The organism is Pseudarthrobacter sulfonivorans, from assembly GCF_014712225.1.
Classification (GTDB): Bacteria; Actinomycetota; Actinomycetes; order Actinomycetales; family Micrococcaceae; genus Arthrobacter; species Arthrobacter sulfonivorans.
On sequence record NZ_JACXBW010000004.1, the window covers coordinates 286,959 to 333,436 of the forward strand.

41 protein-coding genes (1 of these 41 only partly in view) are annotated in these 46,478 nt (G+C 66.1%); 27 read left to right on the forward strand and 14 right to left on the reverse strand.

Annotation, left to right across the window (positions count from 1 at the left end):
* The 3 genes in view from priA to IAQ70_RS07615 are tightly spaced (at most 57 nt apart) and all read left to right on the forward strand, a layout consistent with a single transcriptional unit that may run on beyond the window.
* Positions 1–238 carry the end of a bifunctional 1-(5-phosphoribosyl)-5-((5-phosphoribosylamino)methylideneamino)imidazole-4-carboxamide isomerase/phosphoribosylanthranilate isomerase PriA gene (gene priA, locus IAQ70_RS07605; RefSeq protein WP_190988698.1) on the forward strand. 509 nt of this gene lie to the left of the window's left edge, so the window shows 238 of its 747 coding nt (coding positions 510–747); the start codon falls outside the window, past its left edge; the stop codon is at positions 236–238.
* Positions 239–245: 7 nt separating this feature from the next.
* Entirely contained in the window at positions 246–1,142 is an 897-nt protein-coding gene (locus IAQ70_RS07610) for an SseB family protein (RefSeq protein WP_190988699.1), read from the forward strand.
* Positions 1,143–1,199: 57 nt separating this feature from the next.
* Entirely contained in the window at positions 1,200–2,504 is a 1,305-nt protein-coding gene (locus tag IAQ70_RS07615) for an MFS transporter (RefSeq protein WP_190988700.1), read from the forward strand.
* A 190-nt stretch (positions 2,505–2,694) separates the two neighbouring features.
* Here IAQ70_RS07615 and IAQ70_RS07620 read toward each other — a convergent pair whose 3' ends face one another.
* Entirely contained in the window at positions 2,695–3,081 is a 387-nt protein-coding gene (locus IAQ70_RS07620) for a DUF1844 domain-containing protein (protein ID WP_164201053.1), read from the reverse strand.
* 390 nt (positions 3,082–3,471) lie between these two features.
* Between IAQ70_RS07620 and infC the strand changes: the two genes are divergently transcribed.
* The 4 genes from infC (at position 3,472) to IAQ70_RS07640 (ending at position 6,315) form a co-directional block, all read left to right on the forward strand.
* Positions 3,472–4,551: a translation initiation factor IF-3 gene (gene infC, locus IAQ70_RS07625; RefSeq protein WP_407682567.1), complete on the forward strand. Its 1,080-nt coding sequence runs from the start codon at positions 3,472–3,474 to the stop codon at positions 4,549–4,551.
* A 115-nt stretch (positions 4,552–4,666) separates the two neighbouring features.
* Positions 4,667–4,861 carry a 50S ribosomal protein L35 gene (gene rpmI, locus IAQ70_RS07630; RefSeq protein WP_009358635.1) on the forward strand — a complete coding sequence of 65 codons (195 nt, stop codon included), beginning with the start codon at positions 4,667–4,669 and terminating at the stop codon, positions 4,859–4,861.
* Between the two features lie 118 nt (positions 4,862–4,979).
* Positions 4,980–5,363 (forward strand): 50S ribosomal protein L20, encoded by a 384-nt coding sequence (rplT, locus tag IAQ70_RS07635; protein WP_190988702.1) that lies wholly within the window; start codon positions 4,980–4,982, stop codon positions 5,361–5,363.
* 49 nt (positions 5,364–5,412) lie between these two features.
* Positions 5,413–6,315, forward strand: a complete 903-nt coding sequence (locus tag IAQ70_RS07640) for a TrmH family RNA methyltransferase (RefSeq protein ID WP_190988703.1) — start codon at positions 5,413–5,415, stop codon at positions 6,313–6,315.
* A gap of 111 nt (positions 6,316–6,426) precedes the next feature.
* Here IAQ70_RS07640 and IAQ70_RS07645 read toward each other — a convergent pair whose 3' ends face one another.
* The gene (locus tag IAQ70_RS07645; RefSeq protein ID WP_190988704.1) at positions 6,427–6,702 is read right to left on the reverse strand and encodes a GlsB/YeaQ/YmgE family stress response membrane protein; all 276 of its coding nucleotides are present in this window, start codon (positions 6,700–6,702) and stop codon (positions 6,427–6,429) included.
* 201 nt (positions 6,703–6,903) lie between these two features.
* On the opposite strand from IAQ70_RS07645, the gene IAQ70_RS07650 reads away from it, so the two are divergent.
* Positions 6,904–7,875 (forward strand): cation diffusion facilitator family transporter, encoded by a 972-nt coding sequence (locus IAQ70_RS07650; protein WP_190988705.1) that lies wholly within the window; start codon positions 6,904–6,906, stop codon positions 7,873–7,875.
* A 101-nt stretch (positions 7,876–7,976) separates the two neighbouring features.
* Here the strand turns inward: IAQ70_RS07650 and IAQ70_RS07655 are convergent, their stop codons facing one another.
* Positions 7,977–9,185, reverse strand: coding sequence for an MFS transporter (locus IAQ70_RS07655; RefSeq protein ID WP_190988706.1), 1,209 nt, complete (start codon positions 9,183–9,185; stop codon positions 7,977–7,979).
* Between the two features lie 233 nt (positions 9,186–9,418).
* On the opposite strand from IAQ70_RS07655, the gene IAQ70_RS07660 reads away from it, so the two are divergent.
* Complete coding sequence (locus IAQ70_RS07660; RefSeq protein WP_190988707.1) at positions 9,419–9,871, forward strand: (deoxy)nucleoside triphosphate pyrophosphohydrolase; 453 nt, start codon at positions 9,419–9,421, stop codon at positions 9,869–9,871.
* A 42-nt stretch (positions 9,872–9,913) separates the two neighbouring features.
* Here IAQ70_RS07660 and IAQ70_RS07665 read toward each other — a convergent pair whose 3' ends face one another.
* Complete coding sequence (locus IAQ70_RS07665) at positions 9,914–11,029, reverse strand: Rv2578c family radical SAM protein (RefSeq protein WP_190988708.1); 1,116 nt, start codon at positions 11,027–11,029, stop codon at positions 9,914–9,916.
* 58 nt (positions 11,030–11,087) lie between these two features.
* Entirely contained in the window at positions 11,088–11,711 is a 624-nt protein-coding gene (locus IAQ70_RS07670; protein ID WP_190988709.1) for a PadR family transcriptional regulator, read from the reverse strand.
* Positions 11,712–11,870: 159 nt separating this feature from the next.
* Here IAQ70_RS07670 and IAQ70_RS07675 point away from each other — a divergent pair, with 159 nt between their 5' ends.
* From IAQ70_RS07675 to IAQ70_RS07685, 3 genes are all read left to right on the forward strand, one after another.
* Complete coding sequence (locus IAQ70_RS07675) at positions 11,871–12,965, forward strand: aromatic ring-hydroxylating dioxygenase subunit alpha (RefSeq protein WP_190988755.1); 1,095 nt, start codon at positions 11,871–11,873, stop codon at positions 12,963–12,965.
* Positions 12,966–12,993: 28 nt separating this feature from the next.
* The gene (locus tag IAQ70_RS07680) at positions 12,994–14,007 is read left to right on the forward strand and encodes a PDR/VanB family oxidoreductase (RefSeq protein WP_190988710.1); all 1,014 of its coding nucleotides are present in this window, start codon (positions 12,994–12,996) and stop codon (positions 14,005–14,007) included.
* A 97-nt stretch (positions 14,008–14,104) separates the two neighbouring features.
* Positions 14,105–15,442: an MFS transporter gene (locus tag IAQ70_RS07685; RefSeq protein ID WP_190988711.1), complete on the forward strand. Its 1,338-nt coding sequence runs from the start codon at positions 14,105–14,107 to the stop codon at positions 15,440–15,442.
* A gap of 76 nt (positions 15,443–15,518) precedes the next feature.
* Here the strand turns inward: IAQ70_RS07685 and IAQ70_RS07690 are convergent, their stop codons facing one another.
* A complete protein-coding gene (locus tag IAQ70_RS07690; RefSeq protein ID WP_190988712.1) occupies positions 15,519–16,163 on the reverse strand; it encodes an SIMPL domain-containing protein in 645 nt (214 codons plus the stop codon).
* A 2-nt stretch (positions 16,164–16,165) separates the two neighbouring features.
* A complete protein-coding gene (locus IAQ70_RS07695) occupies positions 16,166–16,636 on the reverse strand; it encodes a hypothetical protein (RefSeq protein ID WP_190988713.1) in 471 nt (156 codons plus the stop codon).
* 291 nt (positions 16,637–16,927) lie between these two features.
* Between IAQ70_RS07695 and pheS the strand changes: the two genes are divergently transcribed.
* The 3 genes from pheS (at position 16,928) to IAQ70_RS07710 (ending at position 21,281) form a co-directional block, all read left to right on the forward strand.
* A complete protein-coding gene (gene pheS, locus IAQ70_RS07700; protein WP_190988714.1) occupies positions 16,928–17,989 on the forward strand; it encodes a phenylalanine--tRNA ligase subunit alpha in 1,062 nt (353 codons plus the stop codon).
* Positions 17,990–17,991: 2 nt separating this feature from the next.
* A complete protein-coding gene (gene pheT / locus IAQ70_RS07705) occupies positions 17,992–20,535 on the forward strand; it encodes a phenylalanine--tRNA ligase subunit beta (protein ID WP_190988715.1) in 2,544 nt (847 codons plus the stop codon).
* 80 nt (positions 20,536–20,615) lie between these two features.
* Positions 20,616–21,281, forward strand: coding sequence for a 4'-phosphopantetheinyl transferase family protein (locus IAQ70_RS07710; protein WP_223859335.1), 666 nt, complete (start codon positions 20,616–20,618; stop codon positions 21,279–21,281).
* Between the two features lie 11 nt (positions 21,282–21,292).
* On the opposite strand, the gene IAQ70_RS07715 is transcribed toward IAQ70_RS07710, so the two are convergent.
* The 4 genes from IAQ70_RS07715 to IAQ70_RS07730 form a co-directional block, all read right to left on the reverse strand.
* The gene (locus tag IAQ70_RS07715; protein ID WP_190988716.1) at positions 21,293–22,672 is read right to left on the reverse strand and encodes a M1 family metallopeptidase; all 1,380 of its coding nucleotides are present in this window, start codon (positions 22,670–22,672) and stop codon (positions 21,293–21,295) included.
* 47 nt (positions 22,673–22,719) lie between these two features.
* On the reverse strand, positions 22,720–26,607 hold the full coding sequence (locus IAQ70_RS07720) for a Pls/PosA family non-ribosomal peptide synthetase (RefSeq protein WP_190988757.1): 3,888 nt from the start codon (positions 26,605–26,607) through the stop codon (positions 22,720–22,722).
* 186 nt (positions 26,608–26,793) lie between these two features.
* Entirely contained in the window at positions 26,794–27,756 is a 963-nt protein-coding gene (locus tag IAQ70_RS07725) for a quinone oxidoreductase family protein (protein ID WP_190988717.1), read from the reverse strand.
* Between the two features lie 145 nt (positions 27,757–27,901).
* Positions 27,902–28,993 (reverse strand): fatty acid desaturase family protein, encoded by a 1,092-nt coding sequence (locus IAQ70_RS07730; RefSeq protein WP_190988718.1) that lies wholly within the window; start codon positions 28,991–28,993, stop codon positions 27,902–27,904.
* A gap of 172 nt (positions 28,994–29,165) precedes the next feature.
* Here IAQ70_RS07730 and argC point away from each other — a divergent pair, with 172 nt between their 5' ends.
* The 9 genes from argC (at position 29,166) to IAQ70_RS07775 (ending at position 38,651) form a co-directional block, all read left to right on the forward strand.
* On the forward strand, positions 29,166–30,197 hold the full coding sequence (gene argC / locus IAQ70_RS07735) for an N-acetyl-gamma-glutamyl-phosphate reductase (RefSeq protein WP_190988719.1): 1,032 nt from the start codon (positions 29,166–29,168) through the stop codon (positions 30,195–30,197).
* Complete coding sequence (gene argJ / locus IAQ70_RS07740; RefSeq protein ID WP_190988720.1) at positions 30,194–31,360, forward strand: bifunctional glutamate N-acetyltransferase/amino-acid acetyltransferase ArgJ; 1,167 nt, start codon at positions 30,194–30,196, stop codon at positions 31,358–31,360. The genes argC and argJ overlap by 4 nt, the downstream gene beginning before the upstream one ends.
* A gap of 30 nt (positions 31,361–31,390) precedes the next feature.
* The gene (argB, locus tag IAQ70_RS07745) at positions 31,391–32,347 is read left to right on the forward strand and encodes an acetylglutamate kinase (protein ID WP_190988721.1); all 957 of its coding nucleotides are present in this window, start codon (positions 31,391–31,393) and stop codon (positions 32,345–32,347) included.
* Positions 32,344–33,600: an acetylornithine transaminase gene (locus tag IAQ70_RS07750; protein ID WP_190988722.1), complete on the forward strand. Its 1,257-nt coding sequence runs from the start codon at positions 32,344–32,346 to the stop codon at positions 33,598–33,600. The genes argB and IAQ70_RS07750 overlap by 4 nt, the downstream gene beginning before the upstream one ends.
* Positions 33,597–34,628 (forward strand): ornithine carbamoyltransferase, encoded by a 1,032-nt coding sequence (gene argF, locus IAQ70_RS07755; protein WP_190988723.1) that lies wholly within the window; start codon positions 33,597–33,599, stop codon positions 34,626–34,628. Before IAQ70_RS07750 ends, argF begins: the two co-directional genes overlap by 4 nt.
* The gene (locus IAQ70_RS07760; protein WP_190988724.1) at positions 34,628–35,158 is read left to right on the forward strand and encodes an arginine repressor; all 531 of its coding nucleotides are present in this window, start codon (positions 34,628–34,630) and stop codon (positions 35,156–35,158) included. Before argF ends, IAQ70_RS07760 begins: the two co-directional genes overlap by 1 nt.
* Before the next feature lie 56 nt (positions 35,159–35,214).
* Complete coding sequence (locus IAQ70_RS07765) at positions 35,215–36,420, forward strand: argininosuccinate synthase (RefSeq protein ID WP_190988725.1); 1,206 nt, start codon at positions 35,215–35,217, stop codon at positions 36,418–36,420.
* Positions 36,421–36,452: 32 nt separating this feature from the next.
* On the forward strand, positions 36,453–37,916 hold the full coding sequence (gene argH / locus IAQ70_RS07770; protein ID WP_190988758.1) for an argininosuccinate lyase: 1,464 nt from the start codon (positions 36,453–36,455) through the stop codon (positions 37,914–37,916).
* A gap of 198 nt (positions 37,917–38,114) precedes the next feature.
* The gene (locus IAQ70_RS07775; protein ID WP_190988726.1) at positions 38,115–38,651 is read left to right on the forward strand and encodes a pyridoxine/pyridoxamine 5'-phosphate oxidase; all 537 of its coding nucleotides are present in this window, start codon (positions 38,115–38,117) and stop codon (positions 38,649–38,651) included.
* Positions 38,652–38,822: 171 nt separating this feature from the next.
* On the opposite strand, the gene IAQ70_RS07780 is transcribed toward IAQ70_RS07775, so the two are convergent.
* Together IAQ70_RS07780 and IAQ70_RS07785 are read right to left on the reverse strand one after the other, a co-directional pair.
* Complete coding sequence (locus tag IAQ70_RS07780; RefSeq protein ID WP_190988727.1) at positions 38,823–39,344, reverse strand: methylated-DNA--[protein]-cysteine S-methyltransferase; 522 nt, start codon at positions 39,342–39,344, stop codon at positions 38,823–38,825.
* Positions 39,341–40,888, reverse strand: coding sequence for a DNA-3-methyladenine glycosylase 2 family protein (locus tag IAQ70_RS07785; RefSeq protein WP_190988728.1), 1,548 nt, complete (start codon positions 40,886–40,888; stop codon positions 39,341–39,343). The genes IAQ70_RS07780 and IAQ70_RS07785 overlap by 4 nt, the downstream gene beginning before the upstream one ends.
* 78 nt (positions 40,889–40,966) lie before the next feature.
* On the opposite strand from IAQ70_RS07785, the gene IAQ70_RS07790 reads away from it, so the two are divergent.
* Positions 40,967–41,629, forward strand: a complete 663-nt coding sequence (locus IAQ70_RS07790; protein WP_190988729.1) for a DNA-3-methyladenine glycosylase — start codon at positions 40,967–40,969, stop codon at positions 41,627–41,629.
* Here the strand turns inward: IAQ70_RS07790 and IAQ70_RS07795 are convergent.
* Positions 41,599–42,279, reverse strand: a complete 681-nt coding sequence (locus IAQ70_RS07795; protein WP_190988730.1) for a GNAT family N-acetyltransferase — start codon at positions 42,277–42,279, stop codon at positions 41,599–41,601. The genes IAQ70_RS07790 and IAQ70_RS07795 overlap by 31 nt on opposite strands.
* Positions 42,280–42,436: 157 nt before the next feature.
* On the opposite strand from IAQ70_RS07795, the gene IAQ70_RS07800 reads away from it, so the two are divergent.
* A complete protein-coding gene (locus IAQ70_RS07800; protein ID WP_190988731.1) occupies positions 42,437–44,665 on the forward strand; it encodes a HelD family protein in 2,229 nt (742 codons plus the stop codon).
* Positions 44,666–44,746: 81 nt separating this feature from the next.
* Complete coding sequence (tyrS, locus tag IAQ70_RS07805) at positions 44,747–46,060, forward strand: tyrosine--tRNA ligase (protein WP_190988732.1); 1,314 nt, start codon at positions 44,747–44,749, stop codon at positions 46,058–46,060.
* The last annotated feature ends 418 nt before the right edge of the window (positions 46,061–46,478 follow it).

Below are 46,478 nucleotides of genomic sequence, written 5' to 3' on the forward strand. Positions count from 1 at the left end.
TGTCACCGACGTCACCAAGGACGGCACCCTGCAGGGACCCAACGTGGAACTCCTGCGTCAGATGGTGGAGAAGACCGGCAAGCCGGTGGTCGCCTCGGGCGGCATCTCCAGCCTGGACGACCTGAAGGTACTCCGGTCGCTGGTGCCGCTGGGCGTGGAGGCCGCGATCGTCGGTAAGGCGCTCTACGCCGGTGCGTTTACGCTGCCCGAAGCCCTCGACGTCGCCGGACGCCGCTAGCCGGCCCGTGGACAGCACACACAATCCAGCAACGGCTGGCGGGGCTCCCGTCCAGCGCCACCTTCCCGGACACATCGCCGCTGCCCTTGCCGGCGCGGGCGGCCCCAGCGATTCGGCGGGGAGGCCCTGGGAGGGCCGGAGCCTGGCCGGGGACGACGCCAAGATCCACAACTTCGAGGACGACGACGGAACGGCCGACGCCGGTTACCTCGCCGCCGTGGAGGCCCTGGTTGGCGGCGGCGGTAACGAAACAGCGGTGGTGGCCTCGCTCGCCACTGCCCGTGTCTTCATCCCCATCATCGCGCAGCTCGGCGCCGAGGCGGAGGGCGTGGCCGGGCTGACCGCGGACAAGCAGGCCGACATGGCCCTGGTCACCCTGAAGGCAGCTGACGGCCGGACAGCCATGCCCGCCTTCACATCAGCTGGCCGCCTGGCCGCCTGGCACCCTGACGCACGGCCTGTGGCTGTGTACGCGGCGCGCGCCGCGCTGTCAGCCGTCGCCGAGGGGGCCGAATTGCTGGTCCTGGACCCGGGCTCGGACGTTACCCTCGTGGTCCGTCGGCCTGCCGTGTGGGCACTGGCACAGCAGCAGGAGTGGGTGCCCTCCTACACCGATGCCGTGCTTGCCGCCGAAATGGCCGCCACCGCCGGGGGGTTCCCGGCGGTCCGGAACATCGAGCTGCTTCCAGGTTCGGGCGTTGCCGCTGTGACCGGCGGGGGAGTCCCGCTCTCAGGGGGCGGCGCCGGACCCGAACTGCAGGTGATTCTTTACCTCGAGGATGGTCTTGATGCCGCCGCGGTGCAGGAGCTCGTCGCCGGACTTCAGGCTGCCTGGTCCCGGAATGTATTGTTTGGGGAGCGGGTCGATTCGATGGAAATCAAGTTGCGGCGCGCGGTTCAGTAGCAGACGGTCAGCGGGGAGACCCCTCGGGCTGCCCGTGCCCGATCCAAAGGATTCTCCGTGAATTTCGCTCTCTACCGGGAGTTGCTCGCCGTCGGGCCCATCAGGCGGCTCCTGCTTGTGGGCATGGTGGCCCGCATCCCGCACTCTGCCGCCGGCGTCCTGCTGACCTTGCACATCGTCCTCAGCCTGGACAAGGGCTATGCCGCGGCTGGCGCAGCTGCAGCGGTGATGACCATCGGCATAGCTGTGGGCGCGCCATGGCGCGGCCGGCGTGTTGACACGGTAGGCCTGCGCCGGGCCCTTATCCCGTCAGTGGTTTCCGAAGCGGTCATCTGGGCCGTGGTACCGCATGTCAGCTACGAATTGCTGTTGCCGTTGGTGTTCATCGGTGGCCTGCTGACCCTGCCGATCTTCAGCGTGATCCGCCAGTCCTTGGGCGTCCTCGCGGACGGTACCCAGCGGCGGACCGCTTTTGCCCTGGACTCCATCACCACTGAGGTGGTGTTTATGATCGGACCGGCGGCAGGCGCCGTCGTGGCCACCAGCGGCTTCACCGTTCTGGGCCTCACCGTGGTGGGGGTGTCCACCTCCCTGGCCGGCCTGTTCCTGATGTGGTTCAACCCGCCCACGCGCAGCGCCACGCAGACCGAGGAAGGCGAGGCGGACCAGCGGCATGCGGCGGAGGTGGCAGTCGTGTGCGCAGCCCCCGCCCACGTCCAGGAAGCAGCGGCCGACCTTGTTCCAGCCGGTGCCGAAACCGCCCGCCGTGGCCGCGCGGGCCTGCGCGGCAAGGTGTCCCACAATTTTGCCTGGTTCACGGCCACCGTCGCGGCGGTCTTTGCGGTTGCGGCGGGAACCGGGATGGTGCTCAGCGGCACCGACGTCGGAATTGTTGCGGCCCTGGAAACCGGCGGGCACCAAAGCGAAATCGGCATCGTTTTCCTCTTTTGGTGCGCCGCGTCCGTGATCGGCGGCCTGGTCTACGGCGCCATGCACAGGCCGGTCCCGCCGATCGTCCTGCTCCTGGGCATGGCGGCCCTGACCATTCCGATGGGCTTCGCGCACGATACCTGGACCCTGGCGTTCGTTTCGATCCTTCCGGGACTCTTGTGCGCGCCTGTGCTCTCAGCGGCTTCCGAAAAGGTTGCCGACCTGGTGGCTGAGGACCGCCGTGGCGAGGCGATGGGCTGGTACGGCTCTGCGCTGACCGCCGGCGTAGCTCTGGGCGCTCCCCTCGCCGGAGTGTTCATCGACGGGACGGGGCCGTCCGGAGGGTTTGTGGCAGTGGGCCTGGCCGGCGTTGTGCTTTGCCTGGTGGGACTGCTGCTCCAGGCGATGCGGCGCCGCAGAGTGGCCGCCTGACGCTTCCTCCCATCGATTGCTCCGTAACGGCCCTTTTGACCCCTCAGAACGGCGGTTACGGAGCAATCGATGGAAATGCTTCTTCAAGGTGCGGCGGGCAACGTCAGGGAACGACGGCGGCGGGCGGACCTCCGTGGTCCGCCCGCCGCCGTCGTGATTTAGTTTTTTGAACGAATTGCCGGGTGAGGTACTAGTTGACCGCGCCGGTGTACTTCTCGCCGGGGCCCTTGCCCGGGGCGTCCGGAATGACAGACTCTTCGCGGAAGGCAAGCTGCAGGGAACGCAGTCCATCGCGCAACGGCCCTGCGTGCTGGGAACCGATTTCAGGGGCAGCAGCCGTCACCAGCCCGGCCAGGGCGGTGATAAGTTTGCGGGCCTCATCCAGGTCCTTCAGTTCCTCCGCGTTGTCCTCGGCGGCGAGGCCGAGCTTTACCGCTGCCGCACTCATCAGGTGAACGGCGGCGGTGGTGATGACCTCGATGGCCGGCACCTCGGAGATGTCGCGGATTTGCTGGCTCACGTCAGCCTCGGCAGGGGCGGCCTCGAAAACGTGTGAATTGCTGTCTGGGGTACTCATACTGGTAAGCTTGTCACAGACCGACTGAATGTCGTTATTTTGCTATGTTAAGGTCCCGCCGGCGCCCCGCTGCGTCGATAGGGATTTTTTCTGTAGAATGGCATGCAGTTTGCAAGCGGAGTTCTCTCCCACCCGCGTCAGCCGTTTTCCCACCGGAAGTCATTCCGGGGAAGCAAGGTTGCCGGGTACCGGTCGGACAGTTCATCTGGCATTGTGCCCGAAAGAACTGCGCACGGTTTCTCTTCGGAGAAGCGTGTATCCGATCATCGAGGCCTTCGATTGCTCCGGCAATTGGGGGCCTTCTCTATTTGCCGGTGGGTTTACCACATCAATCACAGGAGCTTTAACATTAGCGAGCCAAGAATCAATGAGCGTATCCGCGTCCCCGAGGTGCGGCTGGTCGGTCCTGCAGGTGAACAGGTAGGGGTCGTCCGTATTGAGGATGCCCTGCGTTTGGCTGCTGAATCCGATCTTGATCTCGTTGAAGTAGCACCTCAGGCCAAGCCTCCGGTGTGCAAGCTGATGGACTTCGGCAAGTACAAGTACGAGGCCGCAGTCAAGGCACGTGAAGCCCGGAAGAACCAGACCAACACGGTTCTCAAGGAAATCCGCTTCCGTCTGAAGATCGACACCCATGACTACGAGACCAAGCGCGGCCATGCGCTTCGCTTCCTCGGTGCAGGTGACAAGGTCAAGGCCATGATCCAGTTCCGTGGCCGCGAGCAGCAGCGTCCGGAGATGGGCATCCGCCTGCTCCAGCGTTTCGCTGACGACGTCGCCGAGGTGGGCGTTGTTGAGTCCAGCCCGCGTATTGACGGCCGCAACATGGTGATGGTCGTGGGCCCGCTCAAGAACAAGGCGGAGGCCAAGGCTGAGGCGCGCCGGGCATCACAGCGTGCAGAGGCCAAGGCGCAGAACGAAGCCAAGGCTTCGGGCCGCATCGATGTCACCGGTGACGACCAGGCGCCGCTGACCCAGTCCCTGGCTGACCTTCTTCCGGAAGGTTTCGCCATCACCACGCAGCCAGAGACGGAAGCCCCTGAAGCTGAGGCCACCGAGGCGGCAGCTCCGGAAACGGCAGCACCCGCCAACGCCGAAGCAGCCGAGGCGCCCGTTGCTGCTCCTGTAGCCGAGGCCCCGGCGAAGGAAGCTCCCGCGAAGGAAGCCCCTGCAGAGGAAGCTGCTGCGAAGGAAGCTCCGGTGAAGGAAGCCGCTGCACAGGAGGCGCCCAAGCAGGCTGCCCCGAAGGCCGCTGCTCCCAAACGGGAGGCCCCCAAGGCGGCCCCGGCTCCGGCCAAGGCTCCCGAGGCCAAGCCCGCTGAGGCCCCCAAGGCAGCCGCTCCGGCTCCGGCAGCTCCGAGGCCGCCGGTGCCGATGCCCAAGCCGGTAGCCCGGCCGGCAGCTCCGAAGCCTGCTGCGAGGCCTGCCCCCAAGGCAGCTCCGAAGCCGGCCGGTAAGAAGACTACCTAGTTCAAAGCTGCAGGAGGTTTCCTCCAGTAGTACGCAACCAGCACGCCGCCTGCAGGGGTGGCTGCTCGAAAGAACTGCAGACAATGTCTGCGGACACGTAAGGAGATCGGTTCCCATGCCGAAGATGAAGACCCACAGTGGTGCTAAGAAGCGCTTCAAGCTGACCGGTAGCGGCAAGCTGCGCCGCCAGCAGGCCAACCGCCGCCACTACCTCGAGCACAAGTCCTCCAGGCTGACTCGTCGCCTCGCCGGCGACAAGATCGTCTTCAAGGGTGACGCTAAGGTCATCCGGAAGATGCTCGGCATCTAAGTTCCAAGTTCTCTGACTGATGCCACCTGGCAGCAGTCAACTACCAAAAAGGCTTCTCAGGCCAGCCGGTTGTACCGGCAGTAGATGCTTGGGATCAGATTTTCGAAGGAGTACGCACGTGGCACGTGTGAAGAGGGCGGTCAACGCCCACAAGAAGCGCCGGGTTATTCTTGAACGCGCAAAGGGCTACCGTGGACAGCGTTCACGCCTGTACCGCAAGGCCAAAGAGCAGCTGCTGCACTCGTTTGTGTACAGCTACGGTGACCGCAAGAAGAAGAAGGGTGATTTCCGTCGCCTGTGGATCCAGCGCATCAATGCTGCATCCCGCGCCAACGGCCTCACCTACAACCGTCTGATCCAGGGCCTGAAGGCCGCTGAGGTCGAGGTTGACCGCCGTATGCTGGCCGAGCTGGCCGTCTCCGACGCCAACGCTTTCGCCGCACTGGTGAAGATTGCCAAGGATTCCCTGCCTGCTGACACGTCGGCTCCGGCTGTAAAGTAGCACTCAAGGCCGTTCAAGGACTGGTGGCTGAAGCCACTAAGGTTCTTATATGAACGAAACCGGGCGCCCGCAAGATTTTCCACTTTCCAATCCCCGAGCTGATCGGGTGAGGAAGGTGGCACAACTTGCCGGGCGCCCGGCCCGTTTAAAGCGCAGCGAGTTCCTCGTGGAGGGTCCGCAGGCTGTCCGTGAGGCCCTGACGCTGCACCGGAAGCGTGTCGCTGCGGGGGAGCCCGGCGTCGTCTATGAGGTCTACGCGAGCGAGGCGTGCCTCGACCGGCATCCGGACCTGGAGTCCCTGGCCGAGGGCACTGACGCTTACCTCACGACTGACGAAGTGCTTGCGGTGATGGCGGACACGGTCACCCCACAGGGCATTCTCGCGGTCTGCGGTTTCCTGGACGTGAGCCTTGAACAGGTGCTCGACGCCGGCCCGCGGTTGATTGCCGTGCTGTGTCAGGTCCGGGACCCCGGCAACGCCGGCACCGTGCTCCGGGCAGCCGATGCGGCCGGGGCGGACGCCGTCATCCTGACCGCCTCCAGCGTCGATATCTATAATCCCAAGGCAGTCCGTTCCACCGCCGGTTCCCTGTTCCATTTGCCAGTGGTCCTGGGCGCCGATATTGCGGAGGTGACAGCCGCCTGCCGGTCACGGGGCGTTGGGATACTGGCCGCTGACGGCGGCGGTGACGTCAACCTGGATATGCTCCAGGACGAAAACGCCGCCCGTCGCATTGCCTCCTCCGGCGTCGAATCGGTCTATGCGTTGGAGGCACCCACGGCGTGGCTCTTCGGAAACGAAGCACAGGGGCTCTCCGAAGCTGAACTGGTGTTGGCGGACCACCGCGTGGCTGTGCCCGTCTATGGAGCTGCGGAAAGCCTCAACCTCGGTACGGCGGCTACGGTATGCCTTTACGCAAGTGCACGGTCCCAGCAGGAACAGGCAAGTTAACTAATCACGTCAGCTCCTGGCATGGCACCCGGCCCCAGGACACTTTGCACGACTTAAAAGGCAGGGCCCCGGAACTTCCGGGGCCCTTGCTGTATGAATTAGATGAGGGGATCAGGGTGCGCGGGTGGACCCTCGACGTCCGGTGATTGCGCCGTAGACGCCGGCAACTACCAGGCCGCCAACGATGGCGAGGATCCAGGTACCCAGATCAAAGAAGGCAAGGTCACCCTTACCGAACAGGAGGCTGCCAATCCAGCCGCCTACAATCGCGCCGACTACACCCAGCACGAGGCTCGTCACCCAGCCGCCGCCGACCCTGCCGGGCATAACGGCCTTGACGATGGCCCCCACTATGAGGCCGAGAATAATCCAAGCAAGAAAACCCATGTCTCCTCCTTCATATTCGTCGGGATTAATCGTCCCGATTAGTGTTCAAGCTAACATAAGGGCGCTCCATTGTCAGCAGGCTTAGTGCCTGTCGCGCGTGCGTTTTTTTCGGCCGAAAAGGTACGGTAATCGTGGGCGGAACCAGTTCCGGCGTCGCGAATCATCCTGCTTGTTCCGTAATCCTGAAGGGGTGAAGCCTCCGTGGCTGCAAATGGCGGTACCAAGGCGATCGTCGCGGCCCTTGCCGCAAACCTGACCATCGCCGTCCTTAAATTTGTTGCGTTTATCCTGACGGCTTCGTCGTCAATGTTGGCCGAAGCGATCCACTCTCTCGCCGACTCGGGTAACCAGCTGTTGCTGCTGATCGGCGGGAAGCGCGCCGGCAAGGCGGCCAGCCCTGAGCATCCGTTCGGGTATGGCCGGGAACGCTACATCTACGCCTTCATCGTCTCCATCGTGCTCTTCAGCGTGGGTGGCCTTTTTGCGCTCTTCGAAGCGTGGAACAAGTTGCAGGATCCGCATGGCATTGAAGGGGACTTCTGGTGGGTGCCGCTGGCCGTGCTGATCGGGGCCATCGCGGCGGAGTCCTTCTCCTTCCGGACGGCGATCATCGAGTCAAACCGCATTCGTGGCAAGCAAGGCTGGGTGAGCTTTGTGCGCACGGCCAAACAGCCTGAGCTGCCGGTGATCCTGCTGGAGGACTTCGGGGCGCTTCTGGGCCTGTTGTTCGCGCTCATCGGAGTTGGCATGACGCTCATCACCGGCAACGGCGTCTGGGACGCAGCCGGCACCGGCATGATCGGCCTGCTGCTCGTGGCTATTGCGGTGGTGCTGGCGATTGAAACCAAGTCCCTGCTGCTGGGCGAGTCTGCCACACGGGACGATGTGGTGAGGATCAGCGAGGCCATCGAGGCCGGAGGGCACAACCGCATCATCCACCTCAAGACCCTTCACCTCGGACCGGAGGAGCTGCTGGTGGCGGCAAAGATTTCCGTGGGGGCCGCCGAAACGGGTAGGGACATCGCAGCTTCCATTGACGCCGCTGAGTCCAGGATCCGCAGCGCCGTTCCGATTGCACGCGTGATCTATCTGGAACCGGATCTGCACCGCGACGACGTGCAAGGCGCCGGCCGGGCCTCGGCAGAGGCACGGCCGCAGGACCTGCAAAGTTGATCATTGCTCAGAGCACCCTGAACTGAGCTCACGGCACCGGTTCCCGGTGAGGCCGGTGCACCGGTTGTCCGGTGAGGCCGTTGGCTGCCCGTTCCCCTGGATCAGGCAGCCAGCGGCCTTTTACGTTCCAGCAGGCCGCTGGTCACTGCGACGGCAAGGCCCAGCAGGGCGAGAACCGCACCCACGAGCGCGGGCGCCACGAAGCCCCAACCCCATGCGATCACCACACCGCCCAGGAATGCGCCTAATGCGTTGGCCACATTGAGCGCCGCGTGGTTAAGCGAAGACGCCAGGGAAGGGGCGTCCGGCGAGGCGTCAAGCAGGCGGGTCTGCAGTGCCGGGATGAGCAGGGACCCCGACGCGCCCACCACAAAGACCATGACCAAGGCTGACCACGGCCAGTGAACGGCAACGGCGTAGGTTACCAAGGCGGCCGCGATGCCTGGCAGGACCCAGTAGAGGGTCCCCATCACCGACTTGTCAGCCAGCCTGCCGCCCACCACGGTTCCGGCAACCATGCCCAGACCGTACAGCGCAACCACAAGGGGGAGCAGTGAAGCGGGGATACCGGCCACCATCGTCATAGTGTGGGCGATGTAGGTGTACGTGGCAAAGAAGCCGCCAAAGCCCACGATGCCGATGAGGATGGCCAGCCAGACCTGCAGCCGTTTGAGTGCACCCAACTCGCGGCGGATGCTGGCGTCCGGATGGGGTGCCTGAAATGGCACGTATTTCCACAGCAGGACCAGCGTCAGGGCACCAATGCCGCCCACGAGGACGAACAGCAGCCGCCAACCGAAAGTCTGGCCCACCCAAGTGGCGGCAGGAACGCCGATGACGTTGGAGACTGACAGGCCCGCCATCACCATGGAAATGGCCCAGCCGCGTCGGCTGGCAGGAACCAGGGAAGCGGCGATCACGGCCGCGACGCCAAAGAAGGCACCGTGGGGCAATCCTGCAGCGAACCGGGAAACCAGCATGCTTCCGTAGTCCGGAGCTAGGTAGGAAGTCAGGTTTGCCAAGGTGAAGAACAGCATCAGGCCGAGTGCGAGGTGTTTGCGGGGGAGCTTGGCGCCCACCGCGGCGAGCAGTGGCGCGCCCACCACCACTCCCAGGGCGTAAGCGGAAATGAGGTGTCCCGCTTCCGGAGTGCTGATGTTGAGTCCCTGCTCCACTTCCTTGAGCAGGCCCATCATGGTGAATTCCGTGACGCCGATCCCGACGCCGCCCATGGCCAAAGCGAAGATGGCCGCACCAATGTTGGGAGTCTTCACTCTGGACGTGGTGGGCGTTCGGGTGGTGCTGCTCATGTGCCTGCTTTTCAATGAGGATGCTGGGATGGTGCCGGGGGATGGGCTGCCGCGGCCACTGTACGCAACCCTGAATCGGGTACAGGTATTCCAGTCCGGCCGCCGGCGAACGCCTGCCGTCCATTGTCCCCCATCGCCAAGGCCCCGCAGTTCCGGAGGCCCCGCGCCGAGGTTGTGCCTATCTGATGGCCGGCGCTTCTCCACCACTGAGCCCGCGCTCATAGACTGGGGCGGTGAGTGAACAGATACAGGTAGTTGGCGCAGCGATACTGGACTCGTTGGAACATCCCGCCCGCTTGCTGGTGGCGCGGCGGACGGCTCCCGAGCAGTTTGCCGGACTTTGGGAATTTCCCGGCGGCAAGGTGGAAGCCGGCGAGGTGTGCGAGGCCGCGCTGCATCGTGAACTCAAGGAAGAGCTTGGTGTCGGTGTCAGGCTCGGAGCCGAGTTGCCTGCCGGCACGCCCGAGGGGTGGCGGCTGAATGAGCGGGCGAGCATGCGGGTTTGGCAAGCCGAAGTCACCGAGGGGGAGCCCCATCCGCTGGAGGACCACGACGAACTGCGGTGGGTGGCCCTGGCAGACCAGCAGGCGGTTCTTGAGCTTCCCTGGATCCCAGCCGACTTTCCCATAGTCCAGGCTCTGTTGGACGTGCTCAGCTCACCGGTGTTGCACTCCCGCACACGCTGAGGGTCCGCAGAACCTGGACGTCGAACCGGCTGAAACTTCGGGTCAGAAGAGGGTGGGCTGGCGAAGAGCCGGACCGCCGGCCCCATGCCCCGTGTCTGCGCCGGCCTGCCCGGAAACCGGCAGGATGCCCTCCGGATACTGTGCCTCCTCGCTGCGGGGATCGTCCTCCAGGTCGCGGTGGCTGAACCCGTGGCCGCTCGTGAATCCGTGCCGCTGCTTGAAATAGCGCACTTTGGCAGCGAGCCAGGTGCGGTATTCCTTGGAGGCGTAGGATCCCGTGCCGTAGAGGCGGCGGTAGCGGCCGGCGAGTTCAGGGTGGTTCTTGGCGATCCACTGCATGAACCATTCCCGGGTGCCCGGCTTCAGGTACAGGGCGCCGGCCGTCACTCCGGTGGCACCCGCCGCGGCCAGGGACCCGAAGAGGGCATCCAATGCTTCGTCGCTGTCCGAGAGCCACGGCAGGATGGGCATGGCCATCACACCGCAGGGGAGCCCGGCGTCGCGGAGGCGGGAGACCAGCTTGAGCCGGGCCCGGGGGCCCGGCGTGCCCGGTTCCACAGCCTCGGACAGTGCCTCGTCCGTCATGGCAAGCGAAATGCCAACACCGACCGGAACCTGCGCGGCAGCGTGCTTCAGGAGCGGAATGTCGCGTGCCAGCAGCGTCCCTTTGGTGAGGATGGACAGCGGGGTGCCGGAGTCCGCCAGTGCTGCAATGATTCCCGGCATCAGCTGGTAGCGGCCCTCTGCGCGCTGGTACGGATCTGTGTTCGTGCCCAGTGCGACCTGGTGGCGGCCCCAGGAGGGCTTGGCCAGTTCCTTGCGGAGGACTTCCGCAGCGTTGACCTTGACCACCACCTGGCTGTCGAAATCGAGTCCGGCGTCAAAGTCCAGATACGTGTGGCTCTTGCGCGCGAAGCAGTAGACACAGGCGTGGCTGCAGCCGCGGTAGGGGTTTACGGTCCACTCGAAGGGCATTTTTGAACCGGAGACCACCTTGTTGAGCACCGATTTGGCGGTGACCTCATGGAAGGTGATGCCGGCGAATTCGGGAGTAATGATGGAACGGACCAGCCCGGCCAAAGGAAGTAGGGCGGGGGATGCCCCGCTTCCGGCGCCGTCGGCCGGCCGCTGCATCAGTGCTTGTGCATCCCATCTCATGCACTCTATTCGAAGGTATGTTCGAATTTAAGTCAAGGCCGACGGGATGTGCGAGCTTTTACGCAGAAGAAGGTGTGTGGATGGGTTGATCATCCGGAGGGGTATTCGAGAGTGAATCGATGAGTTCCAGGCCACGCAGGCCCCATTCGATTTCCGTCTCTGCTCTGGCTATGAGCCCCTGGTAGGTGAAGATCTTGTATTCAAGGATGCGGCGGTGATCCTGTGGAGCGGCTGCAGCCAAACGCTTGCTAAGCATCTCGTTGGTCCCGTCCCGCAGCCCCGCGATCATGTCCGCCCATTGGCCCCGGCGCATCCTGTGGTACTCAATATGGGCCTGCATATGTTGCTTCGCCATGCTCGGCTCAGCCCATTCGAGGTAAGCAGCTTTCAGGTGGACCGGATCACGCTCGCGGGCGTACTCCAGAGGCGTGTTCATCCACTGCTTGAAGGCCGCGCGGCCTTCAATGGTTATGCGATACTGCGTCTTTTTGCCGTTGGGTCCCCAAGGGATTTCTTCGGCCGTGAGGAGCCCCTCTTTCGCCATCTTCCGCAGCTCAGGGTAAATCTGTGAATCCGGCGCGTGCCAGACAAATGCCACGGAGGACTCGAATCGCTTGGCCAGGTCGTATCCGGTCATCGGTTCGACGGTAAGGAGTGCCAATAGCGCGAAGCGAAGACTCATGGAGATTCCTTTCGAGGTCTTGCCAACTAACTACAACTATAGATAGTCTGTGACCCCAGCCACTACCTATGTTCATAGTTAGTTGTCCGGTGCGAACGATTCCATATCTGGCAGGCACCCTCACCGCAGGTTGCCCGGCCACCCCGAAAGAGGTCAATGATGACTGTGCTTGAGTCCAGCAATTCCACCACCAACAAAGTCCTCGGTCACCCACTGAACGCCTGGTACGTGGCCGCCTGGGACCACGAAGTGACGCGCAAACCGATGGCCCGCAGGATTGCGGACCGCCCGCTGGCGCTGTACCGCACCGAGGACGGCAAGGCCGTTGCCCTGGCGGACGCTTGCTGGCACCGCCTTGCACCGTTGTCCATGGGGAAGACCGTTGGCAAGGACGGAATCCAGTGCCCCTACCACGGCATTGTCTACAACTCCGCGGGCCGCTGCGCGTCCATGCCGGCGCAGGAGAGCATCAATCCCTCCGCCACCGTCCCGTCATTCCCGGTGGTAGAGCGGTATCGCTTTGTGTGGGTCTGGCTGGGCGATCCCACCAAGGCGGACCCCGACCTTGTCCCGGACATGCACCAGATGGACAGCCAGGACTGGGCCGGCGACGGTGAGACCATTTTTGCCCCCTGCAACTACCAGCTGGTCCTGGACAACCTGATGGACCTCACCCACGAGGAGTTTGTCCACGCCTCCAGCATCGGCCAGGAAGAGCTCAGCGAATCCGACTTCGTTGTCACGCACGATGACCGGACCGTAACTGTGACGCGATGGATGCTCAACATCGATGTCCCGCCGTTCTGGCTCAAGAACATGCGGGACAAGTTCCCCGGCTTCGAAGGCAAGGTGGACCGCTGGCAGATCATCCGATTCGAGGCGCCCACCACCATCCGCATCGACGTCGGCGTTGCCAAGGCCGGCACGGGCGCCCCGGAGGGCGACCGCAGCCAGGGGGTCAACGGTTACGTCATGAATACGATCAGCCCGGAGACCGCCAAGACCTGCCACTACTTCTGGGCCTTCATGCGCAACTACTGCCTGGACAGCCAGCTCATCACCACGCAGCTCCGCAACGGGGTACACGGCGTGTTCGGTGAGGACGAAGCCATGCTGAAGGCCCAGCAGGAAGCCATCGACGCCAATCCTGACTACGAGTTCTACAGCCTGAACATCGACGCCGGCGGCATGTGGGTCCGCAGGCTGATCGAGCGCATGCTCCAGGCAGAGGGCCGCCTCGCAGCGGCACTCTGACCGGACAAGGACCCCAAGGAAAAAGACAATGGCAGCAACCAACAACGAAGTCTGGCAGTCTGCAACGGTGGCGGCCGTCACGGACGTGGCCGCAGGAATCCGGCGCATCGAACTGGAACCATCAGCACCGAAGCATGCAGAACCCGGATCGCACATCGACCTCATGGTCACCATCAACGGCGAGCAGGAGAAGCGCTCCTATTCAGTGGTGGAATCCATCGACGGCGGAAGCACCCTGGCCATCAGTGTCTTCAAGGCCCCCGTTTCCCGGGGCGGATCCGTCTTTATGCACACACTCAAGCTGGGTGACACCCTGCGCATCACCCAGCCCCTGCAGAACTTTCCGCTGCGGGTGGGAGCTGCGCGATACGTCCTGCTCGCAGGCGGCATCGGCATCACCGCGATCATGAACATGGCCGCGGTGCTACGCAACGTCAAGGCAGACTACACCTTGGTCTACGCCGGCCGGTCCCGGGCTGCAATGGCCTACCTGCAGGACCTGCAGGAGATCCACGGGGCCCGACTGCGGGTCCACGTCGACGACGAAGGAAGCGCCCTGGACGTGAACAGCCTGGTAGGCGGAATCGATCCGGGAACCGAACTCTATATGTGCGGGCCTATCCGGCTGATGGATGCAGTCCGCCGCGGCTGGACCGAACGGGAGCTGGCAGTGCCTGACCTCCGCTACGAAACGTTCGGGAACTCCGGCTGGTACGACCCTGAGGAGTTCCTCGTCCGCATCCCACGGCTCGGCGTCGAAGCCACAGTGGGGCCGGGCCGCTCCATGCTCGAAGCGCTCGAGGACGCCGGCGTGGACATGATGTTTGACTGCCGCAAGGGTGAGTGCGGCCTGTGCGAGGTCCGGATCCTGGACTTGGACGGCGCCGTCGACCACCGCGACGTTTTCTACAGCGATCGGCAGCACCATGCCAAAGAGAAGATGTGCTGCTGCGTCTCACGGGCCGTCAGCTCTGCCACTGGTTCCCGTACGGAGGCCAGCCGTTCAGGCGCCCCTGCGGTGGTCACCATCGACGTGTCCTGAATACCACAGACTGGCCCCACCCTGGCTGCCCCCATCCAGCGCAGCCGTAAACAGCTTTTGCTCCCGCGCGGAGCTCCCAAATTTCAAGGAACACGCCATGAATCTACGCGAACGTATCAACGACTCGAAAATGTCGCCATACCAATGGGCCATCATCGGAATGTGCGTCCTGCTCAATGCCCTGGACGGCTTCGACGTCCTGGCTATGGCATTCACGGCCAACGGGGTCACCAAGGAATTTGGCCTGACCGGCTCAGAGTTGGGTGTTTTGCTGAGTGCGGGACTCGTCGGTATGGCGATAGGATCCCTCTGCCTCGCCCCACTGGCAGATGTCATCGGACGGCGGCCGATGATTTTGGCTGCAGTCGGCGTAGCTGGAGCAGGAATGCTGCTGGCCGCCACTGCCGGGGACATGGTGCAGCTGGGAATCTGGCGTTTGCTCACAGGACTCGGCGTCGGTTGCATCCTGGCGTGCACGAACGTTATTGCCAGCGAATACTCGTCCAGGCAGCGCCGGGGACTGAGCATCGGCATTTACACGGCCGGCTACGGCGTCGGGGCGACCCTCGGAGGTGCTGCAGCTGTTTACCTCCAAAGCCAGCACGGCTGGCGTTCCGTCTTCGTTTTCGGCGGCATCAGCACTCTCAGCATTCTTGTTGTCCTGCTGTTCCTGCTGCCCGAATCCGTCGACTTCCTGCTGACAAAAAGGCCCCGGAACGTCCTGGACCGCTTGAATCGAATCGCACGCAAGACGGGGCACCCCGAAACTGATTCCCTGGGGGACGCAGTTGTCCCGGCCAGGAAGAAGGCCAATCCAATTTCCGAGCTCATGTCTGCCTCGAACCGGCGGTCAACGCTGCTGCTCTGGTTGGCCTTCTTCACCACAATGTTCGGCTTCTACTTCGTCAACAGCTGGACCCCACGCCTGCTGGTCACCGCTGGCATGACTGAAAGCCAAGGCATTACCGGCGGACTCATGCTGACCTTGGGCGGAATCTTTGGAGCAGTCCTCTACGGCGTCGTCGCCACCAAATGGAACAGCAAGATGGTCCTCGTGGCCTTCACCGTCCTCTCGTCCGTGATGATTGTCGTCTTCATCTCCTCTGCCTCTGTCATCGTGCTCGCCTTGGGCGCAGGCGTCCTCGTCGGCATGCTGATCAACGGCTGCATCGCCGGCCTCTATACGCTCGCCCCCTCCCTCTACCCTGCGTCGGTCCGCAGCACAGGGGTCGGATGGGGCATCGGCATCGGCCGAATCGGTGCCATCATTGCGCCCCTGATCACCGGCGCCTTGCTCGACGCCTCATGGTCGGCCGTGCAGCTCTACCTCGCTGTCGGTGCCGTAGTACTTATCAGCGCCGTCGCTGTTGGAATGATCCGGTCCAAAAAGGTCGTCACGAAGGACGCGTCGGTCGAGGAGCTAAGCGGCGTCTGACGACCACCTGACGTCGTGCACCTGGCTCTCGACAACCTCCCCGCATCGAGGGCCAGGTGCAGCCCCGGAGGCCTGATCAGGCGAGCAGCTCCCACACCACGGTGACGCTGGCGCCGAGGCTGGCGTGGCCTGCCTCCACACTGATGGCGTCCGTGGCTACTGCCCGTTCGAGCCTGGCCACCGGGACCGGCCCGGATGACAAGGGGTGCTCTGAGACGGACACCACCGCGCCCAAGTGCGCCGAGGCGAGGGCGGCAAACTTCTCCGCCGCGGCAACGGCATCCTGCCACGCGGCTTCCCGGGCCCGGGCAAGCACAGCGGATTCGTCCGCGAAGCCCAGCTCGAGGCCGTTCAGCCGCACATCGTCGCCGCCGGCGTCAACCACGGCCGCGATAACGGCGGAAGCGGCAGCCACCCGCCGGACCCGCACGGTGAGCATGCTGGACGCGACGTACCCGGCCACCTGCTGGCCCTCGCCTTCGCGCCAGACAAGCTCCGGCCGGACGTTGAGCCCGGACGTCCGGATATCCGCGTCCGCCACGCCATTCTGTCGGAGCACCTCCGAAACGGCGGCCGACGCGGTGCCGGCGTCGGCGTAGGCGGAGCCAACGCTGGCCCGCCGGCATTCGACGCCCACGGAAATGGTCAGCAGGTCAGGCGGTGCCTCGGCGGCTCCCGTGCCTGTCACGGTAATGGTCCTGATGCCGGTGTCGCCAGCCATGGTCAGACCTCGATTCCGCCGGCGCCGCCAGGTGCCGGCCTTGGTGTCCGGGTGTCAATGTATCCGCCGGCGGCCAGCCCGGCCTGCCGTTCGAAAAAGTTCGCCGAGGCCGGATTGCCGGTCCGAAGCTGCGACCAGGCCGCAGCCAGGAAATACAATGGAAGGAAAGGCAGCCCCAGGCACCAGGCGTACTGGCTGCAGTGCCTTGCCTCATGTCCCAGGAGCGCACTGTTGGCTGTCAGTTGCCCGGCACCGACCCGGCAGATGACCACGTTGCCCACGGTGAACGCCCCGGCGAAGGGGACCCGCCACCTATAGCCGGAAGCGATGATGAGCCCCGCGGGCCCCCGCGTGATGGCCGTCCCGGCAGAGCGCGCCAGCGCCAAGCCCAGCAGCGTTGTCCCGTTGGCAAAGTTGGCAAACTGCCGCGCGCGCTGACCCGCCGTCGGGTGCGTCCTTGGCTGCGCAGACACAGCCGATATTTGCACAGGCGCCACCGGCCATACTCCTGCCAGACGCCGACGTTCTGTCATGAGGCCATCGTAGCCGGAGGGTTCAATTAGACTGATGGATAGTGGCCGCCGGTAATTCTTCAGTCGGTAATTTTCCAACCGGGTATTTCGCCAGCGGCCCTGCCCTGGTCATCGAGTGGATCCGTCCTGCATGGATTCACGAAATGACCTGCCAGTGACGGATGCGCTGCCGGGAGACCGCGCACTGCTGCACCTTCACCGGCAGCCCCGACTCGTAGCTAAGAACAGTAGATGACTGAAACTTTGCCGGGCGCCGCCATCCCGAACCCCACGGATGAAGCCGCCATCACTGCCGCTGTAGACCAGGCCATCGCCGCCATTGCCGGCGCAGGCACCCTTGACGAGCTCAAGGCGGTGAGGCTGGCCCATACCGGTGAGAAGTCACCGCTCAGCCTCGCAAACCGCGAAATCGGCAAACTCGCCAAAGACCAGAAGGCCGTAGCCGGCAAGCTCATGGGCGCCTCCCGCGGCAAGGTCAACAAGGCGCTCGCGGACCGGACGGCCGAGCTGGAAGCCGAGAACGACGCCCGGATCCTGCTGGAAGAAACGGTGGACGTCACTGCCGCACCGCGCCGTCGTCGGGCTGGCGCACGCCACCCGCTCTCCACGCTGCAGGACCGCGTGGCGGACATCTTTGTGGGCATGGGCTGGGAAATCGCCGAGGGCCCCGAGGTGGAATCCGAATGGTTCAACTTCGATGCGCTGAACTTCAAGCCGGACCACCCGGCCCGCGAGATGCAGGACACGTTCTTCGTGGAGCCGCCCGAGGCCCACCTGCTGATGCGCACCCACACCTCCCCGGTGCAGGTCCGCTCCATGCTGGAACGCGAAGTTCCCATCTACGTGCTGTGCCCCGGCAAGGTGTTCCGCACCGATGAACTGGACGCCACCCACACCCCGGTGTTCCACCAGTTCGAGGGCCTGGCCATCGACAAGCACCTGAGCATGGCTGACCTCCGCGGCACCCTGGAGCACTTCGCCCGGCAGATGTTCGGCGACGAAGCCCAGATCCGGCTGCGCCCCAACTACTTCCCGTTCACCGAGCCGTCCGCCGAGCTGGACATCTGGCACCCGGGCGCCAAGGGCGGCCCGCGCTGGATCGAATGGGGCGGCTGCGGCATGGTCAACCCCAACGTGCTCCGCGCGGCCGGCATCGACCCGGACATCTATTCAGGTTTCGCTTTCGGCATGGGCATTGAACGCACCCTCATGTTCCGCAACGAGGTAGGCGACATGCGAGACATGATCGAAGGCGACGTACGTTTCAGCGAGCACTTCGGGATGGAGATCTAACAGTGCGTATCCCACTTTCCTGGCTGCGTGAATTCGCAGCAGTACCGGCCGGAGCAACGGCCGAAGACGTCATGGCCGAACTGGTCAAGGTCGGCTTTGAAGAAGAGGCCGTCCACCGTCCCACGGACGCCCTGCGGGGCCCGGTTGTGGTGGGCCAGGTCCTGAGCATCGTCAAAGAACCGCAGACCAATGGCAAGACCATCAACTGGTGCCAGGTCCGCGTTGTCCCCGAAGGCCACGCGCAGACCCTCACCGGCGAGGGCATCGACCCCTCCGGCGTGCAGGGGATCATCTGCGGCGCCCACAACTTCGTGGAGGGCGACAAAGTGGTGGTCACCCTGCCCGGCGCTGTCCTGCCGGGCGACTTCCGCATCTCTGCCCGGAAGACCTACGGCCACCTCTCCGCCGGCATGATCGCCTCCGTCCGTGAACTGGGCATCGGCGAGGACCATGACGGCATCCTGGTCCTGTCCCGGATCGGGCTTGACCCGGAAATCGGCACGGATGCCATGGACCTGCTCGGTCTCTATGATGAGGCGGCGGAAATCAATGTGACCCCGGACCGCGGCTACGCGTTCTCCATCCGCGGCGCTGCGCGGGAATACGCGCATGCCACCGGAACGTCGTTCACCGATCCGGCGTCCAAGGTGCAGGCCCCTGCGGAACTTTCCGGCGGCCACGGCGTCAAGCTCAACGACGACGCACCCATTTACGGCAAGCCCGGCTGCGACCGCTTTGTGGCCCGCACCATCCGCGGCGTGGATGCCGCCAGGCCCACTCCGCCGTGGATGAGCTCGCGGCTGCGGCTGGCCGGCATCCGCTCCATCTCCCTGCCGGTGGACATCTCCAACTACGTGATGCTCGAGCTGGGCCAGCCCACGCACTGCTATGACCTGGACAAACTGTCCGGGGACATTGTGGTCCGCCGCGCCGTGGCAGGGGAGAAGATCACCACCCTGGACGACAAGGAGCGCACACTCGACGTCGAGGATCTCCTCATCACCGACGGCTCCGGTGCCATCGGCATCGCCGGCGTCATGGGCGGCGCCGCCACCGAGGTGAGCGATTCGACGTCGAACGTCCTGGTGGAGGCCGCGCACTTCGACGAGGTGTCGATCGGCCGTTCCCGCCGCCGCCACAAGCTGCCGTCCGAAGCATCCAAGCGCTTCGAGCGCGGCGTTGACTGGCACGTGGCGGACATCGCCGCCCAGCGTGTGGCTGACCTCCTGGTGGAGCTCGCCGGTGGCGTGGCTGATCAGGCGGGGACCGACGTCGGGACCGCACCTGACGCCGTGACCATCACTTTGCCGGCGGCCTTTGCCGCCCAGCGGATCGGCATCGACTTCACCGAAGAGCAAATCACCACCTCGCTGGTGGACCTCGGTGCAGTGGTGGAGAAGACCGACGGCGGCTGGACGGTTACCGCCCCCAGTTGGCGGAACGACCTGGAAACCAAAGAGGATCTCTCCGAGGAAATCGCGCGGCTGGTGGGGTACGAAAACATTCCCGCCACCCTCCCGGTGGCCCCTCCCGGACGTGGCCTGACCCGCGTGCAGCAGCAGCGCCGCCGGCTCATCCAGGCACTGGCTGACGCCGGCCTGACCGAAGTCCTGGCCTACCCGTTCGTCTCCAAGGCAGCCAACGACACGTTCGGCGTGGCCGAGCAGGGCGCTGCCCGGAGCGCGGTCAAGCTGGCCAACCCCATCAGCGAGGAACACGGCTACCTGCGGACGTCCATGCTGCCCGGGCTCATCGAGGTGGCCAAGCGGAACCATTCCCGCGGCTTCCGCGACCTGGCGCTCTTCGAATCGGGCCTCGTCTTCCTGCCCGGCGAGACGGTGGGAACGCCGTCCATCCCGCCGCTGGGCGTCAAGCCTTCCGACGAGGTACTGGATGCACTGTACGACGGCGTCCCGGACCAGCCGCTGTACGTCGCCGCCGTCCTGACCGGCCATGATTCACCGGCCGCCGCCGGCCACACCCCGCGCTTGTGGGACTGGTCCGACGCCCTGGATATTGCCCGGCTCGCCGGCGATGTCCTGGGCGTGGAGGTGGTGGTCAGCCAGGGTTCGCACCAGGCATTCCATCCGGGCCGTGCCGCGCAGCTCTCGCTGCGCACCGGCGAGGTGGTGGGCTACGCCGGTGAGCTGCACCCGAAGCTCCTTGCCGCGCACGACATGCCTGCCCGTTCGGTGGCGCTGGAGTTCAACGCGGACGCCCTGTTCGAAGCGGCGGCGGACGTCATCGTGGCGCGCCACATCTCCACGTTCCCGGTAGCCACCCAGGACGTGGCCCTGGTGGTGCCGCAGGATATTCCCGCGGACCGGGTCCTCGAGGCCCTGCGTGAAGGCGCCGGCGAACTGCTGGAGGACGTGGCGCTGTTCGACGTTTACGCCGGCAAGGGCATCGAGGAAGGCAAGAAATCGCTTGCCTTCGGCCTGCGCTTCCGCGCAACGGACCGGACGCTGACGGCCGATGAGGCCTCGGCCGCACGCGAGAGCGCAGTGGCCCTGGCCGCCGAGCGCTTCGGCGCCGTCCAGCGGTAAGCCTGATCTCCGTGGCGGGACCGGCAACGGTGGTTCCGGTCCTGCGTTCCTGCCCTCCCGGTGATCCGGGAGGGCAGGACTTGCTTAAGCTGGATGTTGACGAGCTGGCAGCGGGAACCTTTGCGCAATGTTCGACGGCGGGTGGCCGGTTCCCGCTGTTGGGCCCCGCCGAGCTGCAGCGGGCAGCCGCCCTGGCGCCGGGCCCGCGAGCCAGTTTTGTGGCTGGCCGGCTGGCTCTGCGAAGGTTCGCCGCCGAACTGCTGGACGTCCCGGCGTCGGACCTCACCACAAACTTCAGCTGCCCCCGGTGCGGGAGCGGCCCCGGCTTATCCCACGGCAGGCCGGGCTACGCGTTCCGGGGAGAGCCGGTGCCGCTGGCGCTGAGCCTGTCCCGGAGTTCCGGCTGGATCCTGCTGGGTGCCGTGGTGGAACCACCTGCCGGTGTAACGATCGGCGTGGACCTGGAGGACCCGGCCCGGCTGGACTTTGACGGGTTCGACGCTGTTGCCCTGACCCCGGCCGAGCGTGCGGCACTCGCCGGGCTGTCCGGGCCTGCCCTCCTTAACGAGCGGGCACGGCTGTGGGCGCGCAAGGAGGCGTGGCTTAAGATGACCGGCCGCGGCCTCACCACCGCCCCGGACACCCTCGATGTCCTGCAGCGTGCGGAAATCCGTGACCTGGGCGCCGGGGAGGCAGGCCTGCCGCTGGACCTCCGTGCCGCCGTCGCGCTTTCAGCCCCGTCCTAGGGCGCAGGCCGTCAGCGAATGGGCAGGGGCGGCAGGGCCGTTTCGTGGAGCCACGGGTGCAGCAGCGCCTCGGTGTCCAGGCCGGTGGCCCGGTCCGCGGCGAGAATAAAAGCCGCGGTGCTCACCGAAGCGTGCCGGTGGGCAGCGGTCCAGTCGTGCAGGAGGGCGAAAAACGCCAAATCGCCGCACCGGACACGCAGGGCGTGCAGGGCCAGGGCTCCGCGCTTGTACACGCGGTCATCAAACATCAGCTCCGGACCCGGGTCACCGATGACGATGTCCTGGCTGCCGGACGCCAGCTTCCGCCAGGCCGCGGCGGCCCGGTTGGCCACCGACATAACGCTGGCTTCCTCGGACCAGATCCACTCCGCGTAGCAGGCGAATCCTTCGTGCAGCCAGATGTCCGCCCATGTTGCGGCCGTGAGGGAGTTGCCGAACCACTGATGGGCGAGCTCGTGGGCGATGAGCCGCTGGGACTCCCATTCCTGCGTCAGGTGGTTCCGGCCCAGGATGGAGAGCGTTTGCGCCTCAAGGGGTATCTCCAGCTCGTCTTCAGTCACCACCACGGTGTACTCCGGGAACGGGTACGGCCCGAAGCAGCTTGCGAACGTACGCATCATCTCCGCCTGCCTGGCCAGGCCTTCGCGGGCAGCGTCACACAATAGCGCCGGCACGGCGGCATACTGGGGGACCTGCCCGTTCGCGGTGGCGGCATCCAGCCGGAGGAGCTCGTACCGGCCGATCTGGACCGTGGCAAGGTAAGTGGCCATGGGCTCCGGCTGCTCGTAGACCCACGTCTCGCGGCTCGACCTGCTGCTGTGGGAGACAAGAGTGCCGTTGCAGACCGCCCGATAATTGGCATCGGTGGTCACGCTGATGCGGTAACTGGCCTTTTCGCCGGGGTGGTCGTTGCAGGGGAACCAGGACGCAGCGCCGTTGGGCTGGCCTGCAACGAGGACGCCATCGGTTAACTCCTCCCAGCCGACTTCGCCCCAGAACCCTCGCCGGGGAGCAGGATTGCCCTCGTACTTGATGTCCAGGGTGAAGACTTCGCCGGCCGGCAGCGGCATGTCAGGCACTATCACCAGCTGCTCCGCGCGCTGGCTGTACTTGCGCACGCGCCGCCCGCTGAGCTGGATCTTGGTGGCCCGCAGCCCGGTCAGGTCCAGCACCAGGGCCGCCGTGGTGTACTGCGTGACAGCATGCAGGACTGCGCGCCCGCTGAGGCGGTTGCTGCTGAGCTTGTAGTCAAGTTCCAGTTCGTAGCGGTTCACCCGATAGGCGTTGGTGCCATGGCCGGGCACGTACGGGTCCGGCGCTGACGGGCCTTGCTCCGAGGTGGGTGACGGGCCGGTACTGGCGACCGCGGGGCTCGGTGCAGGGGAACTCATAAGACGGTCTTTCCGATCAGGAGGGCGGACAGCTGGGTGGTGCGTGGCTATCTTGGTTTGGGCGCAGACTTCGCGGGGCCACTCCAGGGACTCACCGGGTTGCCCATCCAGTACGTCGCGGCCGGAACGGATTCGCCACGCATGACCAGCGACGCCGGTCCCACGGTTCCACCGTTGCCGATGCTTGCCTGGGGCAGGATCACACCGTGGGGTCCCATGGTTGCTCCGTCTTCGAGCGTAACAGTGTCCAGGCTCATGACCCGGTCATGGAAGAGGTGCGTTTGGACCACACAGCCACGGTTGACGGTGGAATTCCGGCCGAGGGTGACGAGGTCCGCTTCCGGAAGCCAGTAGCTTTCGCACCACGTGCCGCGGCCGATTTTTGCGCCGAGGGACCGGAGCCACCAGACCAGGGCCGGCGTCCCGGTGGCCGCGCGTGCAAACCAAGGGGCGCTGACCATCTCGATGAACGTGTCCACTACCTCGTTCCGCCAAATAAAGGAACTCCACAACGGGTGCTCGCCTTCGCGGATCCGGCCCACGAGGACCCATTTGGCGACGACGGCGCTGCCCGCAGCCACCGCACCGGCCAACAGCATGACTACCCCGCCCACGGCGGCAGCAATCCCGTAATTGTAGGCGGCAGCCAGCCAGTCGAAGGCGAGCATCACGCCGGCGGCAATGGCCACCGTGGTCACCACCGGGACGAATCGGCCCAGTTCCCACAGGCAGCGGGCAAACTTGAGCCGCAGCGGGGGCTCGTAGGTGCGCGTATCGTCCGAGGCGATGGCGGTGCGCCGGAGCCGCACGGGCGGGCTGCCCAGCCATGAGGTTCCGGCCTTTGCCTTGGCAGGCGTGGCGGACAGGACGGCGACGAGCGAGTTCTTGGGCACGTTCCTGCCGGCAGCGGTCATGCCGGAGTTGCCCAGGAAGGAGCGCTTGCCGATCTTCGCAGGAGCGATCCGCAGCCACCCGCCGTCGAGCTCGTAGGACGCCACCATGGTGTCGTCGGCCAGGAAGGCGCCCTCACCCACGGTGGTCATCTTGGGGATGAGGAGGACGGTGGAGGCCTCGACGTTTTTGCCGATCTTCGCCCCGAGCAGGCGAAGCCAGACCGGCGTGAAAAGGCTCGCATAGACCGGGAAGAGCAAATCACGGGCCAGGTCCAGTACCCGTTCGGTGGCCCAGACCTGCCAGCCGATCCGGCTGCGGACACGGAAGTAGCCCTCCTTCAGGCCAAGGCCCAGCAGCCGCGTCGTGCCCAGGATCAGCAGGAGGTTGACCACGAACCAGGCAAGGGCCGCAGGCGCCAGGGCGGGCAGGATGTGAGGCGCGGCGGCGGACAGTGATTGGCTTCCGCGGATGAAGGCGAAGATCACGAGGGCGGCGGCCGCGGCGGAGATGTAGGGGATGAGCGCCAGCGTGGCTGAGGCGAGGGAGAACCCGGCGAACCAGAGCCGGCCAATCAGCCGGTGTTCCACCGGGGTGTCCGGAAGGGTGTGTTTGGCCTTGCCCCGGCGTTCGGCGGGGGAACCGGCGACGTGGTGCCCGGCCTTCACCTTGCCGAGGACGGCCGAGCCCGGTTCCACCTGTGCTCCTGCACCGATCGACGCGCCGGGCATGAGCGTACTGCGCGCACCGACGGTGGCACCGGCACCGATGCGGACGGCGCCGATGTGGACCACATCACCGTCGATCCACCAGCCGGAAAGATCCACCTCGGGCTCCACGTTGGAACCGCTGCCGAGGGACAGCAGTCCCGTGACCGGTGGCAGCGAGTGCAGCTGGACGTTATTGCCGATCTTGGCGCCCAAAGCCCGGGCATAATACGGCACCCACGGTGCGCTGGCCAGGCTGATCGCACCCGCCAAATCCTGGATCTGTTCCGCCAGCCACAGGCGCAGGTGTATCTTCCCGGAGCGCGGGTACGTGCCGGGGACCACCTTCCGGAGCAGGAACCGGGCCGCGGCGATGGAAATCAGCATGCGGCCGGCAGGGGAGACGAACACCAGCCAGGACGCGCCCACCCACCACCAGGACACGGTGGGGGCGGCGCTGAAGCCCGCGAACGCTGACAGCAGGTTGTTGGCCAGCATCAGGTAGGTCAGCCAGCGCATCCCCACCAGAATGTGCAGGGGAATGCCCATCAGCGTCTGGAAGATCTGCGACTTCAAGGCGGTGGGGCGGACGGTCCTGGCCGGGGCCGGTCCGGCAGCAACTCCCTCAGGAAGGGACTGGCGGGCCGTATCAATCAGCGCACCGATCCTGGGCGTCGCGTAGATGTCGGCAACAGTGATGGTGGGATAACGCACCCGGAGGGCCGAAACCAGCTGCGCGGCCGACAGCGAGCCGCCGCCGTACGCGAAGAAATCGGCGTCGAGGCTCGTCACCGGACTGCCGAGGACGGCGGCCCACTGTTCGGCCACCCAGGCGGCATCTTCGGGGAGGTTCAAGGGTGCGGCGGCAGCATCGGCTGCGCCGGACCCGGTCAGCGGCCACGGCAGCCCGTGGCGGTCCACCTTACCGCTGGTTTTGGTGGGCAGCGAGTCCACCACAGTCAGCAGCGGAATGAGCGGGGCGGGCAGGCTTGCGGCCAGGTGTTCGCGGGCGGACACCAGGTCGAGCTCCGCGTCTGCGGCCAGGTAGCCCACCAGGATCTGGTTGCCGGCCGCGGTTGTCTTGACGGCCGCCGCAGCTCCCGCGACGTGGGGGAGAGCCTGCAGGGCAGCGTCAATTTCACCCAGCTCGATCCGGCGGCCGCCCAGTTTCACCTGTTCATCGGCGCGGCCCATAAAGATCAGGCCTTCGGCTTCGTAGCGGACCAGGTCGCCCGAACGGTAGGCGCGCTCCCAGCCGAAGGCGGGCATCGGCGCGTACTTCTCCCGGTCCTTGTCCGGATCCAGGTAGCGGGCCAGCCCGACGCCGGCGATGATCAGCTCACCGATTTCGCCTGTGCCGACGGGCAGTCCGTCGGTGTCCACCACGGCCAGGTCCCAGCCGTCCAGCGGCAGGCCGATGCGGACGGGGCCGGGGCCGCCCAGGGGAGCGGCGCAGGCCACCACCGTGGCCTCGGTGGGTCCGTAGGTGTTCCAGACTTCACGGCCGGGGACGGCGAGGCGCTCGGCGAGTTCGGGCGGGCAGGCCTCACCGCCGAAGATGAGGAGCCGGACGTTCTCGAGGGATTCAGCCGGCCACAGTGCGGCCAGGGTGGGGACGGTGGACACGGCGGTGATGCCGTGGTTGATAAGCCAGGGACCAAGATCGGTGCCGGTCCGGACGAGGGCGCGCGGGGCCGGTACCAGGCAGGAGCCGTGGCGCCAGGCCAGCCACATCTCTTCGCAGGAGGCATCAAAGGCAACGGAAAGACCGGCCAGGACCCTGTCCTGCGGACCGAGGGGTTCCTCCTGAAGGAAGATCCTGGCCTCGGCGTCGACAAAAGCAGCGGCGGAGCGGTGCTGGACGGCTACGCCTTTGGGCGTGCCGGTGGACCCGGAGGTAAAAATGATCCACGCGTCGTCGCCCGGCTCCGCAAGGCGGCGCTCGGCTGCGTTGTGCACGGTTTCACTGCGCCCGGCGTCGCCGCGGCCGGTGGAGTCCCGGGGCCCCGGGAAAGTGACTGCGTCCACGCCGGTGAGGACGGCCGCAACACGCGCCTCACCGAAGACCAGCCGGGCACGCTCCTCAGGGTCGTCCGCGTCCACGGGCACGTACGCGGCGCCGATGTACAGGATGGCCAGGATGGAGATGTAGAGCTCGTTCGTCCCGGAGGGAATGCGGACGCCGATCCGGTGCCCGGCGCCGAGACCATGGGCCTGCAGGTCACGCCCCTTGGCCCGCACTGCGGCCATCAGGTCGGCGTAGCTCAGGGACTGCCGTCCGTCGTCGAGCGCCGAAGCTTCGGGGAAACGGGCAGCCGAGTCCTCAAGGACAGCCATCAGGGTCCGCTCCGGCGGGGCCAGGGGCAGACCGGGCAGCTGCGGCCGGTACAACTCTTCAGGCAGGGATGCGACGACGTCAGACAAGTGCTCACTCACCGTCGGATTATGCCCGCCCAAGGTGAACGGAAGGTGTCCGCAATTGGTTGAAGGTTCACATTCCGTTCACCTGGACCGTGGCGGATGTCAGGGAACCAGCAGGACCTTGCCGGTGGTGCGGCGGCCTTCGAGGTCCTCGTGGGCGCGCCGTGCCTCCGCCAGCGGATAGCTCGCGCCGATCCGCACGTTCAGGCTTCCGTCCGCCACGGCAGCGAAAACTTCGCGGGACCGCCACAGCCGTTCCTGGGGATTGGCGAGGAAATCGGCCAGCTTTGGCCGCGTCAGTGACAGCGAGCCGCCGGCATTGAGCCGCTGCGGATCCACCGGCGGCACCGCGCCGGAGGCAGCTCCGAACAAGACAAGGAAGCCCCGGGCGCGCAGGCTGGCAAGCGAGCCGTCGAACGTGTCCTTGCCCACGCCGTCGTACACCACATCAACGCCCACGCCGTTCGTGATTTGCCGGACGGCCTCCGCGAAACCCTCGTAGCGGAGTACTTCGTCGGCGCCGGCGGCGCGCGCCAGTTCTTCCTTTTCGTCGGTGGAGACGGTGGTGATGACCCGGGCGCCCCGGGTCTTCAGGAGCTGGGTGATGAGCAGTCCGACGCCGCCGGCTCCCGCGTGGACCAGCACCGTATGGCCGGGCTGCACGTTGAAGGAGGAGTTGATGAGGTAGTGGGCGGTCATGCCCTGCAGGGGAAGTGCAGCGGCAGTGTGGAGGTCCACGCCGTCGGGAACGGGAAGTGCCTTTGCCGCATCCAGGACGGTGTATTCGGCGTAGCATTCCTGCCCCTCGGCGGTTGCCACCCGGCTGCCCACGGTGAAGCCCCCGACGCCTTCCCCGACTTCCTCAACCGTCCCGGCAGCCTCGGAGCCAGGGGTGAACGGATACGCCACTTTGTACATGCCGCCGCGCTGGTAGGTCTCAATGAAATTGACCCCGGTGGCCGCCACCTTGATCAGCAACTGACCGGGGCCGGGCGTGGGCCGCTCCACCTCCGCGGACTCGAGGACTTCCGGACCTCCGGACTGGCGGGCAACGACTGCATGCATGGAACGTCTCCTCTCCGGGCGGGGATTTCCCGGGCCGGCTTCTCTGACCATCCTAGGGATGCCGCGGCGGGACAACGAAGCGACGGCCGGTAGCCGGCCGTCGCTTCGGGTCACACGGTGGATTCGGGATGCCCCCGCTCGGGAATTAGTAGCGGCGGGTGACCGTTGCCATGGGGCACTCGAAGTGGCGCCCGGCGGAGAGTCCAACGTTGTTGAGGTAGCGGACGATGATGCCGTAGGACTGGAACAGGGTGGTTTCCGTGTAGGGAACCTGGTGCTTTTCGCAGTACTCGCGGACGATCCTGGCGGCCTTGTCCAGTTGGGGACGCGCCATGTCCGGGAAGAGGTGGTGCTCGGCCTGGCGGTTCAAACCACCGAGCAGGATGTCCATAAAGCGGCCGCCCGAGATGTTCCGTGAGGTCAGGACCTGCCGGCTGAAGAAGTCCACGCGGCTGTCCGCCGGCAGGACCGGCATGCCCTTGTGGTTCGGCGCGAAGGATGCGCCCATGTAGAAGCCGAACACGGCAAGCTGCACACCGATGAAGGCGAACGCCATTCCCAGCGGCAGGAACGTGAAGGCCAGGACAGGCAGGGCGCCGAGGCGTACCAGAAGGATGGGGATCTCCACCCAGCGGTGCGTGACCTTGGCGCGGCGGAAGACGAACCTGACCGAGTCGATCTGCAGCCCCAGGCCCACCAGGAACAGGAGCGGGAAGAAAAACCAGCCCTGCTTGCGGGTCAGGAACGAAAACCGGCCCCGGCGGTCGGCAACAGCTTCGGTATGGAACGCAATGGGGCCGGGGGCGATGTCCGGATCCTTGGAGATGACGTTGGGGTGGTTGTGGTGCGCGCCGTGCTTCTGCTCCCACCAGGAGTAGCTCATGCCCGCCACCGAGGTGGCCAGGAGACGGGCTGTCCAGTCGTTGGCCCGGCGGGAAGCGAAAATCTGGCGGTGCCCGGCCTCGTGCGCCAGGAAACTTAGCTGCGTGCAGAGGACGCCCACAGCTGCGGCGATGAGCAGCTGGAACCAGCTGTCGCCGATCAGGGCGAAGCCGAACCAAGCCGCAGTCATCAGCAGCACAAGGCTGGAAAACAAGGTGATGTAGAAGCCGACGCGGCGTTCCAGCAGGCCTTCAGCCTTGACGCTCTTCAGCAGCTCCGAGTAACTCAGGACAACCGCGTTGGGCTTGCGGACGCGCGATTGAGGGCGCTCGGCGGTGTGTAGGGTGGTGGACATGAAGCGGGGCCTCGTCACAGTTACGGGCAACGCTGCAGCCGACATTCGGACTGCGCGGTCAGGATCACCCTCACTCAAGCTTACCCGGGCGTGACCCGCCGGCCGTCGGGCAAGATGCTGCGAGTGCATAAATATCGGGCACGATGAATACTTTTGCTGTAAGATTGCGGCTATGACTATTTCTGTTGCCGTCTCCGGGGCCAGCGGTTACGCCGGAGGGGAAGTCCTGCGGCTGCTCGCGGGCCATCCGGACGTGACCATCGGTGCCATCACTGCGCACAGTAATGCCGGCTCCCGCCTCGGCGAACTACAGCCGCACCTGCACGGGCTCGCCAGCCGCATCCTCGAAGACACCACCGTGGAAAACCTTGCCGGTCACGACGTGGTGTTCCTGGCGCTCCCGCACGGCGCATCCGCGGAGATTGCGGCGCAGCTTCCCGACGGCACCGTGGTGATCGACGCCGGCGCGGACCACCGCCTCGAGGATCCGGCCGCGTGGGAAAAGTTCTACGGCTCCGCCCACGCCGGAACGTGGCCCTATGGGCTGCCTGAACTCCCTGGTCAGCGGGACGCCCTCAAGGGTGCCACCCGGATCGCCGTCCCCGGCTGCTACCCGACGTCGGCGCTGCTCGCGCTGACGCCAGGTTTTGCCGCCAAACTGCTCCAGCCCGACGACGTCGTGATCGTTTCCGCCTCCGGCACCTCCGGAGCGGGCAAGGCTGCGAAAGTGAACCTGATCGGCTCTGAGGTCATGGGCTCCATGAGCCCCTACGGGGTAGGCGGCGGTCACCGCCACACACCGGAGATCGAGCAGGGACTCTCCAACGCCGGCGGGGAACGTGTCACCGTCTCCTTTACCCCCACACTGGCACCCATGAGCCGCGGTATCCTCACCACGGCCACCGCCAAGGTCAGGCCGGGCACCACTGCCGCGGAGCTCCGCCAGGCCTGGACCGACGCCTACGACGACGAACCGTTCGTGCACGTGCTCCCCGAAGGACAGTGGCCCACCACCAAGTCCGTGGTGGGGTCCAACCATGCAGCGATGCAGCTGGCACTGGATGAACACACCGGCCGCGTCATCGTGACGTGCGTCCTTGATAACCTCACCAAGGGGACTGCCGGCGGCGCCGTGCAGTCCATGAACATTGCGCTTGGCCTGCCGGAAACGGCCGGCCTCAACCTGCAGGGAGTTGCCCCGTGACCGTTACCGCCCCCTTGGGATTCCGGGCCGCAGGCGTCACCGCCGGCCTGAAGACGTCCGGGAAGCCGGACCTCGCCCTGGTAGTCAACGATGGCCCGGCCAAGACGGCGGCCGCGGTCTTCACCAGCAACCGGGTGGCCGCGGCACCTGTTCACTGGTCCCGGCAGGTTGTCTCGGACGGCCGGGTGGACGCCGTGGTGCTCAACTCCGGCGGCGCCAACGCCTGTACAGGTCCCCAGGGCTTCCAGAACACGCACAGCACAGCGGAGAAGGTCGCCGCGGTCCTCGGCATTTCAGCCACGGACGTGTTCGTGTGCTCCACCGGCCTGATCGGTGAACAGCTGCCGATGGACAAGATCCTGCCCGGCGTCGAGGCTGCCGCCGCGGCGCTCAGCACAGACGGTGGCCCGGACGCCGGAACCGCCATCATGACCACCGACTCCGTGCCGAAGTCCGCGCTGTTCATCGGAACGGATGCGGACGGCCAGGAATTCACCATCGGCGGGATCGCCAAGGGCGCCGGCATGCTCGCACCCGGGCTCGCCACCATGCTGGTGGTCCTCACCACCGACGCCACTGTCGAAGCGGAAATGCTCGACGTCGTCCTGCGCGACGCCACGCGGGTCACCTTCGACCGGGCGGACTCCGACGGCTGCATGTCCACCAACGACACCGTGGTCCTGCTGGCCTCCGGCGCGTCGGGCGCTGTCCCGTCCGCCGAAGCCTTCGGTACCGGGCTGACGCAGGTGTGTGCCGAACTGGCGCGCAAGCTCATCGGGGACGCCGAGGGTGCCAGCCACGACATCGCCATCCGCACCTTCAACGCAGCCACCGAGCGGGACGCCGAAACTGTCAGCCGCTCCGTGGCCCGGTCCAACCTCTTCAAGGCGGCCATCTTCGGCAAGGACCCCAACTGGGGCCGCGTGCTGTCCGCAGTCGGGACCACGGACGCCGTTTTTGAACCGGACCAGCTGAACGTCGCCATCAACGGCATCCAGATCTGCCGGAACGGGAGCATCGGGGACGACCGCAACCTGGTGGATCTGGAACCCCGCGAAGTCCTGGTGGAGATCGACCTGAAGTCCGGTGACGCCGAGGCCACCATCTGGACCAACGACCTCACCCACGATTACGTCCACGAGAACAGCGCCTACTCAAGCTAGATCCGCCAGCAACCCTGGAGAGACCGCCGCATGAACACCCAGACCCGCGAAACCACGTCCATGAGTGATGCCCAAGGCAAGGCAGGCACGCTGATCGAGGCGCTGCCCTGGATCCAGCGCTTCGCCGGCACCACCATGGTGATCAAGTACGGCGGCAACGCCATGGTCAACGAGGAGCTGCGCCGGGCGTTCGCGGAAGATGTCGTGTTCCTGCACCATGTAGGCATCCATCCTGTGGTGGTCCACGGCGGCGGTCCCCAGATCAACGCCATGCTGGCGCGGCTGGGCATCGAGTCAGAGTTCAAGGGCGGCCTGCGCGTCACCACCCCCGAAGCCATGGATGTGGTCCGGATGGTGCTCACGGGGCAGGTGGGCCGCGAACTGGTGGGCCTCATCAACTCCCACGGCCCCTACGCGGTGGGCATGTCCGGCGAAGACGGCGGTCTGCTGCAGGCCGTCCGCACCGGAACCGTCATTGATGGCGAGGAAGTGGACCTTGGCCTGGTGGGCGAAGTGGTTGGTGTGAACCCGGAAGGAATCCTGGACATCCTGGCCGCCGGCCGGATCCCCGTCATCTCCACCGTCGCCCCGGAGATCGAGTCCCACGGCGCCGAAACGGCCGCCGGAGAGGTCCAGACAACGGGCCAAGTCCTCAACGTCAACGCCGACACGGCAGCGGCGGCCGTGGCGGAAGCCCTCGCGGCATCCAAGCTGGTGATCCTGACCGACGTCGAAGGACTCTACGCCAGCTGGCCGGACCGGTCCTCGCTCATTTCCTCCCTGACGGCGTCGGAATTGCGCGAACTGCTGCCGTCCCTCGAGTCCGGCATGATCCCCAAGATGGAAGCGTGCCTCAAGGCCATCGAAGGCGGAGTGGAGCGCGCACACATCGTGGACGGCAGGCTGCCCCACTCGATGCTCCTGGAAACCTTCACGACGGCGGGCATCGGCACGCAGGTCGTCCCCGACGAAGAGGTAAAAGCATGACCAACACAGAACTAAGCCAGTCCGCCGCCAGCGCCCTCGTTGGCCACACCAGCGGAGCCGAATGGCTGGCCCGGTACTCCACGTCCCTGATGGGAGTTTTTGGTACACCGCAGCGTGTCCTGGTCCGTGGTGCGGGTTGCCTGGTATGGGATGCGGACGGCAAGGAATACCTGGATCTGCTCGGCGGCATTGCCGTCAACGCCCTGGGCCACGCCAACCCGTTTGTCACCTCCGTGATTTCCAGCCAGCTGGCCACCCTGGGGCACGTCTCCAACTTCTTCACCAGCCCCGCCCAGATCGCTTTGGCCGAAAAGCTGCTGGCGCTGGCGCATGCCCCGGCCGGTTCCAAGGTTTTCTTCGCCAACTCCGGCACGGAAGCTGTGGAGGCCGCCTTCAAGCTGGCGCGGCGGAACAGCACCGGCCCCCACGGTGCGCCCCGGACCAAGATCATTGCCCTCGAAGGTGCCTTCCACGGGCGCACCATGGGTGCCCTGGCCCTGACAGCCAAGGAAGCCTACCGGGCGCCGTTCGAGCCGCTGCCGGGCGGCGTGGTCCATATCCCGTTCGGCGACGTTGCAGCACTCGAAGCGGCCATCGACGAAACCGTTGCCGCCGTCTTCCTCGAACCCATCCAGGGCGAAGCCGGCGTCCGGCCCCTGCCCGCCGGCTATCTGAAGGCAGCCCGGGAAGCGACCACCAGGGCCGGCGCCCTGCTGATCCTGGACGAGGTCCAGACCGGCATCGGCCGGACCGGCAAATGGTTCGCCAGCGAGGACGCCGGGATCGTTCCGGACGCCATCACCCTGGCCAAGGGCCTGGGCGGCGGCTTCCCCATCGGCGCGCTGATCACCTTCGGCGGGCAGACGTCGTCGCTCCTCACTGCCGGCCAGCACGGCAGCACCTTCGGCGGGAACCCGGTTGCGACCGCGGCCGCCCTGGCCACGCTGCACGCGATCGAAAGCCAGCGGGTTTTGGAGAACGTCGTGAAGGTGGGGGAGTACCTCCGCGCCGGACTGGCCGACGTCGACGGCGTCACGGAAGTCCGCGGCGAAGGCCTGCTGATCGGCTTTGACCTGGACGCGGAGGTAGCCCCCGCCGTGGTCACCGCCGGCCTGGACGCAGGCTTCATCGTGAACAGTCCAGGGCCCCGCACCATCCGGCTTGCCCCGCCGCTGGTCCTCACCACCGATCAGGCCGGCACGTTCCTCGCCGCCCTCCCGGCCCTCCTCCAGACAGCTAAGGACGCGAAGTGACCCCCGTAGTTTCATCCGCCGGTGCAGCACCCAGCACCACCCGCCACTTCCTGAAGGACACCGACCTCAGCCCCGCGGAACAGGCAGAGGTCCTGAACCTTGCTGTCCGGATGAAGGCCGCACCTTACAGCGTGCAGCCGTTTGCCGCGGAGGGGAACGGCCGCAAGACCGTTGCCGTCATCTTCGACAAAACCTCCACGCGGACGCGGGTGTCGTTTGCCACCGGCATCGCGGACATGGGCGGCAACGCGCTGATCATCAATCCCGGCGAAGCGCAGATCGGCCACAAGGAGTCGGTGGAGGACACCGCCAAGGTCCTGGAGCGCATGGTCTCCACCATCGTGTGGCGCACCGGTGCCCATGCGGGCCTGGTGGCCATGGCGGAAAACTCCAAGGTGCCCGTCATCAACGCCCTGTGCGATGACTACCACCCCTGCCAGCTCCTGGCGGACCTGCTCGCAGTGAAGGAGCATAAGGGCGAACTCAAGGGCCTCACCATGGCCTACCTCGGCGATGCCGCCAACAACATGGCCAACTCCTACCTGCTGGCGGGCGTCACCGCCGGGATGCACGTCCGCATCGCCGGGCCCGAAGGCTACCTGCCGGCCGCGGAGATCGTTGCCGCAGCCGAGGAACGCGCAGCCGAGACAGGCGGGTCCGTGCTGGTGACCACCGACGCCGCGGAGGCCCTCAAGGGAGCCGACGTCGTAGCTACAGACACGTGGGTCTCCATGGGTCAGGAAGCCGAAAAGGAAGCCCGGCTGCAGCTGTTCCGGGAGTACTCGGTTGATGAGGCGGCCATGGCACACGCCGCGGATGACGCCGTCGTGCTTCACTGCCTGCCCGCGTACCGCGGCTATGAAATTTCTGCGGGTGTCATCGACGGCCCGCAGTCCATCGTGTGGGACGAGGCCGAGAACCGGCTGCACGCCCAGAAGGCGCTGATGGCGTGGCTTATGCACCGGTCCGGGCTGGCATTCGTCGAGGGCCTTTCTCCGGTTGAAGGCACCGGGGAGAGCACGTTCTAATGTCCGTCCCGTCCGCAGCGCCGGGCTCCAGCCCGGCCACCAAAACGGCCCGCCAGGCGCGCATCGCGGCCATCCTGACGGGTGAATCGGTGCGCTCCCAGGCGGAGCTGGCCGCGTTGCTGGCGGACGACGGCGTCCAGGTCACCCAGGCGACCCTGTCCCGGGACCTCGTGGAACTCGGCGCCGTCCGCGTCCGCGGCAAGGAGGGCGTGCTGGTCTACGCCGTCCCCGGCGAAGGCGGCGAACGTGCGGCCAAGAGCGGTGTCAGCCAGGAAATCCTGGACGCCAGGCTCGCCCGGCTGTGCAGCGAACTGCTGGTCACTGCCGAAGCGTCGGCCAACATCGCGGTGCTCCGGACCCCGCCCGGCGCGGCCAATTTCCTGGCACTGGCCATCGATCACTCGGTGATGCCGTCCATCCTCGGGACCATCGCCGGTGACGACACCGTGCTGCTGGTCTCCCGGGATCCGCAGGGCGGGCAGGACCTCGCCGTCCGGTTCCTGCAGCTGGCCGAGGAAGCCGCGCAATAAACTTCGCGCCATAAACTTGAAGACAACCAAGAACCAAACAACTAAGGAGCATTTTCGTGACTGAGCGTATTGTTCTGGCCTACTCCGGTGGCCTCGATACATCTGTAGCCATCGGCTGGATCGGTGAAGCCACCGGCGCCGAGGTCATCGCGGTAGCGGTCGACGTCGGACAGGGCGGCGAGTCGCTGGAAACCATCCGCCAGCGCGCCCTGGGCTGCGGCGCCGTCGAAGCCTATGTGGCCGACGCGTCCGATGAGTTCGCCAACGAGTACTGCATGCCCACCCTGAAGGCCAACGCCCTCTACCAGGGCCACTACCCGCTGGTCTCCGCCATTTCCCGTCCGGTGATCGTCAAGCACCTGGTCAAGGCTGCCCGCGAATTCGGCGCCACCACCGTTGCGCACGGCTGCACGGGCAAGGGCAACGACCAGGTCCGCTTCGAAGTCGGCATCCAGACCCTCGGGCCGGACCTGAAGTGCATTGCCCCGGTCCGCGATCTTGCCCTGACCCGCGACAAGGCCATCGCCTTCGCCGAGGAAAAGGGACTGCCGATCGAGACCACCAAGAAGAACCCGTACTCCATCGACCAGAACGTCTGGGGCCGCGCCGTCGAAACCGGCTACCTCGAGGACATCTGGAACGCCCCCACCAAGGACATCTACGACTACACCGCCACGCCGGAGTTCCCGCCGGCACCGGATGAAGTCACCATCTCCTTCGAAGCCGGCGTGCCGGTAGCGATCGACGGCGTCCGGGTCACCCCGCTGCAGGCCATCAAGGAACTCAACCGCCGTGCCGGCGCGCAGGGTGTGGGCCGGATCGACGTGGTCGAGGACCGCCTCGTGGGCATCAAGTCCCGCGAAATCTACGAAGCTCCCGGCGCCATGGCGCTGATCACCGCGCACAAGCACCTCGAGGACATCACCGTCGAGCGTGAGCAGGCCCGCTTCAAGGCCACGGTGGGCCAGCGCTGGGCCGAACTGGTCTACGACGGCCAGTGGTTCTCCCCGCTGAAGCGCTCCCTGGACGCCTTCATCGAGGACACCCAGAAGTACGTCTCCGGTGACATCCGCATGACGCTGCACGGTGGCCAGGCAGTGGTCAACGGACGCCGTTCCGGGACCTCGCTCTACGACTTCGACCTCGCTACCTACGACACCGGCGACACGTTCGACCAGTCGATGGCGCGCGGCTTCATCGAGCTGTGGGGCATGTCCGCCAAGGTTGCCTCCGGCCGCGATATCCGCGTCGCAGGAAAGTAGCCCCTGTGGCTGAGTCGGAAACACAGTCGGAGATGGGCCCACGGGCGCAGGGGTCCCCGGCCGAGCGAAGCGAGGGTGGGGTGCGCTCGGGGACGAACACCGGTGCGCTGTGGGGCGGCCGGTTCGCCGGCGGCCCCGCAGATGCCCTTGCCGCGCTGAGCAAGTCCACGCATTTTGACTGGCGGCTGGCCCGTTACGACATCGCCGGTTCCAAGGCGCACGCCCGCGTGCTGCACAAGGCCGGACTGCTGGACGGCGCCGAGCTGGAGGGCATGCTCGACGCCCTGAGCCGGCTGGACGAGGACGTCGCCTCCGGCGCGTACCTGCCGGCGGAGTCCGATGAAGACGTGCACGGTTCGCTGGAACGCGGCCTGATCGAGCGGGCCGGCACCCAGCTGGGCGGCAAGCTCCGCGCCGGGCGGTCCCGCAACGACCAGGTGGCCACATTGGGCCGCATGTTCCTGCGTGACCATGCCCGGATCATCGCCCGCGGCGTGCTCGCCACCATCGAGGCGCTGGTGGACCAGGCCAAGGCGCACCAGGGTGTGGCCATGCCCGGCCGCACGCACCTGCAGCACGCCCAGCCGGTCCTGCTCAGCCACCACCTGCTGGCCCACGCCTGGGCGCTGCTGCGCGATGTGCAGCGGCTCCAGGACTGGGACAAGCGTGCCGGCGTGTCGCCCTACGGTTCGGGCGCCCTCGCCGGCTCCTCGCTGGGCCTGGACCCGGAAGCGGTGGCTGCTGATTTGGGCTTCTTCTCCGCCACCCACAACTCGATCGACGGCACCGCTTCCCGCGACGTCTTCGCCGAGTTCGCCTGGGTGACGGCCATGATCGGGGTGGACCTGTCCCGCGTGTCGGAGGAAGTGATCCTGTGGGCCACGAAGGAGTTCTCCTTTGTCACCCTGCACGATTCGTACTCCACGGGCTCCTCGATCATGCCGCAGAAGAAGAACCCTGACGTGGCGGAGCTGGCCCGCGGCAAGGCGGGACGCCTGATCGGCAACCTGACCGGCCTGCTGGCGACGCTCAAGGGCCTGCCGCTCGCGTACAACCGCGATCTGCAGGAGGACAAGGAGCCGGTCTTCGACGCCGCCGATACCCTGGAGCTGCTGCTCCCGGCGGTCTCGGGCATGATCGCGACCCTGAAGTTCAACACGGAGCGGATGGAGTCCCTGGCACCCCAGGGCTTCGCGCTGGCCACGGACATTGCCGAATGGCTGGTCCGCCAGGGTGTTCCGTTCCGCGAGGCGCACGAGCTCTCCGGTGCGGCGGTCAAGCAGGCCGAAAGCCGCGACGTGGAGCTGTGGGACCTGACGGACGGGGAATATGCTGCCATCTCGGAGCACCTCACCCCCGAGGTCCGCACGGTCCTGTCCACGGAGGGGTCGCTCAACAGCCGCAACTCCCAGGGCGGCACCGCACCGGCCGCCGTCGAACGCCAGCTGGTTGCGCTGGAAGCCGAGCTGGCCGGCGTCAGGGACTACGCGAACTAACCGTCAGACGCTCTGAGCCCCGTCCGCAGGGGTTCCCGGGCCGGGCTTTTAGGGCCACAACGCTCTCTCACTTAATGCGGGTTTTTGGGCGATGCTCTCTCACTTTCTTCAAGAAAGTGAGAGAGCATCGCCGTTTTTATTGCATCAAGTGAGAGAGCGTTGTGCGTTGGGACCGAGGCTCCCCGCTACCATTGCGCCATGAGCGACGCCTTCCGCAGCCAACTCCGTGCCCTGCCGGATTTTCCCTCCGACCTGCCGGACTTCGATCCCGCCACGGCGCCCGCCGATCCGGTGGCGCTGTTCAAATTATGGCTGGATCAGGCGCTGGCTGCAGGCGTGCTGCAACCGCACGCCTGCAGCCTGGCAACGGCGGACGGCAACGGCCACCCGTCCGCCAGGATGCTGATCCTAAAGGACATCGACGACGACGGCTGGCACTTCGCCACGTCCCGCACCTCACGGAAGGGCCGGGAGCTCTCGGTCAACCCCGCAGCGGCCCTGAACTTCTACTGGCCGCAGCAGGGCCGGCAGGTCCGAGTGGCTGGCCCCGTGGTTGAACTGTCCGCCGAGGCGTCGGCGGCAGACTGGGACGCGCGGCCCGCAGCGGACGGCGGTCACAATCCCGACTGGCAGCTCTACGCGGTAAGGCCGACGGAACTGGAATTTTGGCAGGCACGCCACGACCGGCGGCACATCCGGCACCGCTTCGGCCCGGACGGGAAGCGGCCGGGCTAAGTTGGCCGGCGACAGCTCGAGTGCGCCCGCCTGCGGCAGACCCTTCATCACTTAATGCCGCTTTTTGGGCAACCCTCTCTTACTTTCTTCAGGAAAGTGAGAGAGCGTCGTCGCTTAAGGTGCATTAAGTGATAGAGCGTCGTGCGTTAGAGCCCCCCGGAGGGAGCAGGCTCACCCGGCTTCGCGGGCCAGCAGGCTTTCCCTTGCCTCCCGCGCGAGCAGGCTCTGTTTGATGGCCAGGCCCCAGCGGAAGCCGCCCATGGAACCGTCGGTACGGATCACGCGGTGGCACGGCACGAACAGGGCTGCCGCGTTGAAGGCGCAGGCGCTGGCGGCGGCCCGGACCGCCTTGGGGTTGCCCGACAGCCCGGCGTACTCGGTGTAGGTCACCGGCGAGCCGGGACGGACCGTCCTCAGCACATCCCAGGCGTGTGCCCTGAACGGCCCGGACCTCTGCAGTACGGGAATAGCCATCGCCGGGGCGGGATCCCCGGCATAAAACGCTTCGACCGCCCGGGAGATCGGGCCCAGATCGGCCACGGCCTCCACCTCGGCCGGACGCAGCTGCGGGTGGATCTGCCCGGTCAGCTCGCCAAGCTCGGCGGTCCAGCCGGAAGCCAGGACCACGCCGTCCTGCGCGAGGATGGTGAAGGGACCGTCTGCGGTGGACATAGTCAACAGCTGGGCTTTCATTGCATCGCTTTCTCTGGAATGTTCTGTTTACGCTTGGCGGCCTTGGACGACGACGACGACGACGACGACGACGACGACGACGCCGCCCGCCACAGGTGCATGGTGGCGTAGGACCGCCACGGGCTGACTTCCCGGAAATCCGGCGCAGGGTTGCCAGGCCCCGGCGCGCCGGCGCCGGGCCCGGTGCTGTCCGGGGTGAGGGCGCGGATGCCGTTCCGCACGGCGGCGTCGTTCGCCAGGAAGACGTCCGGGGCGCCGAGGACACGCATGGCCACGTAGCCCACCGTCCAGGGTCCCACGCCCGGCAGGGGGAGCAGCTTGGCTGCCAGCCCGGGCAGGTCGTCGCCGTAGCCGAAGTCCAGCTCGCCGCCTGCGAGGGCTGACGCAGCGGACCGAAGGGAATCAATCCGGCGCCGGGGACCACGCAGCAGCGAGTAGCCGGAACCGGCGATTTCGGCCGCAGTGGGGAACAACCGGTCCAGTCCCTCGCCCGGGACCATGCTGGTGCTGCCGGCGGCGGACAGCTGCGTCAGGGCGGTCCGTGCCGCCGCCACCGTGATCTGCTGGCCGATCATGGCCCGGACCAGGAGCTCCTGCGGGTCCACCGCGCCCGGCATCCTGATGCCGGGGACACACGCAACTGAGGGGGCCAGGCGCGGATCAGCAGCCAGCGCACTGTCGATCGCCACGGGGTCCGCATCGAGGTCGAACAGCCTGCGCACCCTGCTCAGCAGCGCCGGCAGGTCCCTGAGGTCCACCGCACCGATGGTGAGGGTCAGCGGCCGCCCCGGTGCGCCGTCGTCGTAATTCACACCGAAGCGGGCGTCACCGTGGGGGAGCCGCAGGGTACGGGCGTACGACGTCGGTGTTCCCGCCTCAATCCCGGGGATCGCCCTGACGGCGAGGAAGGAAAAGACGCCGGGGTCGAACGGTTCGCGGTACGGCAGGCTCAGTGTCAGCGAGGTTGTCGCGGCGGTGGCTGCGTGGTGCCGTGCCGTGGCGCGCAGGGCGGTGGGCGTCATGGCGAAGACCTCCACCATGGTGTCGTTGAATTGCCGGACGCTGCTGAAGCCGGACGCGAAGGCGATGTCTGCCAGTTTCATGGACGTGGAGACCAGCAGGGTGCGCGCGGTCTGGGCACGGCTGGCCCGGGCCAGGGACAGCGGGCCGGCGCCGAGTTCGTGGCTGAGGATCCGGTTGAGCTGGCGGGCGGAGTAGCCGAGCCGTGCCGCCAGCCCTTCCACGCCGTCGCGGTTGATCACGCCGTCGTTGATCAGGCGCATCGCCCGCCCGGCAAGGTCCTGCCTGACGTTCCAGGCGGGCGTCCCGGGAACGGCTTCGGGGAGGCACCGTTTGCAGGCCCGGTAGCCGGCGTCGTGCGCTGCGGCGGAGGTTTCGTAGAAGGTGACGTTGGCCGCTTTGGGGGTCCGGGCCGGGCAGGACGGGCGGCAGTAGATTCCGGTGGTCCGGACAGCGGTGTAGAACTGCCCGTCGAAACGGGTGTCCCGCGCGTCGATGGCGCGGTAGCGCTGCCAGAAGTCCATCCCCCTATCCTGCCAGCCCGGCGCAGGGTCTGCTAGCGGGAATCGGACATGGCCGTGGGCGTTCGGTAGAGTCGGTGGATGACCGTCAGCAGCACTCACTTCGGGCCGGAGCAGTCCCCGGAGCAGCTCCGCGACCTGCTCTCCGGTGACGCGCGGAAAATCGCGCCCCTGCTGCTGGGTTCCGTCCTGAGCCACAACAGCCACGAAGGAACGGTCGCCGTGCGGATCACCGAGGTGGAGGCCTACATGGGTCCCGGCGACTCCCTGCATCCGGATCCCGGCTCGCACACCTTCCGGGGACCCACGGCCCGCAACGCGCCCATGTTCGGGCCGGCCGGCCACCTGTACGTCTATTTCACGTACGGGATGCACTACTGCGCCAACATCGTCTGCGGGCCTGCCGGAGCGGCGTCCGGCGTGTTGTTGCGCGCGGGCGAGGTGGTGGAAGGCCGGCACCTGGCGCAGGTGAGGCGGCCGACGTCGAAATCACCACTTGACCTTGCGAGCGGTCCCGCCCGGCTCGCCACAGCCCTGGCCCTCACCACCGCGGACAGCGGACGCGATGCACTTGCGGAGCCCTTCGAGCTGCGGCTGCCGGCGCTTCCCGTTCTTCCCTACAGCTCCGGGCCCAGGGTGGGGGTTTCCGGCGACGGCGGTTCCGCCGACTATCCCTGGCGTTTCTGGCTGCCGGGGGATCCCACCGTCTCCCGCTACAAGGCCGCGAAGGTCCGGCGGGCATAGATGGCGGCGCCGGAGTGGCCGGCTTGGCCTCCCGGCCGGATCTCGGCGTGCTTTTCAGCCCTGTCGCCCTGTTGGGCGAACGGCTCCAGCCGACGCTGTAGGTCGCGCTGCACGGAAGGCCATTCCGGCCGCAGGATCGAGAACACGGCAGAGTCCGCCCGGGTGCCGTCGGGCGCGGTGCGGTGACTGCGCAGCACACCCTCGAACGTGGCCCCGAGCCGTTCGATTGCCGCGGCGCTGCGCACATTCCGCGCGTCACACCGGAAGGCGACGCGCTGGACGTGGAGTACCCCAAACGCGAAGGTGAGCAGGGCGTGCTTGCTGGCCGGGTTGACGTGGCTGCCCCAGAACTGCCGGCCGAAAAACGTTCCGCCCACCTCCACCCGCTGCTGTCCGGCGTCGAAAGCGTTCAGGGCAGTCGTTCCCAGGATGGCACCCGTCCGCTCGTCCGCCACGGCGAAAGCCAGGCTGGCCGGATCGGAAATCCTGGCCTCAAACAAGGCCGCGAGCTCCCCGGCGGTGCGCGGCTGCGATGCGGCCATGCCGGCCCACATGCCGGCATCCACGAAGTCATGCAGGGCACGGGCATGCTCCGGTGCCAGCGGGATGAGGGAAAGCCCGTATCCGGGCAGGACAGTCTCGTGGTGCATTGCAGTATTGAATCAGTCCGGGGCCAGCGCCGAAACTGATGGAGGCGGCCGGAAAAGTGAACATTGGATGACATCCGGGGCGAGGGGGCAGGCGGGCACGTTAACCGAAATGGTTGTAGAATGGACGGTCTGTCTTTTGCGATAGGGGAACGTTTAAATGCTTGACGCCGATTTGGCCCACGAACGCGATTACGTCGCTGGCTTGTACACGCGGCTCGAAGAGCTGCGTGCTGAGAAGCGCCAGCAGTTGGCACAGGTCCGCCGGGCCGGTGCCGTGGGCACCATGCAGAATGTTTCCGAACGTGACGCCTTCGCCGCGCTCTACGAGGACCGCCTGGCCCAGCTCGACGCTGTCGATGACCGCTTGGTGTTCGGCCGCCTCGACCTGGATTCCGGTGAAGCCCAGTACATCGGCCGCATCGGCCTGACCACCGATGACCTGCAGCGGCTCATGGTGGACTGGCGCGCGCCCGAAGCCGGGCACTTCTACCAGGCAACCGCGTTTGACCGGCAGGGGGTCCGGCGCCGGCGGCACCTCATCCTCCAGGGCCGGGAAGTCAAGGCCATCGAGGATGACGTGCTCGACGCCGGAATGCTGGCCGACAACGACTCGCTGCAGGGCGAAGGGGCCCTGCTGGCCGCGCTGGACTCCAAGCGCACCGGCCGGATGTCGGACATTGTCGGCACCATCCAGTCCGAGCAGGACCGCATCATCAGGTCCTCCATCTCCGGGGCCCTGGTGGTTCAGGGCGGTCCGGGCACCGGCAAGACGGCCGTCGCGCTGCACCGTGCGGCATACCTGCTGTACACCCACCGGGAACGGCTGAAGACTGCCGGCGTGCTGCTGGTGGGGCCGTCGTCGTCGTTCATGAAGTACATCGAACGCGTCCTTCCCTCACTCGGTGAGACCGGCGTGGTCATGGCGAGCCTGGGACGCCTGATGCCGGGCATCAACGCCGTTCCTGAACCCGAGGCCGACGTCGCGGCGATCAAGGGGCGGCTGGACATGGCGAAGGTTGTGGCCAATGCCGTGGCGAACCGGCAGCGGATCCCCGCTGAGGACCGCATCCTCGAGGTCGATGGCCGGAAGCTGGTGCTGACGCCCCGGCAGGTCAGCCGCGCCCGCGAACGTGCCCGGTCCACCGGCAAGCCGCACAACGAGGCACGCCTGACGTTCGTCAAGATCCTGCTCCGTGAGCTGACAGAACAGATGACGGAGCTTGTGGAGGCCGGGAGCATCGGCAACAATGCTGACCGCTCCTACCTGGCGGAGGACGTCCGCACGGCCCGCGATGTCCGGATCGCGCTCAACCTGTGCTGGATGCCCATGACTCCGGAGAAGCTGATCACCGAACTCCTGAGCAAGCCCGCCGTGCTGGCGGCCTGCACACCGCACCTCAGCCTCAAAGAGCAGTCGCTCCTGCTGCGCCCGGCAGATGCGCCCTGGACCGAGGCGGATGTCCCGCTGCTGGACGAAGCGGCCGAACTCCTTGGTGAGCTCGATCCGGCTGCGGGCCGCGGGCTCGCCCAACAGGAGCATGACCGTGCCCGGGATCTCGCCAACGCCAAGCAGACCCTGGTGAACATGGAGCACATGGGCGTTGATGTCATGATGACCGCCGAAGAACTGGTGGACCAGAACCAGGAGCGCCAGAACCGTCTCACGGCCGCCGAGCGGGCAACCACCGACCGCACGTGGGCCTTTGGCCACATTGTGGTGGATGAGGCACAGGAGCTCTCGCCGATGCAGTGGCGCCTCCTGGTCCGCCGGTGCCCGCTGAAGTCCTTCACGATCGTGGGGGATATCGCCCAGACCAGTTCCGTTGCCGGGGCCAACTCCTGGCAGGGTGCTTTGGGACCCATGTTCGGTGACCGCTGGCAGCTGGAGGAGCTGACGGTCAACTACCGTACGCCGTCGCAGATCGCCGAAGCCGCGGCCCGCATGGCCAACGCGGCCGGGCTGGTTGTGTCCGCCCCGAAGGCCGTTCGGGAGGGACGCTGGTCGCCTGTCATTGACAAGGTGGATCAGGGCCAGGTGGTCAGCCGCCTCGTGGAGGTGCTCCCCGAGGAACTGGAAGCGCTCGACGGCGGCCTGCTGGCGGTTATTGCCGACGGCGACCTCCTTCCCGCTGCAACCTCAGCCCTCCGCGCGGCCTACGGCCGGCGTATCGGCAACGGGGCGGGCAGCTACGAACAGGACATCGTGGTCATCAGCCCGCGTGAGGCCAAGGGCCTGGAGTTCGACGGTGTTGTGGTGCTGGAACCGTCAGAGATGCTCAACCATGAGCACGGCCGCGTCGGTGACTTGTACGTGGCCATGACCCGTCCCACGCAGCGGCTCCGGCTGATCGCCGCGGAAGGTATTCCCGCCGGTATTGAAGGCTGAGCTGGTCCGCTTTTGCCCTTCTGACGCCCGGCTCCGTTCATGACGGCGCCGGGCGTCGTCGATCCTGCTAACTTAGAAGTCGTGTCAGAACTCAACGATCTTGAATCCCAGCAGAACGACCCCACCTTCGCCAATGTCTGGCAGGAGCTGAAGTGGCGCGGACTGGTCCACGTCTCCACCGACGAAGCGGAACTGGAAAAGCTCCTCGCCGGGGAACCGGTCACCTATTACTGCGGGTTCGATCCCACGGCGCCGAGCCTCCACCTGGGAAACCTGGTCCAGCTCCTCCTGATGCGCCGTCTCCAGCTGGCCGGCCACAAGCCCCTGGGACTTGTGGGTGGTTCCACCGGGCTGATCGGTGACCCGCGGCCCACAGCCGAGCGGACGCTGAACACCAAGGACACCGTGAATGAGTGGGTGGGCTACCTGCAGGCCCAGGTCCAACGCTTCCTGAGCTTCGACGGCGCAAACGCTGCACGCATGGTCAACAACCTTGACTGGACCGCGCCCCTGAGCGCCATTGATTTCCTGCGGGAGATCGGCAAGCACTACCGAGTGGGCACCATGCTCCGCAAGGATGCTGTGGCCTCCCGCCTCAGTTCAGACGAGGGCATCAGCTACACGGAATTCAGCTACCAGATCCTGCAGGGCATGGACTACCTGCAGCTCTTCCGCGACTACGGCTGCATGCTGCAGACCGGCGGCTCGGACCAGTGGGGCAACCTCACCAGCGGCACCGAACTGATCCGCAAGGTGGAGGCCAAGACCGTCCACGCCCTCGGTACGCCGCTGATCACCAATTCTGACGGCACCAAGTTTGGCAAGAGCGAAGGCAACGCCATCTGGCTCGACGCCGGCATGTGCAGCCCGTACGCCTTCTACCAGTTCTGGCTCAACACTGCCGATACTGACGTGGTGGACCGGCTGAAGGTTTTCACGTTCCTGAACCGCGCGGAGATCGACGGGATTGCCGCTGCGGTGGCCGAGCGTCCGTTTGCCCGGGAGGGCCAGCGGAAGCTGGCGTTCGAAGTTACGTCACTGGTCCATGGTGTTGCGGCAACCGAGAAAGTCATCGCCGCGTCGGCTGCCCTCTTTGGCAACGGCGACCTGTCCGCGTTGGACAGGCCCACCCTTGAGGCCGCGACGTCGGAACTGCCGTCCGCCCGGATCCAGGTGGACGGGCTTGGGATCGTTGATCTGCTGGTTGCTTCCGGTCTGTCGGACAGCAAGTCTGCTGCCCGGCGCACGGTCAGCGAAGGCGGCGCCTATGTGAATAACGAGAAAGTGTCCGATCCGGAGGCTGTCATCTCCGAAGATGAACTGCTGCACGGGCAATACCTGCTGTTGCGCCGCGGCAAAAAGAACCTTGCCACCGTGGAAGTACTGGTCCCTTAGGCGGCTTTCCGCCTCAACGCACGCTCCTCCGCAGCCGATTTGCACGGCCGCGGGGGAGCGTGTATTGTTTTCTGAGTCGCCGCCGCTGAGTGGCGACAAACCCCCTTCAAAATCAAGCAATTCGTCATGTGCAGTGCACAAAGATGATGGAAAGCTTCGTATCTTGCTGGGCGGATTCAGCTTACTGAAGTGAATATCCGGAAAATACCGGGATTTGCAAAGTAAACTTGAATGAACTAATGTATAAACATCGCAGCGAAGAAAAACGAAGCAAAGAATTCAATTACTGAATTGTTTCGGGAAGTATTCGAATGTGTCTGTTGTTTGAGAACTCAATAGTGTGCCAAGTTTGTTGATACCAATTTATTGTATTGAATTGGTTGAATTGGCCAGGCCTGTCCACCCCGTGGATTGGGTC

Bases quoted from the DNA above. Each gene is read 5' to 3' on its own strand.
- IAQ70_RS07620 (WP_164201053.1), bottom strand. From the start codon at position 3,081: ATGAGTACCCCAGACAGCAATTCACACGTTTTCGAGGCCGCCCCTGCC.
- rpmI (WP_009358635.1), top strand. From the start codon at position 4,667: ATGCCGAAGATGAAGACCCACAGTGGTGCTAAGAAGCGCTTCAAGCTG.
- IAQ70_RS07640 (WP_190988703.1), top strand. From the start codon at position 5,413: ATGAACGAAACCGGGCGCCCGCAAGATTTTCCACTTTCCAATCCCCGA.
- IAQ70_RS07645 (WP_190988704.1), bottom strand. From the start codon at position 6,702: ATGGGTTTTCTTGCTTGGATTATTCTCGGCCTCATAGTGGGGGCCATC.
- IAQ70_RS07655 (WP_190988706.1), bottom strand. From the start codon at position 9,185: ATGAGCAGCACCACCCGAACGCCCACCACGTCCAGAGTGAAGACTCCC.
- IAQ70_RS07665 (WP_190988708.1), bottom strand. From the start codon at position 11,029: ATGAGATGGGATGCACAAGCACTGATGCAGCGGCCGGCCGACGGCGCC.
- IAQ70_RS07670 (WP_190988709.1), bottom strand. From the start codon at position 11,711: ATGAGTCTTCGCTTCGCGCTATTGGCACTCCTTACCGTCGAACCGATG.
- IAQ70_RS07675 (WP_190988755.1), top strand. From the start codon at position 11,871: ATGACTGTGCTTGAGTCCAGCAATTCCACCACCAACAAAGTCCTCGGT.
- IAQ70_RS07680 (WP_190988710.1), top strand. From the start codon at position 12,994: ATGGCAGCAACCAACAACGAAGTCTGGCAGTCTGCAACGGTGGCGGCC.
- IAQ70_RS07685 (WP_190988711.1), top strand. From the start codon at position 14,105: ATGAATCTACGCGAACGTATCAACGACTCGAAAATGTCGCCATACCAA.
- IAQ70_RS07690 (WP_190988712.1), bottom strand. From the start codon at position 16,163: ATGGCTGGCGACACCGGCATCAGGACCATTACCGTGACAGGCACGGGA.
- pheS (WP_190988714.1), top strand. From the start codon at position 16,928: ATGACTGAAACTTTGCCGGGCGCCGCCATCCCGAACCCCACGGATGAA.
- IAQ70_RS07715 (WP_190988716.1), bottom strand. From the start codon at position 22,672: ATGAGTTCCCCTGCACCGAGCCCCGCGGTCGCCAGTACCGGCCCGTCA.
- IAQ70_RS07720 (WP_190988757.1), bottom strand. From the start codon at position 26,607: ATGGCTGTCCTTGAGGACTCGGCTGCCCGTTTCCCCGAAGCTTCGGCG.
- IAQ70_RS07725 (WP_190988717.1), bottom strand. From the start codon at position 27,756: ATGCATGCAGTCGTTGCCCGCCAGTCCGGAGGTCCGGAAGTCCTCGAG.
- IAQ70_RS07730 (WP_190988718.1), bottom strand. From the start codon at position 28,993: ATGTCCACCACCCTACACACCGCCGAGCGCCCTCAATCGCGCGTCCGC.
- argC (WP_190988719.1), top strand. From the start codon at position 29,166: ATGACTATTTCTGTTGCCGTCTCCGGGGCCAGCGGTTACGCCGGAGGG.
- argB (WP_190988721.1), top strand. From the start codon at position 31,391: ATGAACACCCAGACCCGCGAAACCACGTCCATGAGTGATGCCCAAGGC.
- IAQ70_RS07750 (WP_190988722.1), top strand. From the start codon at position 32,344: ATGACCAACACAGAACTAAGCCAGTCCGCCGCCAGCGCCCTCGTTGGC.
- IAQ70_RS07760 (WP_190988724.1), top strand. From the start codon at position 34,628: ATGTCCGTCCCGTCCGCAGCGCCGGGCTCCAGCCCGGCCACCAAAACG.
- argH (WP_190988758.1), top strand. From the start codon at position 36,453: ATGGGCCCACGGGCGCAGGGGTCCCCGGCCGAGCGAAGCGAGGGTGGG.
- IAQ70_RS07775 (WP_190988726.1), top strand. From the start codon at position 38,115: ATGAGCGACGCCTTCCGCAGCCAACTCCGTGCCCTGCCGGATTTTCCC.
- IAQ70_RS07780 (WP_190988727.1), bottom strand. From the start codon at position 39,344: ATGAAAGCCCAGCTGTTGACTATGTCCACCGCAGACGGTCCCTTCACC.
- IAQ70_RS07785 (WP_190988728.1), bottom strand. From the start codon at position 40,888: ATGGACTTCTGGCAGCGCTACCGCGCCATCGACGCGCGGGACACCCGT.
- IAQ70_RS07790 (WP_190988729.1), top strand. From the start codon at position 40,967: ATGACCGTCAGCAGCACTCACTTCGGGCCGGAGCAGTCCCCGGAGCAG.
- IAQ70_RS07795 (WP_190988730.1), bottom strand. From the start codon at position 42,279: ATGCACCACGAGACTGTCCTGCCCGGATACGGGCTTTCCCTCATCCCG.
- IAQ70_RS07800 (WP_190988731.1), top strand. From the start codon at position 42,437: ATGCTTGACGCCGATTTGGCCCACGAACGCGATTACGTCGCTGGCTTG.